Source organism: Staphylococcus sp. GW823-FHT05F06 (assembly GCF_058795495.1).
On sequence record NZ_JBXAHW010000013.1, the window covers coordinates 1 to 57,671 of the forward strand.

Below are 57,671 nucleotides of genomic sequence, written 5' to 3' on the forward strand. Positions count from 1 at the left end.
CTCTCTATAACTATAAAAAATAGCTATGAAAAAATCTATCGTCATAGATTTCTTCATAGCTAATCTTAGTATGTTTATTATATATTGGTACAACATCGTTGAGTTGAGAATATGTTTATTATTTTAACTACAATGATTCTAGTTGTCATGATAGCTTGAGGACCTTAATAAGGATTTAGTTTCGTTGAGCTTCTAAATTAATAAGAAAATTCAAGATACAAATAGAAATCATAATCTATGAAATAAATTAATATAACCGTTAGTAAAAGTTATTTTAATATTAGATGCGATATCCATAAAAGCAAGCAATGAAACCTAAAATAAATTGTAATAGGGAATAAACTACAAAACGTATTGGTTTAAATTGAGGGCTTAACATATTAACAAGTTCAGATGATAATGTTGAAAAAGTAGTTAAACCTCCGAGAACACCTGTAACAAAGAAAGGAAACATATGATGGCTATCGAGTGCGTGTCCCATCATAAACCCGATAATTAAGCTACCTGTAATATTTACTATAGATGTTGCAATAGGAATTTTACTATTGAATAAGCGTTGGCATATATTTGTGATAAGGGCTCTAAGTACAGCACCTATTCCTCCACCTAACATAACGAGCAAAATAGTAATCAAGAAAATCTACCTCCTATTTTGACACCGAGGTAACAGCTTAGTATTCCTAGAATATAACTCGTCACACCATATATAGTAAATAGTATAAAATGATGCTGATTAAATAGTGTTACAAGTTCAAATTGAAATGTTGAAAAGGTAGTTAACGCACCAAGTAAACCAGTAGTAAGCCCTTTTTTTATGTTAGGATGAGTTTTAAAAAGTGAAAGGCTTAATGCGCCGATACTACCCATTAAAAAAGCACCTAATAAATTTGCAACAAATGTCCCCAACGGAATGGTTGAACCTTCATTAAGCATTGATAAACAGAATCTTATCAATGCACCTAAAGCACCACCTACAAAAATATATAGATATTGCATCTATATTTCACCTCAAAATATAAAAGAGTTGATTATTATTATTTAAAAATGTAACCAAAAGTATGTAAAGATGAAAGAATATGGATAATAATAGTGATTAAAATAATCAATGGTAATATTTTGCTTGCAAATCTAATCCAATCTGAACTTTCCTTAGCATACTTTATAGATTTATCGGCAAAAACAATCGATAAAATAAGTATTATAATATTAACGATACTTGTAACTACAACAATTTTCATAAACGATTGAAATATATTACTCAATAATGAATTATTGGTATTAAAGAAAAAACTTAAAATTATCATTAATAGACTAAGATAAAAGTACTTTTTTGACCGAGCCATAAACTGCCTCCTAGATAAACATTATTACAATATACTATCATATTTATTAAACTTAAACATAGTAATTTTCATTCCATTTTAAACAGTATATTTAAAATTAAAGCAAATAATTCGCTTACATTTCAAGGTCATGTTATAAATAAGTTATAAAATTTTTAAATTTAAAACGTGATAATAAATCGCTATCCCTAGTTTTAGTCTGATATACATACAAATAATCAATTCTATACATATAATTGATAGTATTGACCTTTCACGTTCAGGAGGAGAAATGACATGACAAAATTAAATGTTAAAGTGTTTGCGGATGGTGCAGATATTGAAGAAATGAAATCAGCATATAAGAATCAACTCGTTGATGGTTTTACAACGAACCCAAGCTTGATGGCTAAAGCGGGTGTAACTGATTATAAAGCTTTTGCAGAGGAAGTGGTTAGTGAAATACCCGACGCTTCAATTTCTTTTGAGGTGTTTGCTGACGATTTACCTACTATGGAAAAAGAAGCTGAGATTTTAAAACAATATGGTGATAATGTATTTGTAAAAATTCCTATTGTTACAACAACTGGTGAGTCTACACTACCATTAATTAAACGTTTATCATCGAAACAGGTAAGGTTGAATGTCACGGCTGTCTATACTATAGAGCAAGTAAAAGCAATTACTGACGCTGTAACTGAAGGTGTGCCAACATATGTGTCAGTATTTGCAGGACGCATTGCAGATACTGGGGTTGATCCACTTCCTTTGATGAAAGAATCAGTTAAGGTAACTCATAGTAAAGAAGGCGTTCAATTATTATGGGCAAGTTGTCGTGAAGTATATAATGTAATCCAAGCTGATGAAATTGGAGCTGATATTATTACTTGCCCAGCTGATGTTGTAAAAAAGGTTAATAACAATTTAGGCCGGGATATAGGAGAACTTTCAGTAGATACAGTCAAAGGTTTTGCCAAAGACATTCAAAGTTCCGGTTTGTCAATTTTATAAATTAAAAAAAACAGCAATTAAGTGGATTTATTTCACTAGATTGCTGTTTTATTTTAGTTATATAAGAAGATTTGAAAGAATAGTTTAATTCATTTACTATTGATAAATATGACTAATTCTGAAAAGAGGTACCTATCAAATGAGTAAAAATGAATTCATCAAAAGAGTAAATAAGCAATTATGGTTTTTAAATGCTAAAGAGAAGAATGCACTTAACAAATATATTGACTCAGTTGATCAGAATAAAAGTATTGATACCAATAAGCCAATAAGATTTTCAAATGAATATTTAAAGAAATTTATATTTAATCATAAGAAAAAATCGACTTCTCATGTGTTCGTACTTTTAATTTGTATGGTTTTAGCTTATGCATTTTTGCTCGGACTCTTTATTTTAGGGTTAGTGGCCAGCTTAGCTATCGTGCATGCCTATATCAACCCAAATATTGATTTATCAGTTTTTGTTATATTAACTGTTTTGATTGTCGCGATAATTATAATGATTGCTAGTTTATATGCTATTAAACATACGACTGCATTGTTTACTAAGAAGCTTTTAGAATATAAATTTAATAAAAGGTAGTTTTCTCTATGATATGACCTACGGTAAGACTTTCTTGCCATTTTTTTGTTACAAGTGTATAGGGGATGTTCAGTTCGATAGTCGTACCATCTTCAAAAACAATCATTGTGGTATGAATTGAAGAATGAATTCCTATAATATTTCGTGCATTGATAAAATATTTAATCGGTGCACGTTTTTGCGTAACTGGAAATAATATGGTTTCCTCATTAATATAGATAGGTATGAATTTTTTAATGTTTAAAATATTTTTAGATAACATACATTGATTATGATAGGATTTTTGATGTAATTCCAATAAATAATGTAATGTTTTTTCAGGTGTACATGGTAAATGAATAGCGTAATGTTCATACTGAATATAGGTTTCAACATTTGTTGAAAACGCAGTTTGAATATATAAAAGTGAATGCGTTGATATACATTTCATAGATGTCAATCCTTTGTAGATGAATTTAAATAACGACGTAGTTTTCGTATTGCGTTAGATTTTATTTTTTTAATCGTTGTAAGTGAAAAATCTAAAATTTGGGAAATTTCATATTGTTTGTATCCTTGTAAATATAAGGTTAACCAATCTCGTTCGCGTGGAAGTAACTGTTGTGAAATATCTTTAATAAGTAAATCGATTTCGTTGATTGAAAATGACGGAGAAAGTTCTGAAAGGGCGTCAATGCTACATATATTAAGCGTATTGTCTTTTTGTCTAAATAAATCTATAAGATAGAATTTTAGGCGTATAAATAGATAAGATTTAAAAGAAGAAGATTGTTGTTCATCAAAATCGAGTGTAAGTTGCCACATTTTAATGAGCATTTGTTGATAAAATTCATCATAATTATAAGTGATTTGATAACTTTTTAACAAATAATGTATGATATTGTTGTATTTTTTATATGCTTCCTCAAATGACATTTAATTAACTCCTATTTGTGCACATAAAATGATTTCCGGATAAATAGAAGTTAACTTATTGTTTGAAAATAATCATTTGCGTAATTGAAGCAATAGGTGTTAAATAGTAGTCATAGACTTTATTAATATGTAAAAATAAGTGTTTTATTTGCACGCTAACTTGGCTTTTCAACATAAATACTTTTTGAGTAAAAAGGAGGAACTTTTATGGATTATGCACATTTAAATCTCGAGCACTTTTTTGCAAGAAATGATGATTTGGATATTATTAGAGATCGATCTGATTTTGTGATGATTAATAATTTCACCAATGAGATGAAATACCGTGAAGGTGAAATTGAAGGAACTATAGATTTGAATCAATACTATTATAAAAATAGATCACAAGCTGTAAGTTTCATAATGATGAATTATAAGAACTAATATTTAGAGTGTCACCATAGTGACTAAATTTGAGTTTATAAAACCTATTCAACACTATAATATTTAAATGATTTAAAATTTAAATCTAATTGCCATAAAAATAAGGGTTAATATTGTTGTTTAATAATAATTAATGAAATTTTTAAGTTTTGTCAATTTATAAAACATTCATTTGGCATTAAAAATTTTCGATTCTTGTCTTATTATTTTAATATGTGCAACGTGTAACCTATTTATTTAAATTTCAATTTGATTACCATTTATTTATGAATTTGTAACAAAAGAAGTTTCAAATTGTGAATGTGTTTGAATAATGTTAAACTTGATTATCGTAATAGAATGACTAGTTTAACAACAATGACCTAAGAGGTGTGAATATGACTAAGCACAAGAAAGGCTCAATATTAGCTATCATAGGTTTGCTAATTGTATTTGTTGTTACAGGTTTTATCTTCTTTTCAATGATTTCAGATCAAATATTTTTCAAACATGTCAAACCAGTTGAAAAGGTTGAAAAATTAGATAAAACTTTAGATAAAGCATCTAAAAAGCAAATACACAATTATACGAGCCAACAAGTATCTAACAAAGCAAATACAGCTTGGCGTGATGCGTCTGGTACAGAAATTAAAGAAGCTATGGATAGTAGTAAATTCATAGATGATGATAAACAAAAATATCAATTTTTAGATTTGTCTAAGTATCAAGGCATTGATAAAAACAGAATTAAACGCATGTTGTTTGATAGACCAGTACTACTAAAACATACAGATGATTTTATTAATGCTGCAAAGTCTAAACATGTCAATGAAGTATATCTTATTTCTCATGCTCTATTAGAAACAGGCGCAGCTAAAAGTGAACTGGCTAATGGTGTAGAAATAGATGGTAAAAAATATTACAATTTCTATGGTGTTGGTGCATTAGATAGTGACCCTATTAAAACAGGTGCCGAATATGCTAAAAAACATGGATGGGACACACCACAAAAAGCTATTTATGGTGGCGCTGATTTTATTCATAAGCATTTCTTATCTCATGACGATCAAAATACACTTTATAGTATGAGATGGAACCCTAAAAACCCGGGTGAACACCAATATGCTACTGATATAAAATGGGCTGAAAGTAACGCGAATATCATTGCAGATTTCTACAAGAACATGAAAACAGAAGGTAAATACTTCAAATTATATGTTTATAAAGATGACGATAAACACCAAAAATAAATTAAATAGTTAAACTAAACACCACTAATAAAAGTTGTGAAGTTAATCGTGCTAATTAAAATTAATTTAGATTTAAGCAATAGTTAACTCTCAATAGTTTTATAGTGGTGTTTTTAATTTATTGGATTAAATGTTAAATTATTCAGCTTTGTTTTTTCGCGATAGTATTGTAAACAGAACTGCAAAAGCAATTAAAACTTTAACTATAAATTTCATAAGCTTCACCTCAAATAAATTTTAGCATACTATTTTAAGATTAAAAGTCAATCAAATAGGTAATATAGATAAAGTGAAAAAGTGTACAGTAAAACGTAACTACTAATAATAAATACATAAGGATGATTTACATGCGTGTAGCAATAATAGGTATGGGAACAGCTGGTGTAAGTGTGTTACGCCAACTCGTTAAACATGAAAACTTTTCTCAATTAAAAGTAGATGTATATGACGATGATAGAAATATGGGCCAAGGTGTTCCATTTCAAAATGATAGTAGCGAACTACTTATTAACATGCCATCAAAATCCATGAGCTTAAATCTTGATGATGATCAAGAGTTTTGGAAGTGGTATCAAAATCAGACGGAATTTAATTTTAGTAATCCTCAATATTTGCCTAGATTTGTATTTGGTCATTATATGAAGTCTTATTTATCTTATTATAATGACCAATTTGATAATTTAACTATTATCAATGATAAAGTACAAGAAATTTTTACACAATCCGATGTTGATGACACAGATTTAAAATATCATGTATGTACATGTGATGATGAAAAAGAATGGCGTGAATACGATTATTTATTTTTAACTTTTGGAACTTTTAGTTACCATGACCCTTATGATTTGAAGGGAACTAAAGGCTATATACAAACGCCGTATCCTACATATCATACACTTGATAATGTTAAAGATTCAGATCGAATCGTGATTATTGGAACAGGGTTGGCTAGTTTAGATGCTGTGAGATATGTAGCTGCACATCATCCATCTTTACCCATTACTATGACAAGTCGTTCTGCAGCATTGCCAAGTGTTAGAGGGAAAATGACTAAAATTCAGTTTACGCATTTAACTAAATCACGATTTAATGGAATTATGAAAAATCACTTTGGTAATGTACCATTAGAAAAAGTAGTTTCATTATTTTTAAAAGAATGTGAAGATTATGGAATAGATTTTAAAAAACTTATTTATCGTAGAACCGGAAACCATGTCAAAGACTTGGAGTATGATTTAAATCATGAAGAAGAAATGGGGATATTCCAAAGTATCATTGAACATTTAAAAGAAAATTTAAACTGGATTTGGAATAGTTTGAGCGTTAAAGATCAAGAAACTTTTAATCGTAAATACACTAAAATTATTCAGTTAAATTCTAATCCAATGCCTCCTAGAACAGCTCGTTTACTTATCAAGTTAATACAGAATAATGAACTTGTCATTAAGAAAGGGCTAGAAGACATAGTCCATAAAAATAATCAATTTATGTTGAAGTATAACGACACTACGCAAAATTATGAGTTGTTTGACATCGTTATTAATGCAACGGGCTCTAAAACACATCTTTCTCAATTAGATGAGGATGATCAATTAATTTTAAACTTAGAAAATAGACAAATTGTTCAACGTCATCCTATGGGTGGCATTCAAATTATCCCAGAAACAAATCAAGTCATAAGCCCTAGATATGGAACCTTAAAAAATGTGATTGCAATTGGACAAATGACCAACGGTGTCAATAAACTTAGAAATGGCGTAAAGATGATTGTTAATCAAGTTGTTGATACAGTATCTCAATTATATATAACACAGGAAAATAGAAATAAGTAATATGCATTAAGCGTGTTTGTGAGTTTAATATATTCTCATAAAATCATTTAATAAAGTAAGCTATAAAATTGTATTTTAAATTTAAATATAGTAAGATTTACAATGTAGTGAAGAACTACTGGACTCAATTAATCATAACAATTTCATATATTTCTTTCGGGGCAGGGTGAAATTCCCAACCGGCAGTAAATTGAGCCTGCGACCCACTAATATTGTTTTTGATGTTAGTGGCTGATCTAGTGTGAATCTAGAGCCGACAGTTAGAGTCTGGATGGGAGAAAGAAGTTGAATTATCGACTTACACAAATTCGTGTAGTTATGATAAGCGTATTGTATACTTATGTGCAATTTTAAGTATGCTAATAGGCTTATTTAAAGATATAGATATCTCCTTATGCCTACAGTATAGGTATAAGGTTTTTTTGAGGTGATCAATTGAGTAGATTTATGGATGATGCTATTCAATTAGCAAAAATGGTAAATGGACAAACAGGTGTTAATCCACCAGTAGGATCCGTTGTTGTTAAAAACGGTAGGATTGTAGGTTTAGGTGCACATTTAAAAAAGGGAGATAAACATGCCGAAGTACAGGCTATTGAAATGGCAGGTTTAAATACCCAAGGTGCTACCATATACGTTTCATTAGAACCTTGTACACACCATGGTTCAACGCCACCTTGTGTGGATAAAATCATTGAAGCGGGCATATCTAAGGTCATCTATGCTGTTAAAGATACTACTTTAGTAAGTAAGGGTGACGAGATTCTGAGAGAAGCTGGTATAGAGGTTGAATTTCAATATAATGAAAATGCAGCTGCATTATACCGTGACTTTTTTACTGCTAAAAGAAACGAAGTTCCAGAAGTAACTGTAAAGGTCTCATCTAGTTTAGATGGTAAACAAGCAACAGACTTTAATGAAAGTAAGTGGATAACAAACAAAGAAGTTAAAGAAGATGTTTATCAATTAAGACATGAGCATGATGCAGTTATTACTGGGCGTAGAACCATTGAAGCAGACAATCCATTGTATACAACCAGGGTTCCTGATGGAAAGCATCCGATTCGAGTTATTCTTTCTAAGAAAGGTCAACTCGATTTTAATCAACAAATATTTAAAGATACTGCATCGGAGATATGGATTTACACTGAAAATGAAAAATTAAAAACAAATAAAAGTTTTATTAAAATAATAAATATAAGTAATTGTGATACAACGACAATATTACAAGACTTATATCAAAGAGGTATTGGGAAACTGCTAGTCGAGGCAGGCCCAAATATTACATCTCAATTTCTCCAATCCAAACATCTAAATGAACTCATTTTATATATAGCCCCGAAATTAATTGGTGGTTCTGGCAAACATCAATTTTATAAGACTGACGAGGTCATTGATTTGCCTGAAGCAACTCAATTTGAAATTGTTGATTCCAAGTTAATTAATCAAAATTTAAAATTGAAATTACGAAAGAAGTGAATGTCTATGTTTACAGGTATCATTGAAGAAATAGGTACTGTACAACAAGTTCGCTCTGAGCAATCAGTAAGAACGCTTGAAATTAAAGCACAAAACATTTTAGTTGATATGCATATTGGTGATTCAATAAGTGTTAACGGTGCATGTTTAACTGTGATAGATTTCACTGACTCAAGTTTTTCAGTTCAAGTCATCAAAGGGACTGAAAACAAAACATATCTTGGAAGTGTTCAACGTAATACAGAAGTTAATCTCGAAAGAGCCATGAGTGGAAGTGGGAGATTTGGTGGACATTTCGTGTTAGGTCATGTTGATGAGCTTGGAACAATTTCTAAAATCAATGAAACTGCTAACTCAAAAATTATTTCTATTAAAACAACTAAAAACATTTTGAATCAAATGGTAAAGCAAGGTTCTATAACTGTAGACGGAGTTAGTCTTACTGTATTTGATTTACATGATTATACTTTTGATATACATCTTATACCAGAAACACGTCGATCTACTATTCTTTCATCTAAAAAAGTGGGCGACAAAGTGCACTTGGAGTCTGACGTACTATTCAAATATGTTGAAAACATCATGAATCAAAATCAATCGCAGTTAACAGAAGAAAAGCTTAGAGCATTTGGTTTTTAGGAGGAATATAACATGCAATTCGATACAATTGAGTTGGCTATAGAGGCTTTAAGAAATGGAGAGAGCATTATTGTAGTTGACGATGAAGATAGAGAAAATGAAGGAGATCTTGTAGCTGTTACGGAATGGATGGATGATAATACCATTAATTTTATGGCTAGAGAGGGTCGTGGTCTGATTTGTGCACCAATTGATAAATCTATAGCTGAAAGATTAAAACTACAATCTATGGAGCAAAATAACACTGATATTTATGGCACACATTTTACTGTAAGCATTGATCATTATAAAACTACTACAGGAATCAGTGCACATGAACGTACACAAACGGCTAGAGCACTCATAGATGAAAATACTAATCCTGAAGATTTTCATCGTCCGGGGCACTTATTTCCACTTATAGCAAAAGAGAATGGTGTGTTAACACGTAATGGTCATACTGAAGCTGCCGTAGATTTGGCACGGTTAACAGGAGCACAACCAGCTGGAGTAATCTGCGAAATTATGAATGATGATGGGACAATGGCTAAGGGTGAAGATCTCCAGTCATTTAAAGAACGCCACCATTTAAAAATGATTACTATAAAAAGTTTGGTTGCTTTTCGTAAGGCTGTTGAACTTAATGTTAATCTTAAGGCAAAGGTCAAGATGCCAACAGATTTTGGTCATTTTGATATGTATGGATTTACAACGGATTATAGCGATGAAGAAATCGTTGCTATTGTTAAAGGAGATTTAAAAAGCAATCCTAATGTACGTATGCATTCTGCTTGTCTGACTGGGGATATTTTTCATAGTCAAAGATGTGATTGCGGGGCACAACTTGAAGCGTCAATGAAATATATTGACGAACATGGTGGAATGATTATTTATTTACCTCAAGAAGGTAGAGGAATAGGGTTAATTAATAAGTTGCGCGCATATGAGTTGATAGAAAAAGGTTATGATACAGTTACTGCAAATCTTGCTCTTGGTTTTGATGAGGATTTGAGAGATTATCATGTTGCAGCTGAAATATTAAAGTATTTTGATATAAGTGAAATTAACTTGCTCAGCAATAATCCTAAAAAATTTGAAGGTTTAGAAGATTACGGCATTGAGATCGTAGATAGAATTGAACTTATCGTTCCAGAAACACAATATAACCATAGTTATATGGAAACTAAAAAAAATAAAATGGGACATTTAATATAGGAGGACTCGAAAATGAATTTTGAAGGTAAATTAGTTGGTAAGGATTTAAAAATTGCGATTGTTGTTAGTAGATTTAATGATTTTATTACTACACGTTTACTTGAAGGGGCTAAAGATACACTTATTCGTCATGAAGTAGAAGATACAAATATTGATGTAGCTTATGTGCCTGGCGCATTCGAAATTCCACTCGTTGCAAAAAAATTAGCTCAAAAAGGTGAATATGATGCTGTGATAACATTAGGATGTGTGATTAGAGGCGCAACTTCACATTATGACTATGTATGTAATGAAGTAGCTAAAGGTGTTTCTAAAGCAAACGACATTTCAGATACTCCGGTGATTTTTGGAGTTCTAACAACTGAAAGTATTGAACAAGCAGTTGAAAGAGCTGGTACTAAAGCTGGAAATAAAGGTTCAGAAGCAGCAGTTAGTGCAATCGAAATGGCTAATCTAATTAAGCAAATCAATTAAAAAATAAAGAAGCTGGGACAAAAAGGTTCAAGATAAGTAAAAAAAGACAATTTCTATTGAAATAATATAGAAATTGTCTTTTTCTATAATTTTTTTGATTATTTTCAGCTCGTTGAGCTGTTACTTTTCTTATATTAAGCCACGATGATGTCTGAATTCATCGAATTCAGTATCGGGAATTGTTTCTACAATATCATTTACATGTCGTGAAAACTCATTTACTGGCTATTATGCTAGGGAATTATGTCCCAGCCTCTTTATTTTTTATGTCTTTTAATGCCAAGAATAAGAGACGTCAATAAAGTTGCAAATATACCTATACCCAAGGTTACCTTTTTTAAGATTTTGGGTTTAGTAAATTCTTTTATAGCTAATGACAAGTTTTGAGGCCGTTCTGCTAGTCTTCTCATAAAGTACGCAAACCAATCATTACCGTATGGTACATAAACTGTAAAAAAATAACCTTCATTAGCTATTTTTTGTGCTAATTCCGTGCGGAAACCGTACAACATTTGAAATTCCATTTTATCTTTGCTGATATGATTTTCTTTCATAAATTGTTTGACTTGGTTGATTATTTCATTGTCATGGGTAGCCACCGATGTAAAGTTCTTTGAATTTAGTAGTCGTTTTTTTATAATTCTAATATAATTTGCGTCAATTTCTTCTTTTGATTGAAAAGCGATTGACGCATCTTCCTTATAAGCACCTTTCACAAGTCTCAAACGTAATTCAGGATATTTATCAATTATATCATCGGCTTCATACAGATAGGCTTGAACGACTGTACCCACATTTTTAAATTCACCTTTCAATCTATCAATAATATGTTGAATTTTAGAAAGACTATCGTACTTCTCTGTATCAATATTAATATGCATCTTCCCATTCTTATCAGCTTTAAGTAAAATTTCTCTCATGTTTTCATAAGCAAGATTTAAATCAAACTCACTTCCAAGTTGACTTATCTTGACTGACATATGTGCCTTAACATTATTGCTATATATTGCATCGATAATTTCTAAAATCTCTTCTTTAGCTTTAATGCTTTCTTCTCTAGTATTAACAAATTCACCCAATGAGTCGACAGTAACTGAAATATTATAATCATTTAAATATTGTATAGTCTCAATTAATTGATGAATCGTATTTCCTGCGACTACACGATTTGCTCCCATTTGAGGTCCCATCTTTTTAGCTATTTTATTAAGATATGTATGATTAGATAACGCAATGAAAAAATCTTTAAATAAGGACATATGCAATACCTCCGTTATACTAGACTATGATATTTTTAAATAGTGTATCATGAAAATTAAGTTTAAGAAAGCGTTTACATAAAGATCATGAACACTTAAAGAGTATTTTTACTTTTAGATGTATTTGAAGAGTTAAAGAAAATATTTAAATATCTATCAAATTTCACTTAAAATAGCATTCAATATGTTTGGTTTGCTATAATTATATTAATAAAGAACATATAAAAAGGGGCAATTAGAAAATGTGGAAGTGGGAAACAGAAAATGACGCAAAAGGCGTTGTTGTCATTGCTCATAATATTTTAGAACATACAGGTAGATATGCATATGTTATCACGATGTTAAGACGAAATGGTTATCACGTTATCATGGGCGATTTACCGGGACAAGGGCAAACTTCACGAGCTCAAAAGGGACAAATAGATGATTTTAATACGTATCATGAAAATATATTAGAGTGGATAAAAATAGCTAATGAATATAAAATTCCAACATTTGTTTTAGGTGTGGGACTAGGTGGTCTCATCATTTTAAATCTGCTTGAGAAAACAGAATTACCTATTGAGGGTATCTTGTTATTTTCACCTATGTTAGAACTAAAGAGAGACTATAAAGGGCGCAAAAATAAATTGATTTCTAATGTTGGTAAAATTTCTAAAGATACTAGATTTAAAGTTGGTATAACTCCTCAAGATTTAACACGTAATGATGAAATTATTGAAGAAACAGCAAATGATGGACTAATGCTTAAAAAGGTAACATATAGTTGGTATAACCTTATAAATGAAAAGATGAAAGAAACAATGGATCATATCAGAGATATTAAACCTATTTCAGCATTGATAATGTATGGTACCAATGATAAAATTTTAGAAACTCAATCTATTAATGAAATGAAAGATAAATTAAAGTCGAAAGAGATGTACTTTAAAGTTTGGGATGGATTATATCATGAAATACATAATGAACCTGAACGCGATTTGGTGATGAGATATGTTCTATCATTTTTGAATAATAGTGTAAATACTATGGGTTTTATAGTAAATGAAGAGGAAATTGAAGACATTTAAGTGAGCGAAAGAAAAATGATATCAATTCGTATACAATTCTATAATGTGAATAAGAAACTCGGTTTTATACTGGGACTATAGTAATGAGTCCGTACATCTTAAACTTGTACGGGCTCTTATAATTTTTAAGAATATATTTAGTTTGGTTTAATAAAAAATATATTTAACAATTTGTATAGAAAGTTTTGTCAAAATTATTGCGTTTTAAATGTAGAATTGATATATTTTGCTTATATAATTAATTTAATTTTAATATGTATTAACGCTAAGTTTTTGGGTTAGAATTTGAGTTGCACTAGATGTAAGATTTTTTTAAATCTCATTTTTAAATCTTTTTACGGATAAAGTTGATTTTAAGTAGCTCAATTATTGAAATAAAAGGGTATAATTCTAAAGTTTAATAACTTGACTATTTGTAAAATTAAATTTGGGGGAAATGGTTAAGTTAGTTTATAGAATTCACAATTTTTTATTTGGGAGATGTTAATTTTGGCTAATAGTGAAAAGAACAGGGTTTATGGTATTTTACAATTAGAGACATTATTCAAAGAGATTGATTCAATTTTTAATACAATCAAAGAAGAATATGGAATGTCTAAAGAGGAAATTTTGATTTTACTTACACTTTTGGAAAAAGGCTCAATGACTTTAAAGGAAATGGATAAATATGTTCATATTAAACCGTATAAACGTACACGTACTTATAATAATTTAGTTAATCTTGAGTGGATTTACAAAGAAAGACCTCAAGATGATGAACGTACAGTTATTATTCATTTTAATGACAAGCAAAATTCTAAAAAAGAAGATTTGTTAAAGTTTATTGATGACTCAATTAAAATCAAGTCTGAACCAATGCAATCTAGTTTACAATCTATTTTAGCAGTTTAATTTAACGTGCTTTAAATCTTTAACTGAACAAATTATTTTATTTGAATCATGGGTATAATTATGAGAATTAGTTGTTGAACTATATTAAAGAGTGTTTTCAAAATTATGAGGATCAGTAAACTTAATAGCACTTAAAAGTAAGGTATACTTCGTGATGAAATTTATAATTAAAAAAGAACCTGGGACAAAATGTTTGCTTGTCTCAGGTTCTTTTTACGTGCACGTGTATAAATTTTTTAATTACGTTTTTCAATAGCACAGATAAAAGGAGCGTTATTCTTTTGATTTATGAATTGATATTGTAATATATGAGCTTTATTTTGATCAAAGTTTTGTAAAAATTCAAGTAGTGCTTCTTTTTCTACTTTACCTTCTTCATGACCGTGATATATAACTAATATAATAATTCCTTCAATACTTAAGATATCAAAGATTTCATTAATAGCCATAATTGTTGTTTCAGGTTTAGTGACAATTTCTTTGTTACCTTTCGGTAAATAACCTAAATTAAAAATAGCAGCATCTATGCAACCGTGATGTTGGGCGGGAATGTGCAATTTAGCATTTTCATGACCAGATTGGATTAATTTTACATTCGAATAATCTTTTGTTTTTTTGTGCGTATTCAAAATTGCTTGTTCTTGTATATCGAATCCATAGACAAATCCATTTGGAACATGTTGAGCAAAATAAGCAGTATCATTCCCATTACCACATGTTGCATCAATTACAATACTATTATGATTAATATGAGAATCAATTAACGATTTAGAGAAGGGTAAAATACGTTCTAGTTTCATGATTGTATACTCTGCTTGTTCATTTTACCTTGATAGGAGTTTCGTCTAGCAAGCTCATTATCAATTTCATTTAATACTTCCCATTTATTAACACTCCACATTGGTCCAACCATTAAATCTATAGGTCCATCTCCAGTGATTCTGTGCACAATCATTTCTGGGGGTAATACTTCAAGTTGATCACAAACAAGATTGGTATAATCTTGTTGACTCATAAACTCGAGCATACCTTTTTCATATTGTTTAACCATAGGCGTTCCTTTTAGCAAGTGTAATAAATGAATTTTAATACCTTGAACGTCCATCTGAGCGACTTCTTTAGCAGTCTCCATCATCATGTCATAATTTTCACCTGGTAAGCCGTTGATTATGTGCGTACAAACATTTATATTATGTTTGCGTAATTTTGTTACGCCGTCATAGTATGTTTGCATATCATGAGCACGATTTATTAAATCGGAAGTTGACTGATGCACAGTTTGTAGGCCCAACTCTACCCATAAGTAAGTGCGCTGATTAAGTTCATCTAAATATTCTACAACATCATCAGGCAAACAATCAGGTCTTGTCGCGATTGATAAACCAACGACGCCATCTTCTTTTAAGACAGGTTCATATTTTTCTTTTAGTACTTCAACAGGTGCATGCGTATTTGTAAACGCCTGAAAGTATGCAATATATTGACCTTCACTCCATTTTTCATGCATACGTTCTTTTATTTTTTTGAATTGAACTTCAATTGGTTCAGCTCTATTACCTGCAAAGTCACCGCTTCCTGCTGCAGAACAAAATGTGCAACCTCCATGAGCTACAGTACCATCTCTATTTGGGCAATCAAAACCTCCGTCTAATGCGACCTTAAATATTTTCTGACCAAACTTGTTTTTTAAATGATAGTTCCATGTGTGATAGCGTTTATCTTCAAAGGCATACGGGAAATAGTTACCCATAATACATTTTCCTTTCTATTTAGGTTCTAAGTACAGATTTTAACATATTTTAGTGTTATAGTGTCTATTGTAGATTGAGAAAAATATAAAGAGAGGGACTCATGATATGAATATACCTAAATCAGTATGGTGGCTAGTTATAGGTATGGCACTTAATATAACCGGCGCCAGTTTTTTGTGGCCTTTAAATACAATTTTCATGAAGGAAGAACTTCATAAGAGTTTAACAATTGCAGGTATCGTTTTGATGATTAATTCATTTGGAATGGTTGTAGGTAATTTGTTAGGTGGTTTTTTGTTTGATAAACTTGGTGGTTACAAAACGATTTTAATAGGTACATTTACGTGTTTATGTAGTACCACATTACTCAACTTGTTTCATGGCTGGCCATGGTATGCAATTTGGTTAGTACTACTTGGATTTGGTGGCGGAATGATAGTTCCTGCTATTTATGCGATGGCAGGTGCCGTTTGGCCTAATGGAGGAAGACAAACTTTTAATGCTATCTACTTAGCACAAAATATAGGGGTTGCTTTAGGCGCGGCATTAGGAGGTTTTGTGGCTGAATTTAGTTTCAATTATATTTTTATGGCAAACCTCATTATGTATGTACTTTTTGCCATCGTGGCGATTACACAGTTCAATTTAGAGATTAATGCTAAATTTAAACCACAAGATTCGATAGATTTAAAAAGCAAAGAAAATAAAAAACGATTTACTGCTATGATGCTAGTATGTGCAATGTTTGCAATTTGTTGGATTGCATATATTCAATGGGAAACAACGATAGCTTCATTCACACAATCAATTAATATTTCAATGTCTCAATATAGTGTATTATGGACAATTAATGGAATTATGATTTTAGTAGCTCAACCTTTAATAAGACCAATTATTATCTTATTAAAAGGTAATTTAAAACATCAAATGTTTGTAGGTATTTTAATTTTTATGAGTTCTTTCCTAGTGACGAGTTTTGCAAATCACTTTGCTATATTTGTAGTTGGCATGGTCATTTTAACTTTTGGAGAAATGTTTGTTTGGCCTGCAGTACCAACTATAGCAAATCAACTTGCACCAGTTGGAAAGCAAGGGCAATACCAAGGATTTGTTAATTCAGCATCTACAGTGGGTAAAGCATTTGGACCATTTATTGGGGGTATACTTGTAGATACATTTAATATGAGTATGATGTTTATTGGGATGATTATATTATTAAGTTTTGCACTGTTATTTTTAAGTTTCTATGATAAAGTGTTACCCAAGAATTTTAAAAATCAACATCAATCAAGAAGACGACGAAATCAGAATGGTATTTAATTAAAGTAATGATATTTAATTAACTACTTGCATTCATTGACCATATACAATAATATTAAACACGTATAGTATTAAGCATTTAGAGGCTTTTCTACAGAGAGCTAGTGTTGGTGAGAGCTAGTGTTAAGGACTAAATGACTTATTAACATAAACGACATTTAACTAGACATCTCTTACTATTAAAATGAAGTGCGCTAACTGTTAGCGAATAAGGGTGGTAACGCGGCACAGGTCGTCCCTTTCAAATCATTAATAGTAGAGATGTCTTTTTATGAATTAGGAGGAAATGTGTTGAATTATAATCATAAGGAAATTGAAAAAAAGTGGCAGAATTACTGGGAAGAAAATAAGACCTTTAAAACGAATGATAATTTAGGACAAAAGAAATTTTATGCATTAGACATGTTTCCTTATCCATCTGGTGCTGGTTTACACGTAGGTCATCCAGAAGGATATACGGCAACGGATATCATCTCACGATATAAAAGAATGCAAGGTTACAATGTATTACATCCTATGGGGTGGGATGCTTTTGGTTTGCCGGCAGAACAATATGCTTTAGATACTGGTAATGATCCTCGTGAATTTACACAGAAAAATATTCAAACTTTCAAAAGACAAATTCAAGAATTAGGATTTAGTTATGATTGGGATAGAGAAGTGAATACTACAGATCCTGAATATTATAAATGGACGCAGTGGATATTTATTCAGTTGTATAATAAAGGGTTAGCTTATGTTGATGAAGTTGCTGTCAATTGGTGTCCTGCATTAGGTACTGTTTTGTCGAATGAAGAGGTTGTCGATGGGGTATCAGAACGTGGCGGTCATCCTGTTTATCGTAAGCCTATGAAACAATGGGTACTCAAAATTACAGAATATGCTGATAGATTACTAGAAGATTTAGATGAGTTAGATTGGCCTGAATCAATTAAAGACATGCAACGAAACTGGATTGGACGTTCAGAAGGTGCCAAAGTAACATTTAAAATTGAGCAATCTGACCAAAATATTGAAGTGTTTACGACACGACCAGATACAATCTATGGTACTTCTTTCTTAGTTTTAAGCCCAGAACACCCACTTGTGAATGAAATTACGACAAGTGATAAAGAACAAGAAGTCAAATTGTATCAAAATGAAGCATCAAAAAAATCTGATTTAGAACGTACGGACTTAGCTAAAGAAAAAACAGGTGTGTTTACTGGAACATTTGCAATTAATCCGCTCTCTGGCGATAAATTACCTATTTGGATAGCAGATTATGTTTTATCAACTTACGGTACTGGTGCAGTAATGGCTGTGCCTGGACATGATGAGCGAGATCATGAATTTGCTACGAAGTTTAATTTACCAATTATCGAAGTTATAGAGGGTGGCGAAGTTCAAAAATATGCATACACAGGTGAAGGAAAACACATTAATTCTGGAGAATTAGACGGTCTAGAAAATGAAGCGGCAATAAGTAAAGCGATAGAATTGCTTGAATCTAAAGGTGCTGGTGAGAAAAAAGTCAATTATAAATTACGTGATTGGTTATTTAGTAGGCAACGTTATTGGGGAGAGCCAATTCCTATTATACATTGGGAAGATGGATCAATGACTACAGTTCCTGAAGATGAATTGCCTTTACTACTTCCTGAAACAGATGAAATTAAGCCATCAGGTACCGGTGAATCTCCACTTGCAAATATAGATGCGTTCGTAAACGTTATCGATGAAAAGACAGGTATGAAGGGGCGCCGAGAAACCAATACAATGCCTCAATGGGCTGGCAGTTGCTGGTACTATTTACGTTACATTGATCCACATAACGAAAAAATGATAGCAGATCCTGAAAAATTAAAGCATTGGCTACCTGTTGATTTATATATTGGAGGCGTGGAACATGCAGTACTTCACTTATTATATGCAAGATTCTGGCATAAAGTGTTATATGACTTAGGTGTTGTACCAACAAAAGAACCATTCCAAAAACTATACAATCAGGGAATGATTTTAGGCGAAGGCAATGAAAAAATGAGTAAGTCTAAAGGTAATGTGATTAATCCAGATGATATTGTTGCATCACATGGTGCTGATACATTACGACTATATGAAATGTTTATGGGACCTTTAGATGCTGCGATCGCATGGAGTGAAAAAGGTTTAGATGGTTCTAGAAGATTCTTAGATCGTGTTTGGAGACTTATCATTACTGATGAAAATTCAATCAATAAAAAAATTGTAGATTCTAACAATCATTCACTTGATAAGGTTTACAATCAAACTGTGAAAAAAGTAACAGAAGATTTTGATACACTTAGTTTTAATACTGCAATCAGTCAATTAATGGTGTTTATTAATGAGTGTTATAAAACTAATGAAGTTTACAAACCTTATATCGAAGGGTTTGTAAAAATGTTATCGCCTATTGCACCACACATTGGTGAAGAATTATGGGATCGATTAGGGCATGAAAATACCATTACTTATCAACCATGGCCAACATTTGATGAAAGTTTATTAGTAGATGATGAAGTTGAAATCGTAGTTCAAGTCAATGGTAAAGTTAGAGCAAAAATCAATATTCCAAAAGATTTATCTAAAGAAGAAATGCAAGACTTAGCCTTGTCTAATGATAATGTTAAAATGAGTATTGAAGGAAAAGAAGTTAAAAAAGTTATTGCTGTACCTCAAAAGCTAGTTAATATAGTTGCTAAATAATATTTTTCTAAAGGAGTGCTATTAAATGGAGTCAATAACAGTAGATGAATTAAAGAAAAAAATATTAGATTCAAATCCAGTTAACATTGTAGATGTTCGCACAAACGAAGAAACTGAAATGGGTGTTATTCCTGGAGCAAAAACAATTCCTATGGATGAAATTCCTGATAATTTAAAAGAATTCAATAAAAATGACACGTATTATATTGTGTGTGCAGCGGGGTCACGCAGTGCTAAAGTAGTTTCATATTTAGAAGAACAAGGTGTTCATGCTGTAAATGTCGAAGGTGGAATGAATGCATGGGGCGATGAAGGTACTGTAATTGATAATATTTAAAGAACTTCGAAGTTGTAGATAACGATATTCTAAATTAAAAATTAATACAAATGAGTTTATAATTTATTCTAGTAAATTCTGGAATTACACTGTAAATCACAAATGTGGTCACTGAGTACGATTAAGATTTTTATTTGAAATCTTAGTCGTACTTTTTTTGATATAAAAATCATTAAATAATTCAATGTGGATCTCAAAAAACAAATTCTGATATCATTTAAAAATATATTAAGATAAATTTTTATACTACTAGATTTAGAATAATATAGATGATAAAATTAAAAAGACTTTAAATAGTTGTGTTTGATTAAATGAGCGATATTGGGATGAGTCATTACTTTAAATATTTTTCAAAGTTCATTAGACATACATCATAAAGAATTTACAACTAGGAGGCCAATTTAATGAATCTATTTAGAAAACAGAAATTTAGTATTAGAAAATTTAATATAGGTATTTTTTCAGCATTAATAGCTACAGTCGCATTTTTAGCTCATCCGGGGCAAGCAACAGCATCAGAACTGGAACCTTCTCAAAATAATGACACTACAGCTCAATCTGATGGAGGGTTAGAAAACACATCTCAGTCTAATCCTATAAGTGAGGAAACCACAAATACATTATCTGGGCAAACAGTACCTTCATCTACTGAAAATAAGCAAACACAAAATGTTCCTAATCATAACGCTCAACCAATTGCAATAAATACTGAAGAAGCTGAATCTGCTCAAACAGCATCTTATACCAATATCAATGAAAATAATGATACGAGTGACGATGGGTTACATGTTAATCAGCCGGCTAAACATCATATTGAAGCCCAATCTGAAGATGTAACAAATCACACGAACTCAAATCATTCAAATTCATCGATTCCAGAAAATAAAGCTACAACAGAATCATCAAGTAAACCTAAAAAAAGAGGGAAAAGATCATTAGATACAAATAGCGGAAATGACACGACAAGTACAACTCAAAATACGGATCCAAATTTAAGTAATACAGGTCCAAATGGCATTAACACTGTAATTACATTTGATGATTTAGGAATTAAGACAAGTACTAATCGCTCTCGACCTGAGGTAAAGGTAGTTGATAGTCTAAATGGCTTTACAATGGTTAATGGTGGTAAGGTCGGTTTATTAAATAGTGTGTTAGAACGTACAAGCGTGTTTGATAGTGCCGATCCGAAAAATTATCAAGCAATAGATAATGTCGTAGCCTTAGGACGTATTAAAGGAAATGATCCGAATGATCATGATGGTTTCAACGGTATAGAAAAAGAATTTTCAGTGAACCCTAATTCTGAGATAATATTTTCATTTAATACAATGACTGCTAAAAACAGAAAAGGTGGAACTCAATTAGTTTTAAGAAATGCAGAAAATAATCAAGAAATTGCTTCAACTGATATTCAAGGAGGCGGCGTATATCGTTTATTCAAGTTACCTGATAACGTACATAGGTTAAAAGTTCAATTTCTACCTATGAACGAAATACACTCAGATTTTAAAAGAATTCAACAGCTACATGATGGGTATAGATACTATTCTTTTATAGATACAATTGGTGTTAATTCTGGTTCACATCTATATGTGAAATCAAGACAAGTTAACAAAAATGTAAAGAATGGTAAAGAATTTGAAGTTAATACTCGTATAGAGAATAATGGTAACTTCGCTGCTGCTATAGGTCAAAATGAACTTACTTATAAAGTAACACTACCAGAAAATTTCGAATACGTTGATAATTCAACTGAAGTTTCATTTGTTAACGGGAATGTGCCTAATTCTACGGTAAATCCGTTTTCAGTTAATTTCGATAGACAAAATCATACTTTAACGTTTAGTAGTAATGGTTTAAATTTAGGAAGAAGTGCTCAGGATGTTGCTAGATTCTTGCCCAATAAAATACTAAATATTAGATACAAGCTTAGACCTGTCAACATCTCAACGCCACGTGAAGTGACTTTCAATGAAGCAATTAAATATAAGACATTTTCTGAATATTACATTAACACTAATGACAATACTGTTACTGGTCAACAAACACCTTTCAGTATTAATGTCATCATGAATAAAGACGATTTATCAGAACAGGTCAATAAGGATATCATCCCATCGAACTATACACTTGCTTCTTATAATAAATATAATAAGTTGAAAGAACGTGCTCAGACTGTTCTGGATGAAGAAACAAACAATACACCTTTTAACCAAAGATACTCTCAAACTCAAATTGATGATTTGTTACACGAATTACAAACAACACTAATAAATCGTGTGAGTGCTTCGAGAGAAATTAATGATAAAGCTCAAGAAATGACTGATGCTGTATATGATAGTACAGAATTAACTACTGAAGAAAAAGATACATTAGTTGATCAAATTGAAAATCATAAAAATGAAATTTCTAATAACATTGATGATGAACTTACAGATGATGGTGTTGAAAGAGTCAAAGAGGCTGGATTACATACTCTAGAAAGTGATACTCCACATCCAGTAACAAAACCAAATGCACGACAAGTTGTGAATAACAGAGCAGATCAACAAAAGACGCTTATACGTAACAATCATGAGGCAACTACCGAAGAACAAAATGAAGCGATTAGACAAGTTGAGGCACATTCATCTGATGCTATCGCCAAAATAGGTGAGGCAGAAACAGATACCACTGTAAATGAAGCTAGAGACAATGGTACGAAATTAATAGCTACAGATGTTCCAAATCCAACTAAAAAAGCAGAAGCTAGAGCGGCAGTTACCAACAGTGCAAATTCAAAAATTAAGGATATCAACAATAATACACAAGCAACATTAGACGAGAGAAATGATGCTATCGCACTTGTTAATAGATCAAAAGATGAAGCAATTCAAAATATTAACACTGCACAAGGTAATGATGATGTCACTGAAGCACAAAATAATGGAACGAATACGATACAACAAGTACCATTAACTCCAGTGAAAAGACAAAATGCAATAGCAACTATCAATGCTAAAGCGGATGAACAAAAACGTTTAATTCAAGCAAACAATAATGCAACGACTGAAGAAAAAGCTGATGCAGAGCGTAAAGTTAATGAAGCAGTCATAACTGCAAATCAAAATATTACCAATGCAACTACTAATAGAGATGTTGATCAAGCACAAACAACTGGAAGTGGTATCATATCTGCTATTAGTCCTGCAACGAAGATTAAAGAGGATGCACGTGCAGCAGTAGAAGCTAAAGCTATTGCACAAAATCAACAAATTAATTCAAATAATATGGCAACAACTGAAGAAAAGGAGGATGCATTAAATCAAGTAGAAGCACATAAGCAGGCCGCAATAGCAACTATCAATCAAGCGCAGTCAACTCAGCAAGTTTCTGAAGCTAAGAATAATGGCATAAATACTATTAATCAAGATCAACCTAACGCAGTTAAGAAAAATAATACAAAAACAATATTAGAACAAAAAGGAAACGAGAAAAAGTCAGCAATAGCTCAAACACCTGATGCTACCACTGAAGAGAAACAAGAAGCTGTCAGTGCTGTTTCGCAAGCTGTTACCAATGGCATTACCCATATCAACCAAGCAAATTCTAATGATGATGTTGATCAAGAACTTAGTAATGCAGAACAAATTATTACTCATACTAATGTCAATGTTCAAAAAAAATCTCAAGCCAGACAAGCATTGATTGCTAAAACAAATGAAAAGCAGAGTGCGATTAATTCTGATAATGAAGGCACTATAGAAGAAAAACAAAAAGCAATTCAAAGTTTGAATGATGCTAAAAATTTAGCTGATGAACAAATTACACAGGCTGCTTCTAATCAAAATGTCGACAACGCCTTAAATATAGGTATAAGTAATATCAGTAAAATACAGACTAATTTCACTAAAAAGCAACAAGCTAGAGACCAAGTAAATCAAAAGTTCCAAGAAAAAGAAGCTGAGTTAAATTCAACACCTCATGCAACTCAAGATGAAAAACAAGATGCGTTAACTAGATTAACACAAGCAAAGGAAACTGCACTCAACGACATAAATCAAGCACAAACAAATCAAAATGTGGATACAGCACTTACTAGTGGAATTCAAAATATTCAAAATACACAAGTTAATGTTAGGAAAAAGCAAGAAGCCAAAACTACGATTAATGATATTGTTCAACAACATAAACAAAGTATACAAAATAATGATGATGCTACAACTGAAGAGAAGGAAGTCGCAAATAATTTAGTTAATGCATCACAGCAAAATGTAATTAGTAAGATTGATAATGCTACAACGAATAATCAAATTGATGGTATTGTGAGTGATGGTAGACAAAGCATAAATGCAATTACACCTGATACATCAATTAAAAGAAATGCTAAAAATGATATTGATATTAAAGCAGCTGATAAGAAAATAAAAATTCAAAGAATAAATGATGCTACAGATGAAGAAATTCAAGAAGCGAATCGTAAAATTGAAGAAGCTAAGATTGAAGCAAAAGATAATATTCAACGCAATAGTACTAGAGATCAAGTAAATGAAGCGAAAACTAATGGAATAAATAAAATAGAAAATATAACACCAGCAACTACTGTGAAATCTGAAGCTAGACAAGCAGTACAGAATAAAGCAAATGAACAGATTAATCATATTCAAAACACGCCTGATGCAACTAATGAAGAAAAACAAGAGGCAATAAATAGAGTAAGTGCTGAATTAGCAAGAGTTCAAGCACAAATAAATGCAGAACATACAACCCAAGGTGTCAAAACTATCAAAGACGACGCGATAACTTCTTTATCTCGAATTAATGCACAAGTTGTTGAGAAAGAGTCTGCAAGAAATGCAATCGAACAAAAGGCAACACAACAAACGCAATTTATTAATAATAATGATAATGCTACAGATGAAGAAAAAGAGGTCGCCAACAATTTAGTTATCGCTACAAAACAAAAATCATTAGATAATATTAACTCCTTATCTTCAAATAATGATGTTGAAAATGCTAAAGTAGCAGGAATAAATGAAATAGCTAACGTTTTACCAGCAACCGCTGTTAAGTCAAAAGCAAAAAAAGATATTGATCAAAAACTCGCGCAACAGATTAATCAAATTCAAACGCATCAAACTGCTACAACTGAGGAAAAAGAAGCGGCTATTCAATTGGCAAATCAAAAATCAAATGAAGCAAGAACAGCAATTCAAAATGAACATAGTAACAATGGTGTCGCACAAGCTAAATCTAACGGCATTCATGAAATTGAATTAGTTATGCCAGATGCGCACAAAAAATCTGATGCTAAACAAAGTATCGATAATAAATATAATGAGCAAAGTAATACTATCAACACTACACCAGATGCAACAGATGAAGAAAAGCAAAAAGCATTAGATAAATTAAAAATAGCTAAAGATGCAGGATACAACAAAGTTGATCAAGCGCAAACAAACCAACAAGTATCTGATGCAAAAACTGAGGCTATAGATACGATAACTAATATTCAAGCAAATGTTGCAAAAAAACCATCCGCTCGAGTGGAATTAGATTCAAAGTTTGAGGATTTAAAGCGTCAAATCAATGCAACGCCCAATGCTACAGAAGAAGAAAAACAAGATGCAATTCAAAGATTGAATGGTAAAAGAGATGAAGTTAAGAATCTAATAAATCAAGATAGACGTGACAATGAAGTTGAACAGCACAAAAATATTGGACTTCAAGAATTAGAAACGATTCATGCTAATCCAACTAGAAAATCTGATGCGCTCCAAGAGTTACAAACTAAATTTATTTCACAAACAGAGTTAATTAATAATAACAAAGATGCAACTAATGAAGAAAAAGATGAAGCCAAACGACTTCTTGAGATTAGTAAAAATAAAACTATAACAAATATCAATCAAGCGCAAACTAATAATCAAGTTGATAATGCTAAAGATAACGGCATGAATGAGATTGCTACCATAATACCAGCAACAACAATTAAAACAGATGCAAAAACGGCTATTGATAAAAAAGCTGAGCAACAAGTTACAATCATCAATGGTAACAACGATGCAACAGATGAAGAAAAAGCAGAGGCTAGAAAGCTGGTTGAAAAAGCGAAAATTGAAGCCAAATCTAATATTACAAATAGTGATACTGAAAGGGAAGTCAATGGTGCTAAAACCAATGGGTTAGAAAAAATAAACAATATTCAACCATCAACTCAAACTAAAACAAATGCTAAGCAAGAAATAAATGACAAAGCTCAAGAACAATTAATCCAAATTAATAACACGCCTGATGCAACCGAAGAAGAAAAGCAAGAGGCAACAAATAGAGTCAATGCTGGATTAGCACAAGCAATACAAAATATTAATAATGCACATAGTACTCAAGAAGTAAATGAATCTAAAACAAATAGTATTGCTACAATCAAGAGTGTACAACCCAATGTGATCAAAAAACCGACTGCTATAAATAGTTTGACTCAAGAAGCTAATAATCAAAAGACGTTAATAGGTAATGATGGTAATGCTACTGATGATGAAAAAGAGGCTGCAAAGCAATTAGTGACCCAAAAATTAAATGAACAAATTCAAAAAATTCATGAAAGTACACAAGATAATCAAGTTGATAACGTAAAAGCACAAGCTATCACTGCAATTAAATTGATTAATGCAAATGCACATAAAAGACAAGATGCCATTAATATTTTGACTAATCTAGCTGAAAGTAAAAAATCAGATATAAGAGCCAATCAAGATGCAACTACTGAAGAGAAAAATACGGCAATACAATCTATAGATGATACGTTAGCACAAGCACGTAACAATATTAATGGTGCAAATACAAATGCGTTAGTGGATGAGAATTTAGAAGATGGTAAGCAAAAGTTACAACGTATTGTGTTGTCAACTCAAACTAAAACACAAGCTAAAGCAGACATTGCTCAAGCAATAGGTCAACAAAGGTCGACAATAGACCAGAATCAAAATGCTACAACAGAAGAAAAACAAGAAGCCCTTGAGAGACTTAATCAAGAAACAAATGGAGTCAATGATAGAATACAAGCAGCTTTAGCAAATCAAAATGTTACAGACGAAAAAAATAATATATTAGAAACAATAAGAAATGTTGAACCTATTGTAATTGTAAAACCAAAGGCTAATGAAATAATTAGAAAAAAAGCTGCGGAACAAACGACTTTAATAAATCAAAATCAAGATGCGACACTAGAAGAAAAACAAATAGCACTTGGCAAATTAGAAGAAGTAAAGAATGAAGCGTTAAATCAAGTATCACAGGCACACTCAAATAATGATGTGAAAATTGCGGAAAATAATGGAATTGCTAAAATTTCTGAGGTCCATCCTGAGACTATAATTAAACGTAATGCTAAACAAGAAATTGAACAAGATGCGCAAAGTCAAATTGATACTATCAATGCAAATAATAAATCAACTAATGAAGAAAAATCAGCCGCTATAGATAGAGTTAATGTAGCTAAAATTGATGCTATTAACAATATTACTAATGCTACAACTACACAATTAGTTAATGATGCTAAAAATAGTGGTAACACGAGTATTAGCCAAATATTACCAAGTACAGCAGTCAAAACTAATGCATTAGCAGCTCTAGCTAGCGAAGCTAAAAATAAAAACGCTATAATAGATCAAACACCAAATGCGACAGCAGAAGAAAAAGAAGAAGCAAATAATAAAGTTGATCGTCTTCAAGAAGAAGCAGATGCTAATATCCTAAAAGCGCACACTACTGATGAAGTTAATAATATTAAAAATCAAGCTGTTCAAAATATTAACGCTGTTCAAGTTGAAGTTATCAAGAAACAAAACGTTAAAAACCAATTAAATCAATTCATTGATAATCAAAAGAAAATTATTGAAAATACGCCTGATGCAACACTAGAAGAAAAAGCTGAAGCTAATAGATTGCTTCAAAATGTACTAACTTCCACATCAGATGAAATTGCTAATGTAGATCATAACAACGAGGTTGATCAAGCTTTAGATAAAGCTAGACCAAAAATCGAGGAAATTGTACCACAAGTTAGTAAGAAACGAGATGTTTTAAATGCAATCCAAGAAGCATTTAATTCACAAACTCAAGAAATACAAGAGAACCAAGAAGCTACGAATGAAGAAAAAACTGAAGCATTAAATAAAATAAACCAATTACTTAATCAGGCTAAAGTAAATATTGATCAAGCACAGTCAAATAAAGATGTAGATAGTGCGAAAACACGTAGTATTCAAGATATAGAGCAAATTCAACCACATCCACAAACAAAAGCAACCGGGCGTCACAGATTAAATGAAAAAGCTAACCAACAACAAAGTACTATTGCAACTCATCCTAATTCAACAATTGAAGAAAGACAGGAAGCAAGTGCAAAACTACAAGAAGTTCTTAAAAAAGCCATAGCTAAAATAGATAAAGGTCAAACCAATGATGATGTAGAAAAGACTGTAGTAAACGGAATAGCTGAAATTGAAAATATATTACCTGCTACTACAGTTAAAGATAAAGCTAAAGCTGATGTAAATGCTGAAAAAGAGCAGAAAAACCTACAAATTAATAGTAATGATGAAGCAACGACTGAAGAAAAATTAGTTGCTAGTGACAATTTAAATCACGTTGTCGAGACAACAAATCAAGCTATTGAGGATGCACCAGATACCAACCAAGTGAATGTAGAAAAGAACAAAGGTATAGGTACAATTAGAGATATTCAACCACTTGTAGTTAAAAAACCTACTGCCAAATCTAAAATTGAAAGCGCAGTAGAAAAAAAGAAAACTGAAATTAATCAAACACAAAATGCAACTCATGATGAAGTAAGAGAGGGTTTAAATCAGTTAAATCAAATTCATGAAAAAGCCAAAAATGATGTAAATCAATCTCAAACTAATCAGCAAGTTGAAAATGCTGAGCAAAATAGTTTAGATCAAATCAATAACTTCAGACCAGATTTTAGTAAAAAACGTAATGCAGTAGCTGAAATTGTTAAAGCGCAACAAAACAAAATTGATGAAATAGAGCAAGAATTTAGTGCTACACAAGAGGAAAAAGACAATGCTTTACAACATTTAGATGAACAGGTTAAAGAAATCATTAATTCTATAAATCAAGCTAATACAGATAATGAAGTAGATAATGCTAAAACTTCTGGGTTGAATAACATAACTGAATACAGACCAGAATATAATAAAAAGAAAAATGCTATATTAAAATTATATGATGTTTCAGATACTCAAGAAGCTATAATTAATGGTTATCCTGATGCAACTGAAGATGAACTTCAAGAAGCTAATAGTAAGTTAAATAAAATACTTTTAGATGCAAAAAAACAAATTGGTCTTGCGCACACAAATAATGAAGTTGATGATATTTATAATGAAGTTTCCCAAAAAATGAAAACTATTTTACCACGTGTAGATACAAAAGCGGTAGCACGTTCTGTACTTAATGCACTTGCTAAACAATTGATTAAAACTTTTGAAAATACTGCAGATGTTACTCACGAGGAACGTAATGATGCGATTAATCATGTAAAAGAACAATTATCTTTAGTATTCAATGCCATTGAAAAAGACCGAAAAGATATACAAGTTGCGCAAGATGAATTATTTGGATTAAATGAATTAAATAGTATATTTATCAACATAACTCAAAAGCCAACTGCCAGAAAAGCAATTAGTGGTATGGCGAGTCAATTAAACAACTCTATCAATAATACGCCATATGCTACAGAAGAAGAACGACAAATTGCACTGAATAAAGTTAAGGCGATTGTTGATGATGCAAATGAAAAAATACGAGAAGCTAACACTGATAGCGAAGTACTTGGAACAAAATCAAACGCAATAACATTGTTACAAGCAATCAGTGCGGATGTACAAGTTAAACCACAAGCATTTGAAGAAATCAATGCACAAGCTGAAATTCAAAGAGAACGAATTAATGGAAATAGTGATGCGACAAGAGAAGAAAAAGAAGAAGCTTTAAAACAAGTTGATACATTAGTAAATCATTCATTTATTACAATTAATAATGTTAATAAAAATCAAGAAGTTTATGATACTAAAGACAAAACGATTGAAGCTATTCATAAAATCAAACCAATATCAACTATCAAACCACAAGCATTAAATGAAATCACTATTCAACTAGACACTCAACGTGATTTAATAAAGAATAATAAAGAGTCTACAGTTGAAGAAAAAGCCTCGGCTATCGATAAATTAATTAAAACTGCAGCAAGAATAGCCGAAGCAATAGATAAAGCTCAAACAAATGAAGAAGTTAAAAATATTAAAAAACAAAGTATTGATGAAATTTCTAAAATACTACCTGTTATTGAAATTAAATCAGCTGCAAGAAATGAAATTCATCAAAAAGCAGAAGTTATTCGCGGATTAATTAATGATAATGAAGAAGCGACTAAAGAAGAAAAAGATATCGCATTAAATCAATTAGACACAACTCTAACACAAGCAAATGTTTCAATTGACCAAGCATTAACAAATGAAGCTGTTAATAGAGCTAAAGAAATAGCAAATTCTGAAATTAATAAAATTTCTGTCATTGCCATTAAAAAGCCTGAAGCTATAGCAGAAATTCAAGAACTAGCAGATAAAAAATTAAATAAATTTAAACAAAGTCAAGAAGCTACTATTGAAGAAAAGCAATCAGCTATCAATGAATTAGAACAAGCTTTAAAATCAGCTATTAATCATATTCATCAATCTCAAAATAATGAATCAGTGAGCGCTGCATTAAAAGAAAGTATATCTTTAATAGACTCGATTGAAATTCAAGCACATAAAAAATTAGAAGCTAAAGCATACATTGATGGATATAGTGACGATAAAATTAATGACATATCTTCTAGAGCGACTAACGAAGAAAAACAAATATTTGTAAGTAAACTTAAAGCATTAATCAATCGTACACATAAACAGATTGACGAAGCTGAAACATTTGTTTCAGTTGAAACAATTGTCCGAAACTTTAAAGTTGAAGCGGATAAATTAAACTCAATTGTACGTAAAAAAGCTAAAGCATCGAAGGAAATTGAATTAGAAGCAGACCATGTAAAGCAAATGATAAATGCAAATTTAAGTGCTAGTACTAGAGTGAAACAAAATGCTCGTACATTGATAAATGAAATTGTTAGTAACGCTTTAAGTCAACTTAATAAAGTAACCACAAATAAAGAAGTTGATGAAATAGTTAACGAAACGATTGAAAAACTTAAGTCAATACAAATAAGAGAAGATAAAATATTGAGTAGTCAACGTTCATCAACATCTATGACGGAAAAATCTAATCAATGTTATAGTTCCGAGAATAATACAATTAAATCTCTACCAGAGGCAGGAAATGCTGATAAATCACTACCATTAGCAGGAGTTACTTTAATATCTGGTTTAGCAATCATGTCCTCACGTAAAAAGAAAAAAGATAAAAAAGTAAATGACTAAATTTATAAATCACAAAACCGGAGATATCAATTGATAAACTCCCTTCAAAGTAGACATTAATATAATGAAAACTTTGAAGGGAGTATTTTTAGATATTCAATATAAAATCGACGCTAATCTATTATTATACGTCTTTTAAGAATAGCAAAATGTAAATTCTTTTCAATACTAAATCAGTTCATTTAAGGTAGTTATTAATATTTACCATCTATATGTGAAATATAATAATTATAAATTTAATGGAGTTGAATACCTTTATCACGTTCTAATAACAAATTATTAATTGTAATGGTGGTTATGTTGTGGAAATATTAAGAAATACTATTTATGAATTAGTTTATGTACAATCTAGATAAGTTTAATAATAAAAATTATTTGTTTTGATCTATTTTAAATTCACCAGCAAACATTCCAGCAACATGACCCGTAACTAATGCGCTTGTTATATTATAACCTCCAGTGTATCCATGAATATCTAGGACTTCGCCACATAAAAATAATCCTGGCACTAATTTAGACATCATAGTTTTTGGTTCTATTTCTTTTAAAGAAATACCGCCGCCTGTCACAAAAGCTTTGTCTAATGGAAGTGTGCCATCTACTGTAAAGGTAAAAGTCTTTAGAAGATTAATAAAAGTTTGAAACTGTTGATTTGATAAATGATGTGCAGTCATTTCATCATTAATACCAGATTGTTCGAGAATAAACAATAAATACCGCTCTTCTATTAATCCTCGCAAGCTATTTTTAATATATTTATCTGGTTCTGCATTAAGTATTTTTCTCACTTTTTGAGATAGTTGATCTACGTTTAGTTCAGGAAAAACATCTAATTGCATATGGATATTTTTCTTTTTTTGATTTTTCTGCTCTTTATAAACAAACTGACTACATCTAAGAGCAGCAGGACCACTAATTCCAAAATGTGTGAATATCATATCCATTTGATGACTTACTCTTTTTTTACCATTTTTCTTTAAGACCGATAAATTAACATCTTTTAAACTTAACCCTTTTAAGCGATTTGATTTGATAAAAGTTTCTGATGAAGTGATAGGCACTTCAGTAGGGAATAATTCTGTTATAGAATGACCTAGAGATTTTGCAAATTTGTAACCATCTCCAGTAGAACCGGTTTGAGGAACTGATGTACCGCCTGTAGCAATAATTAAACTGTGACTTTCAAATTCACCTATTTGTGTTTTAACTTTAAAATTATGGTCATAGGAAACACTGACAACTGGTGTTTCTTCCTTAACCTCAACATGATTTTCTTTGAGTTGGTTAATAAGCACATCAACAACATCTTGAGATTTATTTGAAACTGGAAACATTCTACCATGATCTTCTTCTTTAAGTTTGACTCCACGGGTTTCAAAAAAATTTATAATAGAAAGATTATCAAAAACTGAAAAAGGGCTATATAGGAATTTACCATTACCCGGAATATTTTTTATGATTTCATCATATGGAAGTCTATTAGTTACGTTGCAACGACCACCACCTGAGATTTTTAGTTTCCGTCCAAGACCTTTTTTCTTTTCAATTAATAAAACTGATTTATTTTTTTCACTTGCAGCAACTGCAGCCATAGCCCCACTTGGGCCACCTCCGATAACAATTGTTTGATACATGATGATAACCTCCACACCTTTTTATCTTAATTATTGTAAATGGAATAGGATGACAAAGCTTAAGATAATAATTATAATATAAAACTTGGCAAATAATATTAAAATTGAAGTTGAGAGTCTATTAAAGTCCATATTGATTTTAATTAAAGTTATCTTTATAGGACAAACAACTATTATTTTGTGATATATTTTAAAGTAATGCAAGATAATGAGTTTAACAGTAAAAATAGAACTGACAAGCATTAATAATTATTAAGATAGGAAGATAGGTTATGAGTGAAAGTAAAGAAATGGTTCGTGGAACCTTTTTAATTACAATAAGTATTTTAATTACAAAAGTATTAGGTGTCTTATTTATTATTCCGTTTACTGCTTTAATAGGTGGACAAGCCAACATGGCACCTTTTACTTATGCTTATGCACCATACAATATAGCTATAGCTATAGCAACAGCTGGTGTTCCGCTTGCCGCGTCAAAATATGTTGCTAAATATAATGCACTAGGTGCATATAAGGTCAGTCAGAAGTTTTATAAATCAAGTTTTGTAGTCATGAGTATTACAGGAATTGTAGGTTTCCTAGTTTTATATTTATTAGCACCATACATAGCTGAACTAACCTTATCACGTAATACTCATGGTAATAGTGGATGGACAGTAGCTGATATCACTTGGATTATTAGAATAATAAGTATGGTAGTTATATTTATTCCAGTTCTCGCAACTTGGAGAGGAATATTTCAAGGATACAAATCGATGGGACCTACTGCAGTGTCAGAAGTTACAGAGCAAATTGCAAGAATTGTATTTATTTTAGTAGGTAGTTATTTAACGCTCAATGTATTTGGAGGTACAGTTCTTCAGGCAAATGGTATTGCAACGTTTGCAGCTGCAATAGGTGCAATCGCAGGAATACTTACATTATGGTATTACTGGATTAAAAGAAGAAAAAATATTAAAAAAATGGTCGACTCAGATACAGCGAATCTAAATGTTTCATACGGGAAAATGTATAAAGAAATTATTGCTTATAGTATACCGTTTGTCATAGTAAGTTTGAATTTTCCACTATTTAATTTGGTCGATCAGTTTACTCATAATGGTGCGCTTAACCTTGTAGGTGTCAAACCTGGTTTGCAAGATATATTCTTTAACATGTTAAACATGTCTACAAACAAAATAGTAATGATTCCAACATCATTAAGTGCTGGATTTGCTGTCAGTTTAATACCATTTATAACTAAAACCTATGAAGAAGGTAGATATGCAGAGATGCATCGACAAATTAGAACTTCGATTGGAGTTTTAATGTTCATTACTGTTCCAGCTAGTATTGGTATCATGGCATTAGCGCAACCTTTGTTCACAGTATTCTATGGTTTTGATCCAGTTGTTCACGGTCACGATCCAAATTTCGATGGAAGTAGATTATTATTTTATTATGCTCCTGTTGCAATTTTAATTTCATTATTAAGTGTTACAGCATCAATGTTACAGGGTATCGATAAACAAAAACTAACAGTTTTTGTTATTTTAGGATCTGTTTTAATTAAACTGATTCTCAATTATCCTTTAATTATGTTATTACACACACCTGGCGCTGTATTAAGTACAGCAATAGCTTTATTATTTGCAATTTGTTGCAATTTCTATATTCTTAAAAAATATGCAAACTTTAAATTTAGTTACAGTTGGATACATTTAGCTAAGATTATTCTAATTTCAATCATCATGATGATTGGGGTTGAGGTGATTTTCTTCATTTTAAGATTATTCTTGGAACCAACTAGATTTAATTACTTGATTATTGTTGCAATTGGTGTCATTGTGGGAGCAATCATTTATGGTGGTATTACAATCAAGACTAAATTAGCTGATGAATTTTTAGGTGATATTCCCGCTAAAATAAGACGTAAAGTGAAGATGTTGCGATGAGATTAGATAAATTTCTAGCTAATATGGGTGTTGGAACGCGATCAGAAGTTAAACAGTTACTCAAAAAAGGATCTGTTAAAGTCAACCAAAATATAGTTAAGTTACCTAAACTTCATGTTAATCCTAATTCTGATGAGATAATGGTAAATGATGAAGTAGTTAGTTATATCGACAAAGTGTATATCATGTTAAACAAACCAAAAGGTTATATTTCAGCGACAGAGGATGAGGTGCATCCTACTATTATTGATTTGATACCTGAATATGCACATTTAAATATTTTTCCGGTCGGACGTTTGGACAAAGATACAGAAGGATTACTCCTTGTTACAAATGATGGACAGTTTAATCATGAAGTAATGAATCCCAATAAGCATGTTTCAAAGACTTATGAAGTCTATTCAAAACACCCAATAACTCAATTCGATATTGATAAATTTAAATCCGGAATAGAATTATCAGATGGAAAATTAAAGCCTGCAATTTTAAAGAAAGTTGATAATTATGTATCACATGTCACTATTTACGAAGGAAAATATCATCAAGTTAAAAGAATGTTTCATAGTATCGAAAATGAGGTATTAGAATTGAAACGCATAAAGATTGCTCAACTAGAACTAGATCATAATTTAGATTTGGGTAGTTACCGTTTGTTAACACAAATAGATTTTGATAATCTTAAGAACTAACAAAGGAGAGATGTAAAATGGGAAAAAGTACTAATTTATTTAAAATTGCATTAGGCATTGGTGGTGCAATTACTGCTGTAGCATTATCACGTAAAGAAAGTCGAGATAAACTTAAACAAGAATATAATAAATATAAAGAAAATCCTGAATCATATAAATCTAGCGCTAAAGATTTAGCAACTCAAATAGGTAATAAAGCTAATGAAACAATTCAAGAAGTTAAGAAGAACCCTAAAGACTATGTTGAACGTATCAAAAGTAATCCTAAAGAATTTTTAGAAGAAGAAAAGTCTAAAATTATTGGCAAAAATGATCAGACACAAGATAATATTGAAGAAGGAAAATTTGATGCTGAAGGCGGCGCAACTGTCAATAACAATTTAAGAGTTGTTACTGAAGATGACTTAAAAAATAATAAAAATGCATTACAAGATAAAAAAGAATAATTATACATTTTAAATTTAGTGGAACAGAATTTGAATTCAATTCGTTGTTCCACGGTGATTACAAAGATTCGTTTTAAACATAAGTGTTATTAGTTTATTTTCAATCCGTTCATCGATTGTTAAGAATAAGAGAAGCCTAGGACATTAATTTGTACCTAGGCTTTTATATATTTTTTAAATATAAGTTAATCATTTAGTCACTACTTATTAATAAAAATTAAGTTATTTTTCTGACATCTTACTGTAGTTTCTTTTAAACATCATGTAAAATGGAACATAACTTAGAAAAAAAGGAAGTTGATCTCGAATGTGGAAAGAAAAGGTTCTAGAGTACGAAAATCAAATGATTGAAGATCTTAAAGGTTTATTATCTATAGAAAGCATCAGAGATGATTCTAAAGCCACTGCTGATGCACCTGTGGGACCAGGACCGAGAGAAGCTCTTGATTACATGTACAATTTAGGTAAAAGAGATGGTTTTTCAACGCATGACGTTGATCATATAGCTGGTAGAATTGAAGCTGGTAAAGGAGAAGATGTATTAGGTATTTTATGTCATGTCGATGTAGTACCCGCAGGCGATGGGTGGGATTCAAACCCATTCCAACCAGTAGTGACAGACAATGCAATTATAGCCAGAGGGACACTGGATGATAAAGGACCCACCATTGCTGCCTATTATGCAGTTAAAATTTTAAATGAGATGAAGGTAGATTGGAAAAAACGTATACACATTATTATCGGAACTGATGAAGAATCAGATTGGAAATGTACAGACAGATATTTCAAAACAGAAGAAATGCCTACCTTAGGTTTTGCTCCAGATGCAGAATTCCCAGCAATACATGGTGAAAAAGGTATAACAACCTTTGATTTAGTACAAAATGAAGTGACAGAAGATACAGATGAACCTGACTATGAGTTATTAAAATTTGAATCTGGTCAAAGATACAATATGGTTCCTGATTATGCTAAGGCAGAAGTGCTCGTCAAAGAAAATATGACAGATGTCATTCAAAACTTTGAAAACTTTTTACAACAAAATCAACTACAAGGTGAAAGTACAGTTGACAGTGGTATTTTAATATTAACAATTGAGGGTAAAGCAGTTCATGGCATGGATCCATCTTTAGGTGTTAATGCAGGATTGTTTTTACTTAAATTTTTAGCAAGTCTTAATCTAAATAAAAGCGCAAAAGATTTCGTAGAATTCAATGAGCGATACTTATTTGAATCTCACTTTGGTGAAAAAATGGGTATGAAGTTCCATACTGATATTATGGGAGATGTCACTACTAATATCGGGGTTATCAGTTATGATAAAGAAAAAGCAGGCAGTTATGGTATTAATCTAAGATATCCCGAAGGATTTAAATTTGAAGACGCAATCGATAGATTTAGAAGTGAAATTAATGAACTAGGTTTTAATTTAGAACTTGGCAAAGTTCAAAAACCACACTATGTCGATAAAAATGATCCATTTGTAAAAACACTTGTAAACGCATATAGAAATCAAACAGGTGATATGACTGAACCATATACGATTGGTGGAGGAACATATGCGAGAAATTTAGATAAGGGTGTCGCATTTGGTGCGATGTTTGCAGATTCAGAAGATTTAATGCATCAAAAAAATGAGTATATAACTAAAAAGCAATTGATCAATGCAACAAGTATTTATTTAGAAGCTATTTACGCTTTATGTGTGGAGGATTAATTTATGACAAAAGTTTTTATAAATGGTGAATTTGTTAATGAAGAGGATGCTAAGGTTTCATACGAAGATCGAGGCTACGTGTTTGGGGACGGAATCTATGAATATATACGGGCATATGATGGGAAATTGTTTACCGTTAAAGAGCATTTTGAAAGATTTTTAAGAAGTGCTGAAGAAATAGGACTAGATTTAAATTATACTATTGAGGAATTAATTGAATTAGTACGCCGATTATTAAAAGAAAATAATGTAGTGAATGGCGGTATTTATATACAAGCTACTCGTGGTGCTGCTCCTCGAAATCATTCATTTCCTACACCACCTGTAAAACCTGTTATTATGGCGTTTACAAAAAGTTATGATAGACCTTATGAAGAATTAGAACAAGGAGTTTATGCCATTACAACTGAAGACATTAGATGGTTACGTTGTGATATTAAAAGTTTAAATTTATTAGGAAATGTATTAGCTAAAGAATATGCTGTTAAATATAATGCTGCAGAGGCTATACAACACCGAGGTGATATTGTCACTGAGGGTGCATCTAGTAATGTTTACGCAATTAAAGATGGAGTGATATACACGCATCCAGTTAATAATTTTATATTGAACGGAATTACTCGCCGTGTCATAAAATGGATAGCAGAGGATGAACAAATACCATTCAAAGAAGAAACATTTACAGTAGAATTTCTTAAAAGTGCTGATGAAGTTATCATTTCTAGTACTTCTGCAGAAGTTATGCCAATTACAAAAATTGATGGTGAAAATGTTCAAGACGGACAAGTTGGTACTATAACACGACAATTACAACAAGGATTTGAAAAGTATATTCAATCGCATAGTATTTAAAATTTTTAAATTTATAGTTTGAGGATGAAAATTTAAAATAATTGTCTTATTTCACCGTAAATCTGATCTTATAATGTGTTATAATTTATAATAAAGCGATTTAGAAATCAAAGAGACATTAGACTAGTAAAATGTATCTTTTTGTTTCTGATTTTTAGTTGAAATGTAACCCTAAAAATTATAAAATCTTTTATGAGTGATAAATTATGAACGGATTAAATAAGTCTGATTAAGATGGGACTAAGTATTGACTTAAATAGCTCACATAAACTGTTAACAAATTAAATGTAAAGCGTAAAAAACAAACGCTTTGTAAAAATTAGAATATATGGCTCACGAAAAACTATTTCTTGAGCCATTTTCTAGTTGAAAGTGAGGTGAACGTGTTGGAGCAGTTTTATCAGTTAGGGTGGACACTTGATTCGGCAGGAGGAGCTTCTGGTGAAGCATATATGGCTGAACAAGATGGACAAAAATTATTTTTAAAACGAAATTCAAATCCTTTTATTGCTGCGCTATCTGCAGAAGGAATTGTACCTAAACTTGTTTGGACGAAACGTATTGAAACAGGTGAAGTAGTAACAGCTCAGCATTGGAAAAATGGCAGAGAATTAAATGAAGATGAAATGAACCAAACAAGAGTCGCTGAACTACTACATAAAATTCACGGTTCAAGACCTTTATTAACTATGCTAAAGCGTATGGAGATGGAACCTATTACGCCTGACATTATGTTGAATAAAATTAACGCATCACTTTCAAGAGAAGTTTTGACACATCATGTTGTGAGAAGAGCTTTAACTTACCTTGAAGATCATATACCGAATTTAGACGCACGTTTCTTTACTGTTGTACATGGAGATGTTAATCATAACAACTGGTTATTATCAGATCGGGATGAACTTTACCTTGTGGATTGGGAAGGTGCAATGATTGCAGACCCAGCGATTGACATTGGTATGCTGCTTTACAATTACGTTCCTCAAAACAAATGGTCTCAGTGGTTTAAAACTTATGGCGTTGAAGAAAGTGTCAATTTGAATAAACGTATGAAATGGTACACAGTTATTCAAGCAATAGGTCTTATTCAATGGTATGAAGAACAAAAACGCTATAGAGATATGAATACATGGCTGAAATTTTTAAATGAAGTAATGAATAGTAACTTATTTATATAAGGAGTAATTAATGATGAGAGTTCGTTACAAACCGTGGGCCGAAGATTATTTAAAGAACCATCCTGATTTAGTAGACATGGATGGTGCTCACGCAGGTAAAATGTCTGAGTGGTTCGAAAAAGAACAACCGATTTATATTGAAATTGGTTCAGGAATGGGACAATTTATAACAACATTAGCAGCACAATATCCAGAGATTAATTTTGTATCAATGGAACGTGAAAAAAGTGTGATGTACAAAGTTCTTGATAAAACAAAAGAAATGGGTCTTAAAAATTTAAAAATGATTTGTAATGATGCTATTGAGCTTAATGAGTATTTCAAAGATAAAGAAATATCTAGAATTTACTTAAATTTTTCAGATCCTTGGCCTAAAAAGCGCCATGCAAAAAGACGTTTGACGTATCATACATACCTTGCATTATATAAACAAATACTTAAAGATGACGGTGAAATTCATTTTAAAACTGATAATCGTGGTTTGTTCGCATTTAGTATAGAAAGTATGTCGCAATTTGGAATGTACTTTACTAAAATGAATTTAAATTTACACGATGAAGATGATGAAGATAATATAGTGACAGAATATGAGAAGAAATTCTCTGAAAAGGGATCTCGTATTTATCGAATGGAAGCTAAATTTCATAAATGTTTCGAATAGAATAGGTAACTTATCATTTATATCAAATCAACTTTTATGTTTAAAATTATCATGAAAGTTGGTTTTTTTACAAAAAGCCCCAAATGATTTTAAATATAAATTCATTTGGGGCGAAGTTATTGTGATAGGTTTTTATTATTATTATATAATATCAATTTTACCTCAGAGTTCAATTATATCAATGATTTGTCCTGACACAGCATCTGCATAAAATTCATAATTAATAAGATGGTCATTTTTTAATACTGTGATACCACCTTGGTATATTGGTTGATTATGATTTATATTTTCTAAAACGATTGGTTCTTGCACAATATAGGAACCTTTTACTTCTCTAAAATAAGTTTTGACTTCATTTAGTAATAATTCGGCGTTATACAGTTTTTTCTTCGTCAAAAAAATGAGAGAAAAGATTAATATTAAAAAAGCTGTAGAAAAAAACAATATAGTTATTTTTTTAAAATTAACTGACTTCATCACAAATTCTCCTCTTACATAATTCATATCATTAGTTTACCACATTGAAGATGATATAATTAAGCATAAGGAGTGAGATTTTATATGACTATTGATAACTCAAAAACATTGGAACGAATTAAAATATTAACAGAGCTTCATGGAGCACCTGGTTTTGAAGATGAAGTGAGAAGTTATATGAAAAGTGAAATGGAACCATACGTGGATAAGTTTATTCAAAATAAGATGGGTGGTTTCTATGGTATAAAAAAATCAAATAAAGAAAACGCATCTCGAGTTATGATAGCAGCACATATGGATGAAATAGGTTTTATGATTACTCATATTAATGATAATGGAATGATTCAATTTACGAATTTAGGTGGCGTGGCTAATGATATTTGGCAAGGACAAAGATTAAAAATAAAAAATAGATACGGTAAAGAAATCATAGGTGTAGTTGCTAATATTCCTAAACATTTTAGAACAGGAAATGAAAGCATACCTCAAATCAAAGATTTAATGCTAGATATTGGTGCTTCTTCATCAGAAGAAGTGCGCAATCGGGGTGTAGAGGTGGGCGATACAATAGTTCCTCACACAATAATGACTCAGTTGTCAAAAAACAGATACAGCGCGAAAGCCTGGGACAATCGATATGGTTGTGTCTTAGCTATTGAGATATTAGAATTATTAAAAGACGTTCAACTAGATGTTGACTTATATGTTGGTGCCAATGTACAAGAAGAAGTTGGACTTAGAGGAGCTAAAGCTGCCGCAAAGCAAATTGATCCTGATATTGCATTCGTTGTCGATTGCTCCCCTGCAAATGATATCAAAGGTAAACAACAACTTTCTGGTGTGTTAGGGGAGGGGACTTTAATTCGTATCAAAGATGGTACTATGATACTTAAACCATTATTTAGAGATTATCTCCTTAAGCTAGCAGAAGAAAATCAGATTGCATATCAATATTATATATCACCAGGTGGTACAGATGGTGGGGAGATTCATAAAGAAAATGAAGGTATACCAACAGCTGTTATTGGAGTATGTGCGCGTTATATTCATAGCACTGATGCGGTCTTTGATATTAGAGATTATTTTTCTGCACGTCACTTGCTAAAAGAAAGTATTATTCATTTAACAAGTGGACAAATTCAACAATTACAATATGGAAAGGAATTTTGATATTTATGATTAAACTTGAATCAGAACAACAATTTGAAGAATTAAAAAAAGGGTATACAGTATTTGAATTCACTGCTGGATGGTGTCCAGATTGTAAAGTAATTGAACCGGATTTACCTAAATTAGAGAAAAAATACAGTCAATTACAATTTGTGTCTGTAGATAGAGATCAATTTATAGATATTTGTGTTCAAAATGATATTTTAGGCATTCCTAGTTTTCTTATCTTTAAAGAAGGTCAACTTTTAGGAAGCTATATAGGTAAAGAGAGAAAATCAATTGATCAAATTGATCAATTTTTATCTCAACACATTTAATAATTAGTCAGAAAATGACTCAGTAAATCTACATTAATTTATAATAACAAATTAATGTGATTATCTGAGTTTTTTCTGTTAACTCAACATTATTTATTGTAAACTGTAAAAAGGTGCGAAAATAGGGAGTGTTAATAATGAATGTCTTCCAAATGAGAGATAAATTGAAAGCGCGTTTAAAACATTTAGACGTAGAATTCAAGTTTGATAGAGAAGAAGAAACGTTACGTATTGTAAGAATTGACAATCACAAAGGTGTAACGATTAAACTTAACGCTATCGTCGCAAAATATGAAGAACAAAAAGAAAAAATTATAGATGAAATTTGTTATTATGTCGAGGAAGCAATCGCTCAGATGGGTGATGAAGTGATTAATAATGTTGAGGACATACAAATTATGCCGGTTATAAGAGCTACAAGTTTCGACAAAGAAACTAAGGAAGGTCATGCATTTGTGTTAACAGAACATACTGCTGAAACTAATATATATTACGCTCTTGATCTAGGGAAATCTTATCGGCTAATAGATGAAAATATGTTACAAACGTTAAATTTAACTGCTCAACAAGTGAAAGAAATGTCACTATTTAATGTTCGTAAGTTAGAGTGTCGCTATAGTACGGATGAAGTTAAAGGTAATATTTTTTACTTCATCAACACAAATGATGGATATGATGCAAGTCGTATTTTAAATACTTCTTTTTTAAATCATATTCAACACCAATGTGAAGGTGAAATGCTTGTTGGTGTGCCACATCAAGATGTATTAATTCTTGCAGATATTAGAAATAAAACAGGTTATGATGTTATGGCTCATTTGACTATGGAATTCTTTACTAAAGGACTTGTTCCGATTACTTCTTTATCATTTGGTTATGATAACGGACATCTAGAGCCAATATTTATTTTGGGGAAAAATAATAAACAAAAAAGAGATCCTAACGTTATTCAACGTTTAGAAGCGAACAGAAAAAAATTCAAAAAAGATTAATGATAGAAATGGAGTTTTATAAATGAACTTATTTTACAATCCTAAAGGTGTTGGAGATGTTGCATTTATTCAAATTGAACCTTCAGTTGGTCCTTTTGAATATGAACAAAAACATGGTGTGGTAGAAATCAAAAAAGAAAATGAGGTAGTAGGTTATAATATATTTAATGTGTCTAATAATGTGACAATAAATGATAATGGACATATTAAACTAACTACTGAATTAATCAAAGATTTACAACAACTGATTACTGAAGCAGGTTTTGATTATCAACTTGATACTGATGTATCGCCTAAATTTGTAGTTGGTTACGTAGAAACTAAAGAAAAACACCCTAATGCAGACAAACTAAGTGTGTTGAATGTAAATGTCGGTACTGAAAAACTTCAAATTGTTTGTGGGGCTCCAAATGTAGAATCTGGTCAGAAGGTCGTTGTTGCAAAAGTTGGGGCCGTTATGCCAAGCGGAATGGTAATTAAAGATGCCCAATTACGTGGGGTAGATTCTAGTGGTATGATTTGCTCAATGAAAGAATTAAATTTGCCTAATGCTCCTAAAGAAAAAGGAATTATGGTACTTAACGATGACTATGATATTGGTCAGGCATTTTTTGAATAATTAAGAAAGGTAGTGTAATTATGAGCTGGTTTGATAAATTATTTGGCGATGACAACGGTTCGAACGACGATTTGTTACGCAAAAATAAAAATAGACGTCAGTCTCAGCAAACAAAACAAAATAATCAAGACTCATTACTGCCTCAAAATAATGATATTTATAGTCGACCAAGAGGTAAATTTAGATTTCCAATACAAGTTTCTGAAAATGAATATACGCAAAAAAATGAAAATTATAATGAACATAACCAAGAAGAAACAAACGATATAATGAGATCATATAACCAGCATGATAATCCTGAATTTGATTCTTCTGGTAAAAGACATCGACGCCGACGCCAAGCGTATTCAAAACACGATCAATCTAAGATTACACAACAAAAGCAATTTGCAGATAACAATTATACAAATAATAACAGTGTTTTTAATCAAAACGACAATAAGAAATCTTCACAACAACGTAAATCAATACAATCTGAAAATATCAAAAACAAAGCAAACACTAAGAATACGTCGACATCTCCTGAATTTACATATTTAAATCATAGTTTTAAATCAAGCGAGGTACCCTCAGCAATTTTTGGTACAAAAAAACGAAGACCGATTGAGAATGGTGTCATACCGCCAGAACATAAGGAATTAAATGATAAAGAGACTGTTCAACAGGATGAAGTCTCGCATTCAACGAAATCAATAGATGCATCAAAAAATGTTTCTAATAGTAACGATAACAATATTGAAAAAAATCAACAGAAAAAACAACAAACAACTGCTCAAACTGAGTCATCATCAGAAAATATGCATAATGTTGAAAAGTCAAATTATCAAACTACTAAGCGTAAAACACCAAATTACTCTAAAGTAGATAATACGATTAATATTGAAAATATCTATGCTTCACAAATTGTAGAAGAAATCAGAAGAGAAAGAGAACGTAAAGTTCTACAGAAACGACGTTTTAAGAAAGCCTTACAACAAAAACGTCAACAAAATCAACAGTCAGAAGAGGATTCAATTCAAAAAGCTATTGATGAAATGTATGCTAAGCAAGCCCAACATTACACAGGCGAAAGTTCATTGGATTTAGAAAATGAAAGTAATCAAGATTCGTCATCTAATAGTCTAGAGAAACAATCAAATAGCAGCAACATTGACAATAAAGAAGCCCAAAATAACACACCTTTATTTAACTACGAAGAAATTAACTTAGATACGACATCAGATGTATATAAAGTTAATGAAGAAGAAACTGAATCTAAAAATGATGAAGATTTAGTATCATCAAATCATTATCATTCTAATGATGATGCGGAAGTAGAAGATGCCGAATATCACGAATTAGATGATAACCGACAACAAAACCAAAGTAACTCTCAAGACGATATAATTAGTTCAAAATCAAGTACTTCAAATATGTATGATAATGCAATCAGTGCAAGTGTAGATAATAACACTGAAAGAGCTAAATCAAATGAAGATAAAAATGATACAGAAATTACACACTTAGATGGAACAACAAGTGCAAAAGTTAGTGACGAGATAATTGAATCTAATACAAACAATCATTTAGAACAAGATAAGAATGTAAAATTAAAAAATGTAAATTCATCAAAATCTTCAAATTCTGATACAGGTCAAACAAGAAAACAACGTTTTGGTGGTAGTAGACCGTTTAATGTTTTAATGACACCATCAGATAAAAAGAGAATGATGGATCAAAACCACAAAAAAGTAAGTGTTCCAGAGCTTAAACCTGAAAAACAAGCGAATGCAAATCATAGAAAAGACAGCGAATCTAATAAATCTGAAGAATTTAAACAAATCAATACTAATAGAGAAACCGATTCTAATAGTTATGAATCTAATGGCATAGAGCATGATATGAATTCATCAAGTGATGAGCACGTATATGAAACACCATCCAAACAACAGGATGAGCAAATACAAAAGCTACAAGATGATTTTCATTTTGAAAACGCAAATCATGCTAAAATTAACAATTCAAATGAAACTGGCAATCAAAGTAATATAAGTCATTCAAAACGGTCACAATATTCAACAAATGAAAGTAAAAATATTGATACACAAACTTCAAATTCAAGTACATCAAATCAAAATTTTCAACGTATTCGTAAAGGACCGAATATTAAATTGCCGAGTTATCAATTATTGGAAGCCCCAGAACCACATGAAAAAGATCAAGATTGGATAGATAATAAAAAGCAAGAATTAAACGACGCATTATATTATTTCAATGTGCCTGCGGAAGTGAAAAATGTAACAGAAGGACCGAGTGTTACTCGATTCGAATTATCTGTTGAAAAAGGTGTCAAAGTATCAAGAATCACGGCATTACAAGATGATATAAAAATGGCTTTAGCTGCTAAAGATATTAGAATTGAAGCACCAATTCCAGGTACAAGTTTAGTAGGTATTGAAGTGCCAAATCAAAATCCTACTAAAGTGAATTTAAGGTCAATTATTGAATCACCTAAATTTAAAAATACAGAGTCCAAACTTACAGTTGCAATGGGTTATCGAATTAATAATGAACCCTTATTAATGGATATCGCTAAAACGCCTCATGCACTTATCGCTGGTGCTACAGGGTCAGGCAAATCGGTATGTATCAATAGTATCTTAATGTCTTTACTTTATAAAAATCATCCAGAAGAATTGCGTTTATTACTCATTGATCCGAAAATGGTAGAACTTGCACCGTATAACGATTTACCACATCTTGTATCACCCGTAATAACAGATGTAAAAGCAGCTACACAAAGTTTAAAATGGGCTGTTGAAGAAATGGAAAAACGTTATAAATTGTTTGCTCAATATCATGTCAGAAATATTACTGCTTTCAATAAAAAAGCACCTTATGAGCAAAGAATGCCTAAAATTGTTATAGTAATTGATGAGTTAGCTGATCTTATGATGATGGCACCACAAGATGTAGAACAATCAATTGCACGTATAGCTCAAAAAGCTCGAGCTTGTGGTATCCATATGTTAGTTGCTACACAACGACCATCAGTGAATGTAATCACTGGTCTTATTAAAGCTAATATACCTACTAGAATTGCATTTATGGTTTCATCGAGTGTTGATTCTAGAACGATTTTAGACAGTGGTGGCGCTGAAAGATTATTAGGTTATGGTGATATGCTTTATTTAGGTAGCGGTATGAATAAACCTATACGTGTTCAAGGTACATTTGTTTCAGATGACGAAATAGATGAAGTTGTTGACTTTATTAAGCAACAGCGTGATCCTGAATATTTATTTGAAGAAAAAGAATTATTAAAGAAAACACAAACTCAAGCACAAGATGATTTATTTGATGATGTATGTGAGTTTATGGTTGAAGAGGGACATATTTCTACTTCTCTTATCCAAAGACATTTCCAAATTGGTTATAACAGAGCGGCAAGAATTATCGATCAGCTAGAACAATTAGGATATATTTCAGGTGCTAATGGTTCTAAACCAAGGGATGTTTATATTACAGAAGCGGATTTAAGTAAAGAATAAAATGAGTAAGGAGTATTGAAATGACACACTATCATTTTGTCGGAATTAAAGGCTCAGGCATGAGTTCATTAGCACAAATCATGCATGACCTCGGTCATGAAGTACAAGGTTCAGACATAGAATCATACGTTTTTACAGAAGTTGCATTAAGAAATAAAGGGATTAAAATTTTACCTTTTGATGCAAATAATATTACAAAAGAAATGGTTGTCATCCAAGGTAATGCATTTCCTGATAATCATGAAGAAATTGTTAGGGCACATGAATTAAAGCTTGATATTATAAAATATCATGACTTTCTTGGTCATGTTATAAATCAATATACATCTGTTGCTGTTACAGGTGCACACGGTAAAACGTCTACAACTGGTTTGTTGTCACATGTGATGAATGGAGATAAAAAGACATCATTCCTAATCGGTGATGGTACAGGTATGGGACTACCAGGAAGTGACTATTTTGCTTTTGAGGCTTGTGAATACCGTAGGCACTTCTTAAGTTATCATCCAGATTATGCAATTATGACTAATATTGATTTTGACCATCCAGATTATTTTAAAAATATCGATGATGTTTATGATGCATTCCAACATATGGCGTTAAATGTTAAGAAAGGAATTATTGCTTGGGGTGATGATGAATATTTACGTAAATTAGATGTAGATATTCCGGTTTATTATTATGGCTTTAAAGAAACAGATGACATCTATGCTAAAAATATTCAAATTACTGAAAAGGGTACGCAATTTGATGTATATATTAAAGGCGAATTTTATGATCAATTCTTATCCCCACAATATGGAAATCACAACATTCTAAACGCACTTGCTGTAATAGCAATTAGTTATTTAGAAAACATGAATGTAGAAAATATTAAAGAAGCACTGATAACATTTGGTGGTGTAAAACGTCGTTTTAATGAAACAAAAGTATCAAATCAAGTATTAGTAGACGATTATGCACACCATCCAAGAGAAATTAGTGCTACAATTGAGACAGCGCGAAAAAAATATCCGAAAAAAGATGTTGTTGCCGTTTTTCAACCACATACGTTCTCAAGAACTCAAGCATTTTTAAACGAATTTGCTGAGAGTTTAAGTAAGGCAGACCAAGTATTTTTATGTGAAATATTCGGTTCAATAAGAGAAAATACGGGAGATTTAACTATAGAAGATTTAATCAATCGTATTGACGGCTCGACGCTTATAGATGAAAATAGTATTGACGTATTAGAAAAATTTGATAACGCTGTAATTTTATTTATGGGCGCTGGTGACATTCAAAAGTTACTAAAAGCTTATTTTGAAAAATTAGGCGTAAAAAATGATTTTTAATATGTTTATATAAAAGCATCATGGGTATTAAATATTAATGACTTTTATTTTATGGTAATTAGGAGGCGTTTTTAATGGATTGGATTTTACCAATTGCAGGAATCATTGCTGCGATAGCGTTTTTAATTTTATGTATCGGTATCGTCGTGGTACTTATTTCTGTTAAAAAGAATTTAGACTATGTGGCTAAAACACTAGATGGTGTTGAAGGTCAAGTTCAAGGTATTACTCGTGAAACGACTGATTTACTTCATAAAGTGAATCGCTTAACTGAAGATATTCAAGGTAAAGTTGATCGTTTAAATTCTGTAGTTGATGCTGTTAAGGGCATTGGAGACTCAGTACAAAACTTAAATGGATCTGTAGATAGAGTTACAAACTCAATTACGCACAATATTTCTCAAAATGAAGATAAAATTTCTCAAGTTGTACAATGGTCAAATGTTGCAATGGAAATTGCTGACAAATGGCAAAACAGATACAATCGTAGAGGAAGTGCAAACTACAAAACAAACACTGTAGCAGATGATGCAAATCATAGCTACAATTCACGTGTTAATAAATAATTAATACTATTTAATGACAAATGCACTTAAATGAGGCTTTTACTTATTTAAGTGCTTTTGTTTTAGGAGGAAAGTTTATGGAACATTATAATCGTGATAATTTCGAGAAAAGCCATACAAGCGAAGAATTGTATCATCGCACATCTCGTTCACAATCTAACTCATTGAAGCGTAAGGATTTTGTAGTTAGTTTCATAGCAAGTGCGATAGTAGGTTCTGCTGTTGGATTGTACTATAAAAATAAAATATATAAAAAAACGGATGAATTGAAAGAAAAAGAACAAGATTTACGTAGTAAAGTTGAAAACTATAGACAACGAGCGGAAGATACAGTGGTTTCTGTTAAATCTAAAGTTGAGCAATTAAAATATGATTCCAAAGATAATATCCATGCAGATGAATTACAAGCTCAAAAAGCTGCTATTCAACGCGAAACAGACTTAGCGGATGAATCACCGGAAGCGCAAGCAATTCAAGAAGCAAAAAAAGAAACAAAACAAGTGGATGATGTGAGACCATCAGCAACAGAATTAGCAGCTCAACAAAATGCTATTCAACACGAAACAGACTTAGCGGATGAATCACCGGAAGCGCAGGCAATTCAAGAAGCTAAAAGTGAAGTTGATTCAAACAATAAAACATCTACGACGCACATAGATAGTGAGAAAGAACCTTCTGCTGAAGAAATTGCAATTGCTCAAACGGCAGTTAAAGAAGAAGCACGCAATCATGATTTAGCAAACCCTTCTGCAAGTGGAGAAGATACTAAAAGTAAGTCAGAAACTGAAACAGAAAAATTAGCTGCAGCGGCAAAAGCAAAAAAAGATAGAATAAATAATAATAATGAAGTTGCTAGTAACACGAAAAATCTAATGCAAGAAGAAGCTATAAAAGCTTCAAATAACTCTGATGTTCCAAATCTTGTAACTAATTTAAATCAATCTCAAGCATCAGATACTAATTCAGTTGCTTATCGCTTAGCACAGGCAGCAAAAGAAAAAAGATCTAAGCTCACAAATGGCTCTAAAGAAACACAACTTACAGAAGCGTTGTTAAAAGAACCATCAATTGCTAAAGCTCAAACAAAATTGAAGCGTATCCCTACACTTATTACTGAATCTAAAAAACATTCAAATAATCCGCACAGCCAAAAAAATTCGAATCAGACTAAGAATATAACAGCAACTAAAGAGGATTCCAAAGGCAAACAGCAACATACACCTAACCAAAACAAACGTAATAAACAACAAAAAGTAGAAAAAACTAGTAGCAAAATTGAAAAACGAACATTTAATGATTAATCTCGAGTTTTAAATATTAACAATGATAAAGAGTAAAATAAAGTGTATTGAACATTATAAAAGTTATATTCTTTATCTACTTAACACGATTTACTAACTATTGTAATTATTATGTTAAATTTTAAATTTAAGTCATTAATTTAAGAGATTATTTCACTTTAAAATTAGATATTTAAATAATATCTGAAATCTTGAGGTAGGACGACGAATTTATATTCAGTTCGTTCCTATCTTTTTTAACATTTAAATAATATTGTAATATCATTATTTAACAAATTATTACTTACATAAATTTACAGAAGATTTAGTATTTTCTGTAAATTGACGCTTGAACTATAAATGTGAAATTGTTAAAATTAGATTTGAATAATTTTAATTTTATCGCTTTAAAGTAACATACTTTATGCGGAACTATATCTTAGAGGTGAGTAGAAATGACTAATAAATTAGAACAGTATAGAGAAGAAATTGTTTCCTTAAATGATCAAATATTAGAATTACTATCGAAGCGAGGAGAATTAGCACAGAAAATTGGTGAAGAAAAAATTAAGCAAGGTACACGAGTATATGATCCTCAGCGTGAAAAGGAAATGATTAATCAGCTATTAGATAAAAATAAAGGTCCATTTAACGACAATGTGATTAAGCAATTATTTAAAGAAATTTTTAAAGCCTCTACAGATTTACAAAAATCAGAAAATGAAAAACATCTTTATGTATCACGTAAATTGAAACCTGAAGATACGATCGTTAAATTTGATAATGGTGGAATCATTGGTGATGGTAATAAATCATTTGTATTTGGTCCTTGTTCTGTAGAATCACAAGAACAAGTTGATGCTGTAGCACAAGATTTGCAGGCTAAAGGCGAGAAATTTATTCGTGGCGGAGCGTTTAAGCCGAGAACTTCTCCTTATGATTTCCAAGGTCTTGGAGTAGAAGGTCTCAAAATTTTGAAAAATGTTAAAGATAAATATAACTTAAATGTAGTAAGTGAAATAGTTAACCCAAATGATTTCGAAATCGCTTCAGATTATTTGGATGTTTTCCAAATTGGTGCTAGAAATATGCAAAATTTTGAGTTACTCAAAGAAGCTGGTCGTACAGATAAACCTATTTTATTGAAACGTGGTTTATCAGCAACGATAGAAGAATTTATCTATGCAGCAGAATATATTGCTTCACAAGGTAACCGAAATATTATTTTATGTGAGAGAGGTATTCGTACATACGAAAAAGCAACTAGAAATACATTAGATATCTCTGCTGTACCTATTTTAAAGCAAGGAACACATCTACCTGTTATGGTTGATGTAACGCATAGTACAGGTAGAAAAGATATTATGTTACCGACAGCGAAAGCGGCTTTAGCCGTTGGTGCTGATGGAGTTATGGCTGAAGTTCATCCAGATCCTTCTGTTGCGTTAAGTGATGCCGGTCAACAAATGGATCTTAATGAATTCAATCAATTTTATCACGAATTAAAACCACTTGCTGATATGTACAATTCGAAGAAACTGAAATAGTAAATCATGTATCGTTATACAATTAAATAAGTGATAATTTCCCATAGTTCAATATACTTTTGAGCTATGGGAAATTTTATTTATACCAACCCATTAATAAAAAATCACATAAAAAATATTAAATGTAACGGAGTTTTTAACAGAATTGTGACAAAAACATAAAATGATTTCACAAACTATACAAATATGATAAACTTTGAAAATGATATGAAAACACGTTATAATAACAAATAAAACGTTTACAAGGAGGAAATTATGACAGTTACAATTTATGATGTAGCCCGAGAGGCTAGGGTATCAATGGCAACTGTTTCACGTGTAGTAAATGGAAACCAAAATGTTAAACCAGAAACACGTAATAAAGTAAATGAAGTCATTAAAAGGTTAAACTATCGACCTAACGCAGTTGCAAGAGGTCTTGCAAGTAAACGTACAACGACAGTTGGAGTTATAATTCCCGATATTTCAAATGTTTATTATTCTCAACTTGCAAGAGGTTTAGAAGATATTGCAACAATGTACAAATATCACTCAATTATCTCAAACTCAGATAATGATCCAGAAAAAGAAAAAGAAATTTTTAATAATTTATTAAGTAAACAAGTCGATGGTATTATTTTCTTAGGTGGAACTATTTCTGAAGAAATTAAAAGTCTTATTAATCAATCATCTGTACCAGTCGTAGTTTCTGGAACGGATGGTAAGGATGATCATATTGCATCTGTAAATATTGATTTTAAACAAGCAGCCGAAGAAGCAACACAATATCTTATAGAGAAGGGTGCTAAAACATTTTCTTTAATAGGTGGAGAATACTCTATAAAGGCACAAGATGATGTTTTAGAGGGCCTTAAAAATGTTTTAAGTCAGCATCAACTAAAATTAGACGATACATTACATTTAACTGGCAATGAAAGTTACAAATCAGGTATAAAAACATTTGAACAATTGCAATCGAATTTACCAGATGCTGTTCTTTGTATTAGTGATGAGCAAGCAATAGGTATATTGCATAGTGCACAAGATGCTGGAGTGAAAGTACCTGAAGACTTACAGATTATTAGTTTTAACAATACACGTTTAGTAGAAATGGTGAGACCACAGTTATCTAGTGTTATTCAACCATTGTATGATATTGGTGCTGTTGGAATGAGATTACTGACTAAATACATGAACGATGAAGAAATTGAAAATCCTAATGTCATATTGCCTCATAGAATAGAATATCGTGGGACAACTCAGTAATAATAATTAGTGACATATAAGATATCTATATTAATGCTCTATAGTGAAATAAATATTTTCATTATAGAGTGTTTTTCATATTCACTCATTGTATCTGAATCAATCAATTTTTCTATTTAAATTCACTTTAACACACATTACTAAGGAATAACTTTATAACTGTTCTTGTTAGTACAATTAAATATTTAGTAATTTTATGGGTAAATACGATTATTTTCATATCAATGAATTACAAGTATTGTTATACGTGTAACTTTTGTGAAAAATTTCTTATGTATCCAGAATACGAATAGCATGATTATTTCTAAAATAACGAACTTTTAGCACTAAATATATTAAAATATTCGACATTTAAATGTAAGTCGGTTATCATGATTCATATAACTCGTTAATTATATAAAATCAAGGGGCTGAATATTTTGGCACAATTATCAGATTTAGAAATAGCAAACTTATCAAAACTTAAACCAATAAGTGAAATTGCAAGAAAAGTAGGGATTACTGAGGATGCTTTAGAACCATACGGCCACTATAAAGCTAAAATAGATATTAATCAGATACAAGAACAGGAGAAAAAAGGGAAAGTCGTATTAGTAACTGCTATGAGCCCAACACCAGCTGGTGAAGGAAAATCCACAGTAACTGTAGGTTTAGCAGATGCATTTAACAAGTTGAATCATAATGTTACTGTTGCATTACGAGAACCTGCCTTAGGACCAACTTTTGGTATTAAAGGAGGCGCAACAGGTGGTGGTTATGCTCAAGTACTTCCTATGGAAGATATTAATTTACATTTTAATGGTGATTTTCATGCAATTACTACTGCAAACAATGCACTTTCCGCATTTATCGACAACCACCTACATCAAGGAAATGAATTGGGAATTGATCAACGAAGAATTGAATGGAAACGTGTTTTAGATATGAATGATCGTGCGTTACGTCATGTTAACGTAGGATTAGGTGGTACAACTCACGGAGTACCTAGAGAAGATGGTTTTAATATAACAGTTGCGTCAGAGATAATGGCTATTTTATGTCTAAGCCGAAATATCAAAGATTTAAAAGAAAAAATAAGTCGAATTACCATTGGTTATACACGTCATCATAAACCTATAACAGTTTCTGATTTGAAAGTAGAAGGTGCATTAACTTTAATACTTAAAGATGCGATTAAACCAAATTTAGTTCAAACAATTGAGGGAACTCCAGCTCTTGTTCACGGAGGCCCTTTTGCCAATATTGCTCATGGTTGTAACTCTATATTAGCAACTGAAACTGCTAGAAACTTATCTGATATTGTTGTTACAGAAGCAGGATTTGGTTCTGATTTAGGTGCCGAGAAGTTTATGAACATTAAAGCTCGTGAAGCAGGTTTCGATCCATCAGCAGTTGTTGTTGTAGCAACGATTCGTGCTTTGAAAATGCACGGTGGTGTTGCAAAAGACCAACTTCAACATGAGAACATAGAGGCTGTTGAAGCGGGACTTGTTAATCTTGAAAGACATGTGAATAATATTAAAAAATACGGTGTCGAACCAATAGTAGCTTTAAATGCATTTATTCATGACACACCTTCTGAAACAGCGTGTGTGAAACAATGGGCTAAAGATAATCAAGTGCGTATTGCTTTAACAGAAGTATGGGAAAAAGGTGGAGAAGGTGGAATTGAACTTGCTAACCAAGTGTTCGATGTAATGCAGGAACCTCAAAACTTTAAGCATTTATATGAGTTAAAACAACCACTCGAAGCTAAAATTGAAACAATTGTTAAAGAAATTTATGGAGGTTCAAAAGTAAATTTCAGTAGTAAAGCACAAAAACAATTAAAGCAATTTAAAGAGAATGGCTGGGATGAATATCCGATTTGTATGGCTAAAACTCAATATTCATTTAGTGATGATCAGACATTGTTAGGTGCCCCGAATGATTTTGAAATAACAATTAGAGAACTTGAAGCCAAAACAGGCGCTGGATTCATCGTTGCATTAACTGGTGCTATAATGACTATGCCTGGTTTACCGAAGAAACCAGCTGCACTAAATATGGATGTTACTGATGATGGGAAAGCAATAGGTCTTTTCTAAGAAAATAAAAAAGAGAGTGAGACAGTGTTATTAATAAATATTGCTCGCTCTCTTTTCATTTCAAAAATTTCGATAAATATATCTGATTTTTATTCGTCTTTCGATTGTTTCAGCAAGTGCTGTTTAATATTGTATTTTTTAGCGTTTTCGTATTGTTGTTTAGAAATTTTTCCTTCAACACGCATACGTTTAAGTACGTATTGTTGACGTTTCATGCTCAATTTTAAAAGATGGTAAGGCTTTACTTTGCCGTGTTCGTCATAAGGCGTATAGCCGTATGGACTTTGCAGTAAGCCAATGAGATAAGCTGATTGTGCAATATTCAAATCTTTTGCAGGTATACCAAACAGACTATATGAAGCAGACGATATACCAGTTATATTGGCACCGTTGTAGTCATGACCAAATGGGACGATATTTAAATACGTATATATGATTTCATCTTTTGATAATAAATTTTCGACCCGTGTAGCCAAGATAATTTCATTTGCTTTACGACTATAAGTTTTTTTATTTGAGAGCACTTGATTTTTTACTAATTGTTGCGTGATAGTACTACCACCAGAAGATTGGTTTGAATTTGTGATATCTTGAAGCATCGCCCTTAAAAGTGCTTTAGGCATAATACCGTTATGTTTATAAAATAATGTATCTTCAGAGGCTGTAAGTGCATGTATAATATTTGAATTTACATGGTTCGGTCCAACTATGAGTGTATTTTGTGAATGATCATATTCTTCTAAAATTTGATTATTATGATTTATTAGCTCATCGCCAGGTATATGAAGGATTTTTGCTTTCAACTCTCGATCACTTATTGACGAAGCATCTTTAGTTAGTTGTTGGAAGTATAATACTAATGACAACAGTATAATAAAACCAATCAAAAAAACCACCAAAAAAATTACGACACATATATGTTTGACCTTCTTATATAAATGTTCAAATTTAGTATATTTATCTGTAGTTAGTATTTGATACTTGTTGAAATGCATTAGATACCTCCTAAAGTTAGATATAGTATACCATATCTTGAAAGTTGACTTTTAAAATAATGTTAACTATAATAATATTCAATTCAATATGTTTTGAATATAAAGGACAAGTAACTTTTGAGAAAGCTTAAAGAGAACTAGTGGTGGCTGTGAACTAGTAGTTTCTTATTGGTGAATACACCTTGCTATTTTTATTATTCAACGTTTTATTAATGAACGTATCATTAATAGAGATATTTATGAGTAACGAACTCTATCTAAGTATGGTGGTACCGTGCACAAGCGCCCTTACATTTTGTAGGGGCGCTTTTTAATATGTTTGAATAAATCACTTATATCACTATATTTATTAAATATCTTTAACTTTTTTAAATTTATAAAATAATTTAGGAGGATTTTATCAATGGCTAATGCTTTAATAGAAGATTTAAAATGGAGAGGGTTAATTTATCAACAAACAGATGAAGAGGGTATCGAAGAATT

45 protein-coding genes and 1 riboswitch (1 of these 46 running past the window's edge) are annotated in these 57,671 nt (G+C 31.3%); of the genes, 34 read left to right on the forward strand and 11 right to left on the reverse strand.

Annotated features, from left to right (window positions below):
* Positions 1 to 280 precede the first annotated feature (280 nt).
* Genes AC1Q7N_RS08940 through AC1Q7N_RS08950 form a run of 3 tightly spaced genes read right to left on the reverse strand, consistent with a single transcriptional unit; the run spans position 281 to position 1,343 of the window.
* Positions 281 to 634, reverse strand: a complete 354-nt coding sequence (locus AC1Q7N_RS08940; protein ID WP_001830729.1) for a fluoride efflux transporter FluC — start codon at positions 632 to 634, stop codon at positions 281 to 283.
* Positions 631 to 996, reverse strand: a complete 366-nt coding sequence (crcB, locus tag AC1Q7N_RS08945; RefSeq protein ID WP_001830726.1) for a fluoride efflux transporter CrcB — start codon at positions 994 to 996, stop codon at positions 631 to 633. The genes AC1Q7N_RS08940 and crcB overlap by 4 nt, the downstream gene beginning before the upstream one ends.
* A 38-nt stretch (positions 997 to 1,034) precedes the next feature.
* Positions 1,035 to 1,343: a hypothetical protein gene (locus tag AC1Q7N_RS08950; RefSeq protein WP_002446728.1), complete on the reverse strand. Its 309-nt coding sequence runs from the start codon at positions 1,341 to 1,343 to the stop codon at positions 1,035 to 1,037.
* A gap of 276 nt (positions 1,344 to 1,619) precedes the next feature.
* On the opposite strand from AC1Q7N_RS08950, the gene AC1Q7N_RS08955 reads away from it, so the two are divergent.
* Both AC1Q7N_RS08955 and AC1Q7N_RS08960 read left to right on the forward strand, forming a co-directional pair.
* The gene (locus AC1Q7N_RS08955) at positions 1,620 to 2,333 is read left to right on the forward strand and encodes a transaldolase (RefSeq protein ID WP_002484454.1); all 714 of its coding nucleotides are present in this window, start codon (positions 1,620 to 1,622) and stop codon (positions 2,331 to 2,333) included.
* Between the two features lie 139 nt (positions 2,334 to 2,472).
* A complete protein-coding gene (locus tag AC1Q7N_RS08960; RefSeq protein WP_002467846.1) occupies positions 2,473 to 2,916 on the forward strand; it encodes a hypothetical protein in 444 nt (147 codons plus the stop codon).
* Here the strand turns inward: AC1Q7N_RS08960 and AC1Q7N_RS08965 are convergent.
* Entirely contained in the window at positions 2,903 to 3,346 is a 444-nt protein-coding gene (locus tag AC1Q7N_RS08965; RefSeq protein WP_001830734.1) for a competence protein ComK, read from the reverse strand. The genes AC1Q7N_RS08960 and AC1Q7N_RS08965 overlap by 14 nt on opposite strands.
* A 5-nt stretch (positions 3,347 to 3,351) precedes the next feature.
* Positions 3,352 to 3,831 carry a sigma-70 family RNA polymerase sigma factor gene (locus tag AC1Q7N_RS08970; protein WP_002484457.1) on the reverse strand — a complete coding sequence of 160 codons (480 nt, stop codon included), beginning with the start codon at positions 3,829 to 3,831 and terminating at the stop codon, positions 3,352 to 3,354.
* A 207-nt stretch (positions 3,832 to 4,038) separates the two neighbouring features.
* Here AC1Q7N_RS08970 and AC1Q7N_RS08975 point away from each other — a divergent pair, with 207 nt between their 5' ends.
* The 7 genes from AC1Q7N_RS08975 (at position 4,039) to ribH (ending at position 11,101) form a co-directional block, all read left to right on the forward strand.
* Positions 4,039 to 4,254: a hypothetical protein gene (locus tag AC1Q7N_RS08975; protein ID WP_002456441.1), complete on the forward strand. Its 216-nt coding sequence runs from the start codon at positions 4,039 to 4,041 to the stop codon at positions 4,252 to 4,254.
* Positions 4,255 to 4,631: 377 nt separating this feature from the next.
* Complete coding sequence (sagB, locus tag AC1Q7N_RS08980) at positions 4,632 to 5,483, forward strand: peptidoglycan release complex glucosaminidase SagB (RefSeq protein ID WP_001830727.1); 852 nt, start codon at positions 4,632 to 4,634, stop codon at positions 5,481 to 5,483.
* A gap of 347 nt (positions 5,484 to 5,830) precedes the next feature.
* Positions 5,831 to 7,315 (forward strand): FAD/NAD(P)-binding protein, encoded by a 1,485-nt coding sequence (locus tag AC1Q7N_RS08985; RefSeq protein WP_002484471.1) that lies wholly within the window; start codon positions 5,831 to 5,833, stop codon positions 7,313 to 7,315.
* Between the two features lie 148 nt (positions 7,316 to 7,463).
* Positions 7,464 to 7,602, forward strand: a riboswitch (FMN riboswitch).
* A gap of 148 nt (positions 7,603 to 7,750) precedes the next feature.
* Positions 7,751 to 8,794 (forward strand): bifunctional diaminohydroxyphosphoribosylaminopyrimidine deaminase/5-amino-6-(5-phosphoribosylamino)uracil reductase RibD, encoded by a 1,044-nt coding sequence (gene ribD / locus AC1Q7N_RS08990; protein WP_002494782.1) that lies wholly within the window; start codon positions 7,751 to 7,753, stop codon positions 8,792 to 8,794.
* Between the two features lie 6 nt (positions 8,795 to 8,800).
* The gene (locus AC1Q7N_RS08995; RefSeq protein WP_002467848.1) at positions 8,801 to 9,433 is read left to right on the forward strand and encodes a riboflavin synthase; all 633 of its coding nucleotides are present in this window, start codon (positions 8,801 to 8,803) and stop codon (positions 9,431 to 9,433) included.
* A gap of 12 nt (positions 9,434 to 9,445) precedes the next feature.
* Positions 9,446 to 10,627: a 3,4-dihydroxy-2-butanone-4-phosphate synthase gene (ribB, locus tag AC1Q7N_RS09000; RefSeq protein ID WP_002485748.1), complete on the forward strand. Its 1,182-nt coding sequence runs from the start codon at positions 9,446 to 9,448 to the stop codon at positions 10,625 to 10,627.
* A 12-nt stretch (positions 10,628 to 10,639) separates the two neighbouring features.
* Entirely contained in the window at positions 10,640 to 11,101 is a 462-nt protein-coding gene (gene ribH / locus AC1Q7N_RS09005) for a 6,7-dimethyl-8-ribityllumazine synthase (RefSeq protein ID WP_002456446.1), read from the forward strand.
* A gap of 257 nt (positions 11,102 to 11,358) precedes the next feature.
* Here ribH and AC1Q7N_RS09010 read toward each other — a convergent pair whose 3' ends face one another.
* Complete coding sequence (locus AC1Q7N_RS09010; protein ID WP_002485797.1) at positions 11,359 to 12,360, reverse strand: proline dehydrogenase family protein; 1,002 nt, start codon at positions 12,358 to 12,360, stop codon at positions 11,359 to 11,361.
* A gap of 242 nt (positions 12,361 to 12,602) precedes the next feature.
* Between AC1Q7N_RS09010 and AC1Q7N_RS09015 the strand changes: the two genes are divergently transcribed.
* Both AC1Q7N_RS09015 and AC1Q7N_RS09020 read left to right on the forward strand, forming a co-directional pair.
* Positions 12,603 to 13,430: an alpha/beta fold hydrolase gene (locus AC1Q7N_RS09015; RefSeq protein WP_001830886.1), complete on the forward strand. Its 828-nt coding sequence runs from the start codon at positions 12,603 to 12,605 to the stop codon at positions 13,428 to 13,430.
* 489 nt (positions 13,431 to 13,919) lie between these two features.
* The gene (locus AC1Q7N_RS09020; RefSeq protein ID WP_001830809.1) at positions 13,920 to 14,321 is read left to right on the forward strand and encodes a SarA family transcriptional regulator; all 402 of its coding nucleotides are present in this window, start codon (positions 13,920 to 13,922) and stop codon (positions 14,319 to 14,321) included.
* A gap of 236 nt (positions 14,322 to 14,557) precedes the next feature.
* Here AC1Q7N_RS09020 and mnmM read toward each other — a convergent pair whose 3' ends face one another.
* The gene (gene mnmM / locus AC1Q7N_RS09025; RefSeq protein ID WP_001830894.1) at positions 14,558 to 15,121 is read right to left on the reverse strand and encodes a tRNA 5-(aminomethyl)-2-thiouridylate-methyltransferase MnmM; all 564 of its coding nucleotides are present in this window, start codon (positions 15,119 to 15,121) and stop codon (positions 14,558 to 14,560) included.
* Positions 15,118 to 16,071 (reverse strand): tRNA modification radical SAM protein MnmL/YtqA, encoded by a 954-nt coding sequence (mnmL, locus tag AC1Q7N_RS09030; protein WP_002485800.1) that lies wholly within the window; start codon positions 16,069 to 16,071, stop codon positions 15,118 to 15,120. The genes mnmM and mnmL overlap by 4 nt, the downstream gene beginning before the upstream one ends.
* A 106-nt stretch (positions 16,072 to 16,177) precedes the next feature.
* Between mnmL and AC1Q7N_RS09035 the strand changes: the two genes are divergently transcribed.
* From AC1Q7N_RS09035 to AC1Q7N_RS09050, 4 genes are all read left to right on the forward strand, one after another.
* Entirely contained in the window at positions 16,178 to 17,392 is a 1,215-nt protein-coding gene (locus tag AC1Q7N_RS09035) for an MDR family MFS transporter (RefSeq protein WP_002456450.1), read from the forward strand.
* Between the two features lie 288 nt (positions 17,393 to 17,680).
* Complete coding sequence (leuS, locus tag AC1Q7N_RS09040) at positions 17,681 to 20,098, forward strand: leucine--tRNA ligase (RefSeq protein ID WP_001830785.1); 2,418 nt, start codon at positions 17,681 to 17,683, stop codon at positions 20,096 to 20,098.
* Positions 20,099 to 20,123: 25 nt separating this feature from the next.
* Positions 20,124 to 20,435, forward strand: a complete 312-nt coding sequence (locus AC1Q7N_RS09045; RefSeq protein ID WP_001830891.1) for a rhodanese-like domain-containing protein — start codon at positions 20,124 to 20,126, stop codon at positions 20,433 to 20,435.
* Positions 20,436 to 20,839: 404 nt separating this feature from the next.
* The gene (locus AC1Q7N_RS09050; protein ID WP_145376426.1) at positions 20,840 to 31,918 is read left to right on the forward strand and encodes a SasC/FmtB family protein; all 11,079 of its coding nucleotides are present in this window, start codon (positions 20,840 to 20,842) and stop codon (positions 31,916 to 31,918) included.
* Positions 31,919 to 32,289: 371 nt separating this feature from the next.
* On the opposite strand, the gene AC1Q7N_RS09055 is transcribed toward AC1Q7N_RS09050, so the two are convergent.
* On the reverse strand, positions 32,290 to 33,552 hold the full coding sequence (locus AC1Q7N_RS09055) for a BaiN/RdsA family NAD(P)/FAD-dependent oxidoreductase (protein ID WP_001830813.1): 1,263 nt from the start codon (positions 33,550 to 33,552) through the stop codon (positions 32,290 to 32,292).
* A 272-nt stretch (positions 33,553 to 33,824) separates the two neighbouring features.
* Between AC1Q7N_RS09055 and AC1Q7N_RS09060 the strand changes: the two genes are divergently transcribed.
* From AC1Q7N_RS09060 to trmB, 7 genes are all read left to right on the forward strand, one after another.
* Positions 33,825 to 35,486, forward strand: coding sequence for a putative polysaccharide biosynthesis protein (locus AC1Q7N_RS09060; protein WP_001830740.1), 1,662 nt, complete (start codon positions 33,825 to 33,827; stop codon positions 35,484 to 35,486).
* On the forward strand, positions 35,483 to 36,175 hold the full coding sequence (locus AC1Q7N_RS09065; RefSeq protein ID WP_001830817.1) for a pseudouridine synthase: 693 nt from the start codon (positions 35,483 to 35,485) through the stop codon (positions 36,173 to 36,175). Before AC1Q7N_RS09060 ends, AC1Q7N_RS09065 begins: the two co-directional genes overlap by 4 nt.
* Positions 36,176 to 36,192: 17 nt before the next feature.
* Positions 36,193 to 36,621 carry a YtxH domain-containing protein gene (locus AC1Q7N_RS09070; protein ID WP_002484460.1) on the forward strand — a complete coding sequence of 143 codons (429 nt, stop codon included), beginning with the start codon at positions 36,193 to 36,195 and terminating at the stop codon, positions 36,619 to 36,621.
* A gap of 307 nt (positions 36,622 to 36,928) precedes the next feature.
* On the forward strand, positions 36,929 to 38,338 hold the full coding sequence (gene pepV, locus AC1Q7N_RS09075; RefSeq protein ID WP_001830828.1) for a dipeptidase PepV: 1,410 nt from the start codon (positions 36,929 to 36,931) through the stop codon (positions 38,336 to 38,338).
* Positions 38,339 to 38,341: 3 nt separating this feature from the next.
* Complete coding sequence (gene dat / locus AC1Q7N_RS09080) at positions 38,342 to 39,190, forward strand: D-amino-acid transaminase (RefSeq protein ID WP_001830829.1); 849 nt, start codon at positions 38,342 to 38,344, stop codon at positions 39,188 to 39,190.
* Positions 39,191 to 39,576: 386 nt separating this feature from the next.
* Entirely contained in the window at positions 39,577 to 40,368 is a 792-nt protein-coding gene (locus AC1Q7N_RS09085; protein WP_001830846.1) for a phosphotransferase family protein, read from the forward strand.
* Positions 40,369 to 40,381: 13 nt separating this feature from the next.
* Entirely contained in the window at positions 40,382 to 41,029 is a 648-nt protein-coding gene (gene trmB / locus AC1Q7N_RS09090) for a tRNA (guanosine(46)-N7)-methyltransferase TrmB (RefSeq protein WP_002493957.1), read from the forward strand.
* Between the two features lie 162 nt (positions 41,030 to 41,191).
* Here trmB and AC1Q7N_RS09095 read toward each other — a convergent pair whose 3' ends face one another.
* Positions 41,192 to 41,506 carry a PepSY domain-containing protein gene (locus AC1Q7N_RS09095; RefSeq protein ID WP_001830778.1) on the reverse strand — a complete coding sequence of 105 codons (315 nt, stop codon included), beginning with the start codon at positions 41,504 to 41,506 and terminating at the stop codon, positions 41,192 to 41,194.
* An 84-nt stretch (positions 41,507 to 41,590) separates the two neighbouring features.
* On the opposite strand from AC1Q7N_RS09095, the gene AC1Q7N_RS09100 reads away from it, so the two are divergent.
* From AC1Q7N_RS09100 to AC1Q7N_RS09150, 11 genes are all read left to right on the forward strand, one after another.
* Positions 41,591 to 42,676, forward strand: coding sequence for a M42 family metallopeptidase (locus AC1Q7N_RS09100; RefSeq protein ID WP_001830905.1), 1,086 nt, complete (start codon positions 41,591 to 41,593; stop codon positions 42,674 to 42,676).
* Between the two features lie 5 nt (positions 42,677 to 42,681).
* Complete coding sequence (locus tag AC1Q7N_RS09105; protein ID WP_001830792.1) at positions 42,682 to 42,993, forward strand: thioredoxin family protein; 312 nt, start codon at positions 42,682 to 42,684, stop codon at positions 42,991 to 42,993.
* A 137-nt stretch (positions 42,994 to 43,130) separates the two neighbouring features.
* Complete coding sequence (locus AC1Q7N_RS09110; protein WP_001832670.1) at positions 43,131 to 43,985, forward strand: DUF1444 domain-containing protein; 855 nt, start codon at positions 43,131 to 43,133, stop codon at positions 43,983 to 43,985.
* Between the two features lie 22 nt (positions 43,986 to 44,007).
* A complete protein-coding gene (gene ytpR / locus AC1Q7N_RS09115) occupies positions 44,008 to 44,604 on the forward strand; it encodes a YtpR family tRNA-binding protein (protein WP_001830779.1) in 597 nt (198 codons plus the stop codon).
* 20 nt (positions 44,605 to 44,624) lie between these two features.
* Entirely contained in the window at positions 44,625 to 48,134 is a 3,510-nt protein-coding gene (locus AC1Q7N_RS09120) for a DNA translocase FtsK (RefSeq protein WP_001830880.1), read from the forward strand.
* 20 nt (positions 48,135 to 48,154) lie between these two features.
* Positions 48,155 to 49,468: a UDP-N-acetylmuramate--L-alanine ligase gene (gene murC, locus AC1Q7N_RS09125; RefSeq protein WP_001830747.1), complete on the forward strand. Its 1,314-nt coding sequence runs from the start codon at positions 48,155 to 48,157 to the stop codon at positions 49,466 to 49,468.
* A 74-nt stretch (positions 49,469 to 49,542) separates the two neighbouring features.
* Positions 49,543 to 50,034 (forward strand): DUF948 domain-containing protein, encoded by a 492-nt coding sequence (locus tag AC1Q7N_RS09130; RefSeq protein ID WP_001830868.1) that lies wholly within the window; start codon positions 49,543 to 49,545, stop codon positions 50,032 to 50,034.
* Positions 50,035 to 50,111: 77 nt separating this feature from the next.
* Positions 50,112 to 51,335, forward strand: a complete 1,224-nt coding sequence (locus AC1Q7N_RS09135; RefSeq protein ID WP_001832675.1) for a YtxH domain-containing protein — start codon at positions 50,112 to 50,114, stop codon at positions 51,333 to 51,335.
* A gap of 434 nt (positions 51,336 to 51,769) precedes the next feature.
* Positions 51,770 to 52,861 carry a bifunctional 3-deoxy-7-phosphoheptulonate synthase/chorismate mutase gene (locus AC1Q7N_RS09140; protein ID WP_001830908.1) on the forward strand — a complete coding sequence of 364 codons (1,092 nt, stop codon included), beginning with the start codon at positions 51,770 to 51,772 and terminating at the stop codon, positions 52,859 to 52,861.
* Between the two features lie 255 nt (positions 52,862 to 53,116).
* A complete protein-coding gene (ccpA, locus tag AC1Q7N_RS09145) occupies positions 53,117 to 54,106 on the forward strand; it encodes a catabolite control protein A (protein ID WP_001830844.1) in 990 nt (329 codons plus the stop codon).
* Between the two features lie 419 nt (positions 54,107 to 54,525).
* The gene (locus AC1Q7N_RS09150) at positions 54,526 to 56,193 is read left to right on the forward strand and encodes a formate--tetrahydrofolate ligase (protein WP_002440219.1); all 1,668 of its coding nucleotides are present in this window, start codon (positions 54,526 to 54,528) and stop codon (positions 56,191 to 56,193) included.
* Positions 56,194 to 56,282: 89 nt separating this feature from the next.
* On the opposite strand, the gene AC1Q7N_RS09155 is transcribed toward AC1Q7N_RS09150, so the two are convergent.
* A complete protein-coding gene (locus tag AC1Q7N_RS09155; protein WP_001830902.1) occupies positions 56,283 to 57,188 on the reverse strand; it encodes a transglycosylase domain-containing protein in 906 nt (301 codons plus the stop codon).
* A gap of 403 nt (positions 57,189 to 57,591) precedes the next feature.
* On the opposite strand from AC1Q7N_RS09155, the gene tyrS reads away from it, so the two are divergent.
* A protein-coding gene (gene tyrS, locus AC1Q7N_RS09160) for a tyrosine--tRNA ligase (protein WP_001830858.1) crosses the window boundary here: on the forward strand, positions 57,592 to 57,671 show its beginning. It continues 1,186 nt past the right edge of the window; the window shows 80 of its 1,266 coding nt (coding positions 1-80); the start codon lies at positions 57,592 to 57,594; its stop codon lies off the right edge, out of view.

Coding starts and splice junctions, on each gene's coding strand:
- crcB (WP_001830726.1), bottom strand. CDS start 996: ATGCAATATCTATATATTTTTGTAGGTGGTGCTTTAGGTGCATTGATA.
- AC1Q7N_RS08950 (WP_002446728.1), bottom strand. CDS start 1,343: ATGGCTCGGTCAAAAAAGTACTTTTATCTTAGTCTATTAATGATAATT.
- AC1Q7N_RS08955 (WP_002484454.1), top strand. CDS start 1,620: ATGACAAAATTAAATGTTAAAGTGTTTGCGGATGGTGCAGATATTGAA.
- AC1Q7N_RS08960 (WP_002467846.1), top strand. CDS start 2,473: ATGAGTAAAAATGAATTCATCAAAAGAGTAAATAAGCAATTATGGTTT.
- AC1Q7N_RS08965 (WP_001830734.1), bottom strand. CDS start 3,346: ATGAAATGTATATCAACGCATTCACTTTTATATATTCAAACTGCGTTT.
- AC1Q7N_RS08970 (WP_002484457.1), bottom strand. CDS start 3,831: ATGTCATTTGAGGAAGCATATAAAAAATACAACAATATCATACATTAT.
- AC1Q7N_RS08975 (WP_002456441.1), top strand. CDS start 4,039: ATGGATTATGCACATTTAAATCTCGAGCACTTTTTTGCAAGAAATGAT.
- sagB (WP_001830727.1), top strand. CDS start 4,632: ATGACTAAGCACAAGAAAGGCTCAATATTAGCTATCATAGGTTTGCTA.
- AC1Q7N_RS08985 (WP_002484471.1), top strand. CDS start 5,831: ATGCGTGTAGCAATAATAGGTATGGGAACAGCTGGTGTAAGTGTGTTA.
- AC1Q7N_RS08995 (WP_002467848.1), top strand. CDS start 8,801: ATGTTTACAGGTATCATTGAAGAAATAGGTACTGTACAACAAGTTCGC.
- ribB (WP_002485748.1), top strand. CDS start 9,446: ATGCAATTCGATACAATTGAGTTGGCTATAGAGGCTTTAAGAAATGGA.
- ribH (WP_002456446.1), top strand. CDS start 10,640: ATGAATTTTGAAGGTAAATTAGTTGGTAAGGATTTAAAAATTGCGATT.
- AC1Q7N_RS09010 (WP_002485797.1), bottom strand. CDS start 12,360: ATGTCCTTATTTAAAGATTTTTTCATTGCGTTATCTAATCATACATAT.
- AC1Q7N_RS09015 (WP_001830886.1), top strand. CDS start 12,603: ATGTGGAAGTGGGAAACAGAAAATGACGCAAAAGGCGTTGTTGTCATT.
- mnmM (WP_001830894.1), bottom strand. CDS start 15,121: ATGAAACTAGAACGTATTTTACCCTTCTCTAAATCGTTAATTGATTCT.
- mnmL (WP_002485800.1), bottom strand. CDS start 16,071: ATGGGTAACTATTTCCCGTATGCCTTTGAAGATAAACGCTATCACACA.
- AC1Q7N_RS09035 (WP_002456450.1), top strand. CDS start 16,178: ATGAATATACCTAAATCAGTATGGTGGCTAGTTATAGGTATGGCACTT.
- AC1Q7N_RS09045 (WP_001830891.1), top strand. CDS start 20,124: ATGGAGTCAATAACAGTAGATGAATTAAAGAAAAAAATATTAGATTCA.
- AC1Q7N_RS09050 (WP_145376426.1), top strand. CDS start 20,840: ATGAATCTATTTAGAAAACAGAAATTTAGTATTAGAAAATTTAATATA.
- AC1Q7N_RS09055 (WP_001830813.1), bottom strand. CDS start 33,552: ATGTATCAAACAATTGTTATCGGAGGTGGCCCAAGTGGGGCTATGGCT.
- AC1Q7N_RS09060 (WP_001830740.1), top strand. CDS start 33,825: ATGAGTGAAAGTAAAGAAATGGTTCGTGGAACCTTTTTAATTACAATA.
- AC1Q7N_RS09065 (WP_001830817.1), top strand. CDS start 35,483: ATGAGATTAGATAAATTTCTAGCTAATATGGGTGTTGGAACGCGATCA.
- AC1Q7N_RS09070 (WP_002484460.1), top strand. CDS start 36,193: ATGGGAAAAAGTACTAATTTATTTAAAATTGCATTAGGCATTGGTGGT.
- pepV (WP_001830828.1), top strand. CDS start 36,929: ATGTGGAAAGAAAAGGTTCTAGAGTACGAAAATCAAATGATTGAAGAT.
- dat (WP_001830829.1), top strand. CDS start 38,342: ATGACAAAAGTTTTTATAAATGGTGAATTTGTTAATGAAGAGGATGCT.
- trmB (WP_002493957.1), top strand. CDS start 40,382: ATGAGAGTTCGTTACAAACCGTGGGCCGAAGATTATTTAAAGAACCAT.
- AC1Q7N_RS09095 (WP_001830778.1), bottom strand. CDS start 41,506: ATGAAGTCAGTTAATTTTAAAAAAATAACTATATTGTTTTTTTCTACA.
- AC1Q7N_RS09100 (WP_001830905.1), top strand. CDS start 41,591: ATGACTATTGATAACTCAAAAACATTGGAACGAATTAAAATATTAACA.
- AC1Q7N_RS09105 (WP_001830792.1), top strand. CDS start 42,682: ATGATTAAACTTGAATCAGAACAACAATTTGAAGAATTAAAAAAAGGG.
- AC1Q7N_RS09110 (WP_001832670.1), top strand. CDS start 43,131: ATGAATGTCTTCCAAATGAGAGATAAATTGAAAGCGCGTTTAAAACAT.
- ytpR (WP_001830779.1), top strand. CDS start 44,008: ATGAACTTATTTTACAATCCTAAAGGTGTTGGAGATGTTGCATTTATT.
- AC1Q7N_RS09120 (WP_001830880.1), top strand. CDS start 44,625: ATGAGCTGGTTTGATAAATTATTTGGCGATGACAACGGTTCGAACGAC.
- murC (WP_001830747.1), top strand. CDS start 48,155: ATGACACACTATCATTTTGTCGGAATTAAAGGCTCAGGCATGAGTTCA.
- AC1Q7N_RS09130 (WP_001830868.1), top strand. CDS start 49,543: ATGGATTGGATTTTACCAATTGCAGGAATCATTGCTGCGATAGCGTTT.
- AC1Q7N_RS09135 (WP_001832675.1), top strand. CDS start 50,112: ATGGAACATTATAATCGTGATAATTTCGAGAAAAGCCATACAAGCGAA.
- AC1Q7N_RS09140 (WP_001830908.1), top strand. CDS start 51,770: ATGACTAATAAATTAGAACAGTATAGAGAAGAAATTGTTTCCTTAAAT.
- ccpA (WP_001830844.1), top strand. CDS start 53,117: ATGACAGTTACAATTTATGATGTAGCCCGAGAGGCTAGGGTATCAATG.
- AC1Q7N_RS09155 (WP_001830902.1), bottom strand. CDS start 57,188: ATGCATTTCAACAAGTATCAAATACTAACTACAGATAAATATACTAAA.